Annotated in this window: 56 protein-coding genes and 1 other annotated feature (2 of these 57 cut by a window edge); of the genes, 12 read left to right on the top strand and 44 right to left on the bottom strand. The window is 52.4% G+C overall.

Annotated features, from left to right (window positions below; translation table 11 throughout):
* The 7 genes from ulaA to J2Z18_RS21635 all read right to left on the bottom strand — a co-directional run.
* Nucleotides 1–123: the 5' end (the start) of a PTS ascorbate transporter subunit IIC gene (ulaA, locus tag J2Z18_RS21665; protein WP_007130301.1), read on the bottom strand. 1176 nt of this gene lie to the left of the window's left edge; only the first 123 of its 1299 coding nucleotides appear in the window; it begins with the start codon at nucleotides 121–123; its stop codon lies off the left edge, out of view.
* A 22-nt stretch (nucleotides 124–145) separates the two neighbouring features.
* A complete protein-coding gene (locus J2Z18_RS21660) occupies nucleotides 146–409 on the bottom strand; it encodes a PTS sugar transporter subunit IIB (RefSeq protein ID WP_007130302.1) in 264 nt (87 codons plus the stop codon).
* A 48-nt stretch (nucleotides 410–457) separates the two neighbouring features.
* Nucleotides 458–889: a PTS sugar transporter subunit IIA gene (locus J2Z18_RS21655; RefSeq protein ID WP_007130303.1), complete on the bottom strand. Its 432-nt coding sequence runs from the start codon at nucleotides 887–889 to the stop codon at nucleotides 458–460.
* A gap of 22 nt (nucleotides 890–911) precedes the next feature.
* Entirely contained in the window at nucleotides 912–3020 is a 2109-nt protein-coding gene (locus tag J2Z18_RS21650) for a BglG family transcription antiterminator (protein ID WP_007130304.1), read from the bottom strand.
* 243 nt (nucleotides 3021–3263) lie between these two features.
* Nucleotides 3264–3704 carry a DUF4652 domain-containing protein gene (locus J2Z18_RS21645; protein ID WP_040738708.1) on the bottom strand — a complete coding sequence of 147 codons (441 nt, stop codon included), beginning with the start codon at nucleotides 3702–3704 and terminating at the stop codon, nucleotides 3264–3266.
* Between the two features lie 223 nt (nucleotides 3705–3927).
* Nucleotides 3928–4338, bottom strand: a complete 411-nt coding sequence (locus J2Z18_RS21640) for a VOC family protein (RefSeq protein ID WP_050954036.1) — start codon at nucleotides 4336–4338, stop codon at nucleotides 3928–3930.
* 108 nt (nucleotides 4339–4446) lie between these two features.
* Nucleotides 4447–5811 (bottom strand): helix-turn-helix domain-containing protein, encoded by a 1365-nt coding sequence (locus J2Z18_RS21635; RefSeq protein ID WP_007130307.1) that lies wholly within the window; start codon nucleotides 5809–5811, stop codon nucleotides 4447–4449.
* Nucleotides 5812–5989: 178 nt separating this feature from the next.
* Here J2Z18_RS21635 and J2Z18_RS21630 point away from each other — a divergent pair, with 178 nt between their 5' ends.
* Entirely contained in the window at nucleotides 5990–6244 is a 255-nt protein-coding gene (locus J2Z18_RS21630; protein ID WP_007130308.1) for a DinB family protein, read from the top strand.
* 42 nt (nucleotides 6245–6286) lie between these two features.
* Nucleotides 6287–7648: a TolB family protein gene (locus J2Z18_RS21625; protein WP_007130309.1), complete on the top strand. Its 1362-nt coding sequence runs from the start codon at nucleotides 6287–6289 to the stop codon at nucleotides 7646–7648.
* Between the two features lie 18 nt (nucleotides 7649–7666).
* On the opposite strand, the gene J2Z18_RS21620 is transcribed toward J2Z18_RS21625, so the two are convergent.
* Both J2Z18_RS21620 and J2Z18_RS21615 read right to left on the bottom strand, forming a co-directional pair.
* Nucleotides 7667–8227 (bottom strand): pyridoxamine 5'-phosphate oxidase family protein, encoded by a 561-nt coding sequence (locus tag J2Z18_RS21620; protein WP_007130310.1) that lies wholly within the window; start codon nucleotides 8225–8227, stop codon nucleotides 7667–7669.
* A gap of 353 nt (nucleotides 8228–8580) precedes the next feature.
* Complete coding sequence (locus J2Z18_RS21615; RefSeq protein WP_007130311.1) at nucleotides 8581–10317, bottom strand: ABC transporter ATP-binding protein; 1737 nt, start codon at nucleotides 10315–10317, stop codon at nucleotides 8581–8583.
* Nucleotides 10318–10834: 517 nt separating this feature from the next.
* On the opposite strand from J2Z18_RS21615, the gene J2Z18_RS21610 reads away from it, so the two are divergent.
* Nucleotides 10835–11653 carry a MeeY/MeeF family manganese export membrane protein gene (locus tag J2Z18_RS21610; RefSeq protein WP_007130312.1) on the top strand — a complete coding sequence of 273 codons (819 nt, stop codon included), beginning with the start codon at nucleotides 10835–10837 and terminating at the stop codon, nucleotides 11651–11653.
* A gap of 210 nt (nucleotides 11654–11863) precedes the next feature.
* Nucleotides 11864–12571 (top strand): YetF domain-containing protein, encoded by a 708-nt coding sequence (locus J2Z18_RS21605; RefSeq protein WP_007130313.1) that lies wholly within the window; start codon nucleotides 11864–11866, stop codon nucleotides 12569–12571.
* Between the two features lie 50 nt (nucleotides 12572–12621).
* Here the strand turns inward: J2Z18_RS21605 and J2Z18_RS21600 are convergent, their stop codons facing one another.
* Complete coding sequence (locus J2Z18_RS21600) at nucleotides 12622–13794, bottom strand: GNAT family N-acetyltransferase (protein ID WP_007130314.1); 1173 nt, start codon at nucleotides 13792–13794, stop codon at nucleotides 12622–12624.
* 267 nt (nucleotides 13795–14061) lie between these two features.
* On the opposite strand from J2Z18_RS21600, the gene J2Z18_RS21595 reads away from it, so the two are divergent.
* Nucleotides 14062–14604, top strand: a complete 543-nt coding sequence (locus tag J2Z18_RS21595) for an NADPH-dependent FMN reductase (protein ID WP_007130315.1) — start codon at nucleotides 14062–14064, stop codon at nucleotides 14602–14604.
* A gap of 113 nt (nucleotides 14605–14717) precedes the next feature.
* On the opposite strand, the gene J2Z18_RS21590 is transcribed toward J2Z18_RS21595, so the two are convergent.
* Nucleotides 14718–15419, bottom strand: a complete 702-nt coding sequence (locus tag J2Z18_RS21590; protein WP_007130316.1) for an ArsR/SmtB family transcription factor — start codon at nucleotides 15417–15419, stop codon at nucleotides 14718–14720.
* A 99-nt stretch (nucleotides 15420–15518) separates the two neighbouring features.
* On the opposite strand from J2Z18_RS21590, the gene J2Z18_RS21585 reads away from it, so the two are divergent.
* Nucleotides 15519–16139, top strand: coding sequence for a flavin reductase family protein (locus J2Z18_RS21585; RefSeq protein WP_007130317.1), 621 nt, complete (start codon nucleotides 15519–15521; stop codon nucleotides 16137–16139).
* 187 nt (nucleotides 16140–16326) lie between these two features.
* On the opposite strand, the gene J2Z18_RS21580 is transcribed toward J2Z18_RS21585, so the two are convergent.
* Nucleotides 16327–16836, bottom strand: a complete 510-nt coding sequence (locus J2Z18_RS21580; protein WP_007130318.1) for a GyrI-like domain-containing protein — start codon at nucleotides 16834–16836, stop codon at nucleotides 16327–16329.
* A gap of 246 nt (nucleotides 16837–17082) precedes the next feature.
* Between J2Z18_RS21580 and cypC the strand changes: the two genes are divergently transcribed.
* Nucleotides 17083–18345 carry a CYP152 family fatty-acid peroxygenase CypC gene (cypC, locus tag J2Z18_RS21575; RefSeq protein ID WP_007130319.1) on the top strand — a complete coding sequence of 421 codons (1263 nt, stop codon included), beginning with the start codon at nucleotides 17083–17085 and terminating at the stop codon, nucleotides 18343–18345.
* A 175-nt stretch (nucleotides 18346–18520) separates the two neighbouring features.
* Nucleotides 18521–19438 (top strand): aldo/keto reductase, encoded by a 918-nt coding sequence (locus tag J2Z18_RS21570; protein ID WP_007130320.1) that lies wholly within the window; start codon nucleotides 18521–18523, stop codon nucleotides 19436–19438.
* A gap of 227 nt (nucleotides 19439–19665) precedes the next feature.
* Here the strand turns inward: J2Z18_RS21570 and J2Z18_RS21565 are convergent, their stop codons facing one another.
* The 11 genes from J2Z18_RS21565 to ric all read right to left on the bottom strand — a co-directional run bounded on the left by J2Z18_RS21565 (nucleotide 19666) and on the right by ric (nucleotide 33439).
* Nucleotides 19666–20985 (bottom strand): MFS transporter, encoded by a 1320-nt coding sequence (locus tag J2Z18_RS21565; RefSeq protein WP_007130321.1) that lies wholly within the window; start codon nucleotides 20983–20985, stop codon nucleotides 19666–19668.
* A gap of 242 nt (nucleotides 20986–21227) precedes the next feature.
* Nucleotides 21228–21950 (bottom strand): YwiC-like family protein, encoded by a 723-nt coding sequence (locus tag J2Z18_RS21560; protein ID WP_040738711.1) that lies wholly within the window; start codon nucleotides 21948–21950, stop codon nucleotides 21228–21230.
* A gap of 132 nt (nucleotides 21951–22082) precedes the next feature.
* Nucleotides 22083–23606, bottom strand: a complete 1524-nt coding sequence (locus J2Z18_RS21555) for a nitrate/nitrite transporter (RefSeq protein ID WP_034273399.1) — start codon at nucleotides 23604–23606, stop codon at nucleotides 22083–22085.
* A gap of 172 nt (nucleotides 23607–23778) precedes the next feature.
* A complete protein-coding gene (locus tag J2Z18_RS21550) occupies nucleotides 23779–24426 on the bottom strand; it encodes a response regulator transcription factor (protein ID WP_007130324.1) in 648 nt (215 codons plus the stop codon).
* Nucleotides 24423–25502, bottom strand: coding sequence for a sensor histidine kinase (locus tag J2Z18_RS21545; protein ID WP_007130325.1), 1080 nt, complete (start codon nucleotides 25500–25502; stop codon nucleotides 24423–24425). Before J2Z18_RS21545 ends, J2Z18_RS21550 begins: the two co-directional genes overlap by 4 nt.
* Nucleotides 25499–25969, bottom strand: a complete 471-nt coding sequence (locus J2Z18_RS21540) for a GAF domain-containing protein (protein ID WP_007130326.1) — start codon at nucleotides 25967–25969, stop codon at nucleotides 25499–25501. The genes J2Z18_RS21545 and J2Z18_RS21540 overlap by 4 nt, the downstream gene beginning before the upstream one ends.
* Nucleotides 25970–26019: 50 nt before the next feature.
* Nucleotides 26020–26712, bottom strand: coding sequence for a respiratory nitrate reductase subunit gamma (narI, locus tag J2Z18_RS21535; RefSeq protein WP_007130327.1), 693 nt, complete (start codon nucleotides 26710–26712; stop codon nucleotides 26020–26022).
* Nucleotides 26709–27278 (bottom strand): nitrate reductase molybdenum cofactor assembly chaperone, encoded by a 570-nt coding sequence (gene narJ / locus J2Z18_RS21530; RefSeq protein ID WP_040738713.1) that lies wholly within the window; start codon nucleotides 27276–27278, stop codon nucleotides 26709–26711. The genes narI and narJ overlap by 4 nt, the downstream gene beginning before the upstream one ends.
* Complete coding sequence (gene narH / locus J2Z18_RS21525) at nucleotides 27271–28806, bottom strand: nitrate reductase subunit beta (RefSeq protein WP_007130329.1); 1536 nt, start codon at nucleotides 28804–28806, stop codon at nucleotides 27271–27273. Before narH ends, narJ begins: the two co-directional genes overlap by 8 nt.
* On the bottom strand, nucleotides 28796–32470 hold the full coding sequence (locus J2Z18_RS21520; protein ID WP_007130330.1) for a nitrate reductase subunit alpha: 3675 nt from the start codon (nucleotides 32468–32470) through the stop codon (nucleotides 28796–28798). The genes narH and J2Z18_RS21520 overlap by 11 nt, the downstream gene beginning before the upstream one ends.
* 270 nt (nucleotides 32471–32740) lie before the next feature.
* Nucleotides 32741–33439, bottom strand: coding sequence for an iron-sulfur cluster repair di-iron protein (ric, locus tag J2Z18_RS21515; RefSeq protein WP_007130331.1), 699 nt, complete (start codon nucleotides 33437–33439; stop codon nucleotides 32741–32743).
* Nucleotides 33440–33777: 338 nt separating this feature from the next.
* On the opposite strand from ric, the gene hmpA reads away from it, so the two are divergent.
* Entirely contained in the window at nucleotides 33778–34986 is a 1209-nt protein-coding gene (hmpA, locus tag J2Z18_RS21510) for an NO-inducible flavohemoprotein (protein ID WP_007130332.1), read from the top strand.
* On the opposite strand, the gene J2Z18_RS21505 is transcribed toward hmpA, so the two are convergent.
* Both J2Z18_RS21505 and J2Z18_RS21500 read right to left on the bottom strand, forming a co-directional pair.
* A complete protein-coding gene (locus J2Z18_RS21505; protein WP_007130333.1) occupies nucleotides 34950–35471 on the bottom strand; it encodes a Crp/Fnr family transcriptional regulator in 522 nt (173 codons plus the stop codon). The two genes, hmpA and J2Z18_RS21505, sit on opposite strands and share 37 nt — an antisense overlap.
* 248 nt (nucleotides 35472–35719) lie before the next feature.
* Nucleotides 35720–36574 (bottom strand): manganese catalase family protein, encoded by an 855-nt coding sequence (locus J2Z18_RS21500; RefSeq protein WP_007130335.1) that lies wholly within the window; start codon nucleotides 36572–36574, stop codon nucleotides 35720–35722.
* A 183-nt stretch (nucleotides 36575–36757) separates the two neighbouring features.
* Here J2Z18_RS21500 and J2Z18_RS21495 point away from each other — a divergent pair, with 183 nt between their 5' ends.
* Nucleotides 36758–37264, top strand: a complete 507-nt coding sequence (locus J2Z18_RS21495) for a DUF3231 family protein (protein ID WP_007130336.1) — start codon at nucleotides 36758–36760, stop codon at nucleotides 37262–37264.
* Nucleotides 37265–37367: 103 nt separating this feature from the next.
* Here J2Z18_RS21495 and J2Z18_RS21490 read toward each other — a convergent pair whose 3' ends face one another.
* Nucleotides 37368–37718, bottom strand: a complete 351-nt coding sequence (locus J2Z18_RS21490; RefSeq protein WP_007130337.1) for a DUF2512 family protein — start codon at nucleotides 37716–37718, stop codon at nucleotides 37368–37370.
* A 200-nt stretch (nucleotides 37719–37918) separates the two neighbouring features.
* Nucleotides 37919–38893, bottom strand: a complete 975-nt coding sequence (locus J2Z18_RS21485; protein ID WP_007130338.1) for a DMT family transporter — start codon at nucleotides 38891–38893, stop codon at nucleotides 37919–37921.
* Nucleotides 38894–39013: 120 nt separating this feature from the next.
* Between J2Z18_RS21485 and pdxR the strand changes: the two genes are divergently transcribed.
* On the top strand, nucleotides 39014–40432 hold the full coding sequence (gene pdxR, locus J2Z18_RS21480) for a MocR-like pyridoxine biosynthesis transcription factor PdxR (RefSeq protein WP_007130339.1): 1419 nt from the start codon (nucleotides 39014–39016) through the stop codon (nucleotides 40430–40432).
* A 16-nt stretch (nucleotides 40433–40448) separates the two neighbouring features.
* Here pdxR and J2Z18_RS21475 read toward each other — a convergent pair whose 3' ends face one another.
* The 10 genes from J2Z18_RS21475 to J2Z18_RS21430 all read right to left on the bottom strand — a co-directional run bounded on the left by J2Z18_RS21475 (nucleotide 40449) and on the right by J2Z18_RS21430 (nucleotide 49038).
* A complete protein-coding gene (locus J2Z18_RS21475; protein ID WP_007130340.1) occupies nucleotides 40449–42095 on the bottom strand; it encodes an alkaline phosphatase family protein in 1647 nt (548 codons plus the stop codon).
* A 60-nt stretch (nucleotides 42096–42155) separates the two neighbouring features.
* Nucleotides 42156–43370 carry a Bcr/CflA family efflux MFS transporter gene (locus tag J2Z18_RS21470; RefSeq protein ID WP_007130341.1) on the bottom strand — a complete coding sequence of 405 codons (1215 nt, stop codon included), beginning with the start codon at nucleotides 43368–43370 and terminating at the stop codon, nucleotides 42156–42158.
* 276 nt (nucleotides 43371–43646) lie between these two features.
* Nucleotides 43647–44108, bottom strand: coding sequence for a DUF2269 family protein (locus tag J2Z18_RS21465; protein WP_007130342.1), 462 nt, complete (start codon nucleotides 44106–44108; stop codon nucleotides 43647–43649).
* Nucleotides 44105–44731 (bottom strand): TetR/AcrR family transcriptional regulator, encoded by a 627-nt coding sequence (locus tag J2Z18_RS21460; RefSeq protein ID WP_007130343.1) that lies wholly within the window; start codon nucleotides 44729–44731, stop codon nucleotides 44105–44107. The genes J2Z18_RS21465 and J2Z18_RS21460 overlap by 4 nt, the downstream gene beginning before the upstream one ends.
* 27 nt (nucleotides 44732–44758) lie before the next feature.
* Complete coding sequence (locus J2Z18_RS21455; protein WP_007130344.1) at nucleotides 44759–45211, bottom strand: DoxX family protein; 453 nt, start codon at nucleotides 45209–45211, stop codon at nucleotides 44759–44761.
* 218 nt (nucleotides 45212–45429) lie between these two features.
* On the bottom strand, nucleotides 45430–46674 hold the full coding sequence (locus J2Z18_RS21450) for an MFS transporter (protein ID WP_007130345.1): 1245 nt from the start codon (nucleotides 46672–46674) through the stop codon (nucleotides 45430–45432).
* 258 nt (nucleotides 46675–46932) lie between these two features.
* Nucleotides 46933–47337, bottom strand: a complete 405-nt coding sequence (locus J2Z18_RS21445) for an NUDIX hydrolase (protein ID WP_007130346.1) — start codon at nucleotides 47335–47337, stop codon at nucleotides 46933–46935.
* Between the two features lie 2 nt (nucleotides 47338–47339).
* On the bottom strand, nucleotides 47340–47819 hold the full coding sequence (locus tag J2Z18_RS21440; protein WP_007130347.1) for a DMT family transporter: 480 nt from the start codon (nucleotides 47817–47819) through the stop codon (nucleotides 47340–47342).
* Nucleotides 47820–47866: 47 nt separating this feature from the next.
* Nucleotides 47867–48568, bottom strand: a complete 702-nt coding sequence (locus J2Z18_RS21435) for a Crp/Fnr family transcriptional regulator (RefSeq protein WP_007130348.1) — start codon at nucleotides 48566–48568, stop codon at nucleotides 47867–47869.
* Between the two features lie 44 nt (nucleotides 48569–48612).
* On the bottom strand, nucleotides 48613–49038 hold the full coding sequence (locus J2Z18_RS21430; protein ID WP_007130349.1) for a DMT family transporter: 426 nt from the start codon (nucleotides 49036–49038) through the stop codon (nucleotides 48613–48615).
* Nucleotides 49039–49237: 199 nt separating this feature from the next.
* On the opposite strand from J2Z18_RS21430, the gene J2Z18_RS21425 reads away from it, so the two are divergent.
* The gene (locus J2Z18_RS21425) at nucleotides 49238–50095 is read left to right on the top strand and encodes a pentapeptide repeat-containing protein (RefSeq protein ID WP_007130350.1); all 858 of its coding nucleotides are present in this window, start codon (nucleotides 49238–49240) and stop codon (nucleotides 50093–50095) included.
* Between the two features lie 74 nt (nucleotides 50096–50169).
* Here the strand turns inward: J2Z18_RS21425 and J2Z18_RS21420 are convergent, their stop codons facing one another.
* The 7 genes from J2Z18_RS21420 to J2Z18_RS21390 all read right to left on the bottom strand — a co-directional run.
* Nucleotides 50170–51867 (bottom strand): glutamine--tRNA ligase/YqeY domain fusion protein, encoded by a 1698-nt coding sequence (locus J2Z18_RS21420; RefSeq protein WP_210095292.1) that lies wholly within the window; start codon nucleotides 51865–51867, stop codon nucleotides 50170–50172.
* A 74-nt stretch (nucleotides 51868–51941) separates the two neighbouring features.
* Nucleotides 51942–52208 (bottom strand) — a binding site (T-box leader).
* A 65-nt stretch (nucleotides 52209–52273) separates the two neighbouring features.
* Nucleotides 52274–52762 (bottom strand): translation initiation factor IF-3, encoded by a 489-nt coding sequence (gene infC / locus J2Z18_RS21415; RefSeq protein ID WP_007130352.1) that lies wholly within the window; start codon nucleotides 52760–52762, stop codon nucleotides 52274–52276.
* Between the two features lie 161 nt (nucleotides 52763–52923).
* Nucleotides 52924–53958, bottom strand: coding sequence for a DUF6528 family protein (locus J2Z18_RS21410; protein WP_007130353.1), 1035 nt, complete (start codon nucleotides 53956–53958; stop codon nucleotides 52924–52926).
* 25 nt (nucleotides 53959–53983) lie between these two features.
* Nucleotides 53984–54856, bottom strand: a complete 873-nt coding sequence (locus tag J2Z18_RS21405; RefSeq protein WP_007130354.1) for a sugar phosphate isomerase/epimerase family protein — start codon at nucleotides 54854–54856, stop codon at nucleotides 53984–53986.
* A 32-nt stretch (nucleotides 54857–54888) separates the two neighbouring features.
* Nucleotides 54889–55776, bottom strand: a complete 888-nt coding sequence (locus J2Z18_RS21400; protein WP_007130355.1) for a DUF6528 family protein — start codon at nucleotides 55774–55776, stop codon at nucleotides 54889–54891.
* Complete coding sequence (locus J2Z18_RS21395; protein WP_007130356.1) at nucleotides 55773–57401, bottom strand: extracellular solute-binding protein; 1629 nt, start codon at nucleotides 57399–57401, stop codon at nucleotides 55773–55775. The genes J2Z18_RS21400 and J2Z18_RS21395 overlap by 4 nt, the downstream gene beginning before the upstream one ends.
* Nucleotides 57402–57437: 36 nt before the next feature.
* Nucleotides 57438–57671 carry the 3' end of a carbohydrate ABC transporter permease gene (locus J2Z18_RS21390; protein WP_007130357.1) on the bottom strand. It continues 642 nt past the right edge of the window, so the window shows 234 of its 876 coding nt (coding positions 643–876); the start codon falls outside the window, past its right edge; the stop codon is at nucleotides 57438–57440.

Raw genomic sequence — 57671 nt, 5'->3', positions numbered from 1 at the left:
GGTGCCGCTGACGATCTGGCTTGCCGATTTCTTCTGCAGTAATAATCCGAGCAGAACAATGAAACCAAGCAGAACGGCAGGAGTCCCGAAAATATTCGTTGCAATCCAGGATATAACACTCACGAGCGTTCCCCCTCGTTACTTTTTATAGAGCTTCCTGAAGCTTTTCCTTGATTTCGTTCAGGTCGAAGTAATTGTTGACGATGACAATCGTAGCGGAATGGCCCGGCAGACTTTGCGCCAATTCGTTGCTGGTCACGATAAAATCAGCAGACATCCCTGAAGCCGTTGAGACATCCGTATGCTCGACGTCCGCTTGAACACCGAGATCTTTCAGCACATTCTCCACGTTCATTCGCAGAATCAAACTCGTGCCTTGTCCTAGTCCGCACACACATATGATTTTCATTTCGATTACCTCCTGTAATTTAGGTTTGATACGGATATCCATGACGGATTACTTCAATAAATTCTCAAGCTCCTCCGCGCTTTTGGCGCTGCGGATCGCTTCGATATTCGCCGGATCGGTCAGGAGCGAGGATAAGGTGCGCAGCAGCTTGATATGGTCAGAGCTTGACGATGATCCTAGCGCGAAGACCAGATCCACCGGGTCATTGTCGGCATGGCCGAACTTGACCGGCTCCTTCAATCGGGCAAAAGCGACCGCAGCTTCATGGACGCCGCTCTCCGCTTTGGCATGGGGAAGCGCAATATGCGGGGCGATCACGATGTAAGGCCCCTTCTCTCGGTAGGCCGCCAACATGGCTTCCACATAGGATGCCTCCGCCGCGCCGCTGTCCACCAGCAGCTGTCCGGCACCGCGGATGGCCTCCTCCGCATCCTTAACTTCGATATCGAGATTTACCAGGCTTTTATCAAACAAACGCATCTTGCTCCTCCTTCATGTCTCTTCATTCTTCTGAGGTCGTCGAATACTTGCGGATGAGCTGCAGCACATCCTCTTTGCTGTCCGCTTGTCCCATCAAAATGCGGTTGCCGTCGTCTCTAAGCAGATGCGTTAGCTGCGACAATGCCTTCAGATGCGACTCGCCGTCCGCGCTCACCATGACGAACAGTCCGTGAACCAAATGCCTGGATTCATCGCTGAAGGGCACGCCGCTGCGGATGCTGATCAACGCCATCGCATGACGGAAGGCTCCATCCTCCGGCTTCGCATGGGCAATGGCGATTCCTGGTGCAGTGACGATGTACGGTCCGTACCGCTCGACGTTATCGATCATCGCCTGAACGTACTGCGTCTGGATACACCCTTCTTTCACCAGCGGATCGGCGGCTGTACGAATCGCGCTTCGCCAATCGGAAACGCTGTCGAGTATTTGTATTCGCGATGCAGGCAGCAGCTCCGCAAGCGTTGGTTTGTAGTCTGCGGGTGCGATGCTTTTCGCCGCCGTCAGATACCGCTGAATCTCTTCCAGCAGCAGCGCTTTGTCGGGAATCTCGACATGCTTTCCTACCAGATCGACGATGGCCTGCGCGGAAGGTCCGGGCAGCGGTCCGCCGTTCCCTTTAATGTAAGGGGTCAGCTGATTCAGCAAGTGAACCTTCTCGGTATCGTTCAGAACCGCCGGAACGGTAAATACGGGAACCTTGCTGCCATGAAGCGGGACTGTGGAAAAGACGAAATCAACGCTTCGTTCAAACGTCTCGTATTGCCGCAGCGACAGGATCGCAACCAAATCAACGGACGGGAGCAGCTGCTCGATCTGAACCTTGAGCAGCCGGGAAGCGGATATGCCGTTAACGCATACGATGACCGCTGTCTTCCGGGGCGACAATACGATGTCTTGACTGCGTATCCAGCCGCCGAAATGCATCGTCAGATATGAGATTTCATGCTCGCTCAGCGGACGGCCCAGCAGCCCTTCCAATGGCTGAGCCGATTGCTTCGTCAGCTCGAATATCTCCCGGTATTTCACCATGATCGTCTCCGCCAACGGATTATCTGCCGGGATCCCGTACTTTGCACGGTAATATAATGACTTCACATGAAGCACGAGCGGCTTCTCAAGCTCCGCCCGGTTGCGGAAATGAACGCAGCCCTGATGCTCAAAGGCCTCGATCATCCGTCGAACCGCTTCCCGGACCCGCCTCGCTTCCTGGCTGTCCGGTTCGACCTCGAGCTTGTTCACTTTGCCCGTCAGCAGCTGGATCGTAATATAACACACCTCATCTTCCGGCAAATCCGCTCCTGCCAATGACCCCAGGCGTCCCGCGATTTCCTGAGCCGCCCGGTATTGCGGGACCTGCAGCAGCGCCGATTTCTCCTCGTCATCCAGCTCGACTGGGTGCCCTTGGAGAAATCTGCTCGTGTACAGGATTAACCGGGACGCCAGATGGGCAATGGTCTCATCGGACAATTCCATACCGATCAAGCGTTCGCCGGATGCGATCATGTCATATACCGCGGACCACTGCTCTGTTTCCAGCATCATCGCAGATGCGCGGAACAGTTCCTCCGTCATCAGCTGCTCGATTCGAACTCGAATCCCTTCGGTGCTGACGGAGGGAAGCAAATCATTCAAAAAGGAGGATATCGCAGCTCTTACATCCTTCTCGTTCCCCTGCACGGTATAGCCCCGTTTGCGTTCATAAACGATCTGTAAGCAAAAACGTCTCAACTCGCTGCGAAGCTCCTTCAGCTCCGAATGGGCGGTGCCCCGGCTGACCTGCAGCAGCTCCTCCATATGATGCAGATACATCGGCTCGCTGCGGCTGATCAAGTGCAGGCCGAGCCATGCCTTGCGTTCCTCGCGGGAAAGATAGTAGTGGGTCGCCGGAACGTCTTTCATCCGTTTCGGCAGCTCCGACCGCGTTTTCTGAGGCAGCAGGTACCCGGTTTCCCGAACGTATGCGACCGGCGGCAGCTGCTGAAAGCGCAGCCATCCGTTGATTTTATCCATATCGTAATAAACCGTTCGTTTGGAGATGTTGAAGGTATCCATCATTTCCTGGATCGGAACGTAGTCGGCCGTTTTCTGCAGAAGCTCCAGGATCGACATGCTGCGTTCATCAAGAATGGTGACCCCTCCTTTCTTATTGCGGGTATCCCTGCTTGCAATGAATTATACGTTAGCAGCGAGGCATGACAACAGCGCAAACCTCGTACGGTTTCGTGTGCAAAATTATACGGATCCCCAAATTCGGCTTTTGGGAAGTCCAGCATAACATGCGTTAAGGCCGGCATCAAAAAAAGAACCTGCGGGATAAAATGCCTGCGAGGTCCTTTCGCTATTTATATTGGATTATTCCAGAAATTTACTAACTGGGAAATTGACGTTTTGAGTACCCGTAATCTCCATAAAATTATTGTCATAGGTTTCGATCTTTAATTGGATCAAGGCTTCTTGCAGGGTAATCGAGGCGATATGCTGCGTTTCTTGAACTGCATATTTCTCCTGCATATTTTCGCTATTCAACGAATAGACAAAAAGCTGCCTTGTGGAAGGAATGGTTCCATATTTATTGCCCGTGGAGATCAGCAGATGTGCGTCATCCAGCCAATACACTCTTTTCGGCGAAAGATCAGAAGGAAAGTCATCCGATGACAATATTTTGTTCGTATTGTTCCGGGTATGATCGTACAGCCAAATTTCGCCCGACAATTCGAATTCGAACGGAGCGATAAAAGCTAATTTGAGTCCATCCGGCGAAACCATCGGTTTGGATGGAAAAGCGCTGGCCAATATGATTTACCACATTATAAACGGGTACGGCTCGTCAGAGGTTACGAGAAGATGAGGTTTCGGTATCGAAAGTGCAAACAATGGCATGTAGCAATTCTCTCGCCGTCCTGAACAAGCCGCTGGTCGGCAATGTGATTGCTGTTCTGCATATGCCGAATAAGCCGGCGGTATCCGCCGGCTTTATTCATCTTTGATGGGATCTTCTTGTGTGGACGAAATCTTATTATTCTTTGCAGATCATCAGCTTGTTTCCATCCGGATCCTTGACTACGAACCAGTGGTCGTGCTCGATCTCCGTTACGATTTCTGCGCCCAGCTCCTTCATGTACGTATAAGCTCCTTGCAAGTCTTGCGTCAGGAGCATGAAGGCAGGCGTCTCGATATGCGGCGCTCCCTCTTCCCGACCGCCACTCCACATTGGCATCGTATCCAGGATAATCCCGGTCCCCTCCATCGGCAGCGGACATAAATGACCGTTCAGGATCGAACATTCCTCTTCATTTAATCCAAGCATGCGGCAGTACCAGGCACGGGATCGTTCGATATCGCGGACCGGCACGAAAATGCTCCCTACTTTATTCATGATCGGGCTGGCGGATGACAGTCCATCCGCTTCTTTCCGAGATCCGTTCATACTAGTTCCTCCGTTCAGCAATTTCATCACTCGAGGTGCCTTGAAGGGGCGGTATCCTTCGGGCATTTCCTGTTCTTTTCTCCTCAGCGGATTCATAGTCGTCTCTCCTTATCCATGTGATCGGGTTATCGGCACGCAGCAGAACGCATACGATCGGAAGCGAGAACTAGAGAGCTGCGTAGATCCGTTCGATTGAGGCAGATAACGAATGAGCCAAGATCGGCCAGCGTCTGGACTATAGTCTGCCGAGGCCTCCAACCAGCGATTCAAGACCGCCAGCACACCAGTCATCGTACCGCCCGCCTCTGAAGCCAAGCATGCGTATAAGCCCCCATCAAGCCGGGTAAGCCTACCGTTATCCGCTGGTGATCGCCTGTATCCTTGCGGGAGAGCTATGAAGACTTCGCAAGCGGATGGTTCATCATCTGTCGTAGCTTTCCGCCAGCTCATAAACACTGCGAAGCCGTCATCCCCGTCCCATCCGCTGCTCTTCAACCACTCGATCGCAGCCTGGTCGGCACGTATTATCGACCCGGACCCTTCGGCCCGAAACGCCAAGACGTCGACCGGCTTGAGCTCAACGATTTCTATGGGTTGTGTCTTCCGGCTGCGTACCACCGGGAGATAAAGATGCACCTGCATGATCTGATCTCCCTTGAACACAAATTGTTCAAAAAGCCGGTCCGAGGCTGGTTCGAACCGGCTCCCCGGAAGCCAGCCGGAATAGAGCCTGTTCCAGTCCTCGACAATCTGCTCAGCCGACAAAGCACGGGCTCTGCAGCTGGCAAACACCCCACCCTGAAGATCAACGGGCTTTAGCTCCGGATGAACGATGCCTCCCGGACCGAACGGGATATCAGGAGCAAGCAGCTGATACCCAAACAAAGGCCTCCCCTCGTCAAGATCGACGTTCCAGCCGAATACACTCATGTCACAAAGCTCCTGTCCCCTTGCGGCCAAGCATGCGCGAAAACGTTTCAGGGCATCTTCTTCCAGTCCATCCTCTCGCTCCGAAACATGCAAGTATCCGATTCCTTTCCGCGGCGGTAGCCGGACAATTCGGATATCCGAATGCGCATGCTGGCCGAACACCTGCTTCTCATGGGAGGTGCCGCTATCTTCGAGCGGGAGGCGTTCGAAGCTGAAGAAGGATTCCGCGTCCCGATATTCGGTCGGTGTCAGTCCCGTGTATCGCTTGAATGCCTTCAAGAAAGCTCGATAGGTCTCGAAACCGCATCGGATTGCGATATCCATTGCCCCCAAGTCGGTTGTACGCAGCAAGCCGGCAGCCTCGCTGGTTCTGCGTTTGCGTATGTATTCTTTGACCGGATGGCCGGTCAAGCTGTAGAACACCCGGTACAGGTGGGCTACCGAGACCCCAGCCGTCTTGGCGATATCGGACAGATCCAGGGGCTCGTCAAGAAACTCCTCCATATAATCCATGGCTCGCCTGACAATGTTGCTTGTATGCATGCTGCTTATCTCCCCGCTTGCAACGTTGATAATCATGATCTTTTGAAACTATGATAGCAAACTTAGCTGCGATGCGACTGAACAATTTTCTCATTTTTAGAATCTCTTCGGGAAAGGAAATGCGGAGCTGGTATTGAAAATGCATAAGATGATTGCGAATAGATAAGGGTCCCCACCGATGAAAAAACGGCACGAGATTTTATTCAAACAGTTAGAGAGCTGTCGCAGCACGGTTATGGACGCACTGAGGGATGTTACGGATGAGGAAGCCGATCTAGTCCCTTCGGGTTTCAATAACAATATACGGTGGAATGCAGGCCATATCTTTCTCGATCAATACCTGTGGATCCAGGTGCTCACTAAAGAAAAAATGGATCCGCATGAAATAAAATGCGCAACCGAGGCTTCCGATTCGCCTATTTCGGACGAATGAATACACTATAGGATCATCGTTCACGAAAGGTGGTCCCTAGGGATGAATAACATGGAAGATGCAATTCTATTTACGGCAGCTTCTGGGAGCACGGCTTACGACATCTGGATGTACCGGCTTGCAGACGGCCGCATATTCAGGCTGACCGAGAATCTGGGCGAAGCGCATTCCATTCCATACTGGTCGCCGGACACCCGCTTTGTATCCTTCATCGGCCGTAACGGTATTGTGTTTGTGTTGGATATGCAGGACGGCAACCTGGCCCGCATCGATCAGATCGAGCCCTATACGCTGCTGAGCTGGTCGCCGGACAGCAGGTATTTGACCTACGTAAAGGGCAGCCGGATCGTCATCTACGACATTCGCTTACATGTCAGCACTGCGATCGTTCACGAGGGGGCCGCCGATGTCCAGTGGTTTCCTTCCGGGGAAGCGCTCCTCTATGCCGCCCCGGATGAAATGGGAAACGTGCAGCTATTCCGAACCGACATAGCTGGCACAGACAGGGTTCAATTAACGCAGAATACCGAAGGTCCGCTTCACGACGTCAGGATTTCCCCTGACGGGCAGTTTGCGCTCTATACATCGCCGGGAGTCAGCATATCCTTGATATCGGTTGTCAACCTGGCAACGGGCGAGCGCCGTCAGCTCGAAGGCGGTCCGCAGGCCAAAAACTATTATCCCGCATGGTCGCCGGACTCCTCTCTAATCTCGTATAGTGCGACGGATTTGATTCAGAATCAGTATATTTCTTACATCCAGACCGATGCTCGGAATGGGGGGCAGCAGCGAACTCTGGCGATCTCAAGCTGCTTCGCAACGCCGGTAAGCTGGTCGCCGGACGGCAGTCGCATCGCTTATTTATCGGGCTGCGGCGAACAAGAGCCTGCATCTCAAATTTGGATCGTGGATACAGCAGCCTCCTTACCACCTGTTAAAATCGTTGATGCAGGACGAATTACGGCTTTAGCGTGGTCACCGCCAAGACCGGCTATCCATCCGTACCGCTTATATCGCAATTCAGCGTACAACGTATCATTCTACTACCCAATGAATTGGGTGCGGGTGACCGATGAGCGATACGAAGGCCCGGACGGTTTTTTCCAAATATCCGCCATCATGTCCGAAGCGGACATCCACGAAGTGTGCAGATCGGAGGCATTTCATCCCTTAAGACCCTATGGCAGCAATCCGAGGATCATCCCGGCCGTCATTCAGTCTCAAGCTGCCTGCTATATATTCCCTTCCGCAGATCAGCCCGCCGAAATGGGGAACCAGTCCGCACTGATCGTTAAATATCCGGAGCCGGTTGTTATTCAAGGCAGCTCTTATCCTTATTTTATTTTATGGGCGGATCGAGGCCACATCCTTCAGCTCAGCCGGACGCTCAAGTTCATTCGTTAAATAAAAAACTCCCTAGTTCTACTTACCGATTCTCCTTCCCAGAGGGGTTGGCAATCCGTCGATGGTATGCATGTTTTTCTCCTGCCAATAACTCGCGAGCCCCTCTTCCCCTTTATGCTCCGCCCATCGCTGGAGTGTGTCCCGTTCCTTCTCATAAGTCATGAAAGGCACGGCATAACCGCATGAAGTCTGTACCTTGTGCACGTCAACGACAATAATTTGCCTCGCGCCGGCAATTGGCTCGAAGCGGCTGTACAGCTCTTCCCATCGCTCGTCTCCAGGCAGCAGAACCGTTCCGGTCCCATAGAGGCGCAAAATGTTAGGAGGGCCTTCAAACGCGCAGAACATAACCGTAATCCGGCCATTCTCCACAATATGAGCGCTTGTCTCATTCCCGCTCCCGGTCAGATCCAGGTATGCAACTTGATTCTCGGACAGGATGCGAAAGGTATCATACCCCTTCGGCGACAGATTCACATGCCCATCAGGCGACGATGCCGCAGTCCCGACAAAAAACAGATGCTGTTTCCGGATAAACGCCATATGCTCCGGGAGCATGGACGGAAATTGTTTCCCCATTTCAATAGGCCTCCTCTTATAGATTGGCATCACGCCCAAAGCCGCCCTGCCACCCATACTAATAAAATACGGCAGTGTATACAGGCATGTTCAGCCCTTATCGCTGCGGCAATGTTTACGCTATAGAGCGTACTTCGAATAAATTATGTACATTGTACTCGATGAAGGAAGACAAATAAACCATATTTTGGCCCCCGAGGAATAGCGATCCAATGTCCTGTCAGATGGAACAGGAAGAAAGCCTGCTTTCGCAGGCTTTCCATGAAAATCGCGCCGGCAACCGGTTAACAGCATGCCAACGCACCGCGATGGTGTTTTTTTCAAGCCCCTGCCTTGCATGCCTTAACTGATCCTCAAACGCGCAGCTGCATTTCATATAAATGGGCGTATCGCCCTTTCTTCCCGATCAGCTCTTCGTGCGTTCCCTGCTCCTCAATTCCGTCATCGGATAGGACGATAATCCGCTGCGCGTTGCGGACGGTCGACAGACGATGGGCAATGACGATTGTTGTCCGGTTCTCGCTCAGCTGTTCCAGCGATTGCTGGACTGCCCGCTCGCTCTCGTTATCCAATGAGCTTGTCGCTTCGTCGAAAATGATAATCGGCGGATTCTTCAAAAACACACGCGCAATGCTGAGCCGCTGCTTCTGTCCGCCCGACAATTTGACGCCGCGTTGACCGATATCCGTGTCATACCCGCCGGGCAATGCCATGATGAAATCATGGGCATTCGCCCTTTTTGCCGCCTCCACGATCTCCTCCATGCTTGCCTCCATGTTCCCATACCGAATATTGTCTGCAACCGTTCCGGAGAACAAATATACATCCTGTTGAACGATGCCAATGCTTCTCCGAAGCGAGCGCAGCGTAACATCGCGGATGGGGATGCCGTCAATGAGAATGCTGCCTTCGCTCGTTTCATAGAATCTTGGGATCAAGGAGCAGAAGGTGGTTTTGCCGACCCCGGACGGCCCGACAAGGGCAATATACTCCCCGGGTTTGATGTGGAGCGACACATGTTTAAGGACCTCGCCGTAATCCTCCTTATACTTAAAGCTTACATTCCGGAATTCCACGCTGCCGCGCACATGGGCCAGTTCAATGGCATCAGGGGCGTCCACGATGTCCGGCTCGACCTCCAGAATCTCCATAAACCGGTCGAATCCGGTGATGCCCTCCTGGTATAACCTCGCAAAATTTACCAGCCGCTGTATCGGTTCAATCAGGATGCCGATGCACAGGAAAAAGGTCAGCAGGTCCGCAAGCTCAAGCGAAGCATCCACGATCGCCGCACCGCCGAAGACGATCACTGCAATGGTGATCAGCTGCGTAAACCCGACCAAGCCTTCATGAAAATAAGTCTCGCTCTTATACCCTTCTCTCCTGCTGTCGACAAAGCGGCGGTTCTCGTATTCGAACTTCTCCTTCTCCACCTGCTCGTTCGAAAACGACTTCACGACCCGGATGCCGGACAAGGAATCCTCTACTTGGGCATTGATGTCCCCGATCCGGTCCTTGCTGACCCGGAGCGCCTTGTTCATTCTCTTATTGAAATAGAACGCGAACACGGCCATCACCGGAAAGAACATAAAAACGATGAATGTAAGCTTTACGTCAATATACATCAAAATGATGAAGGCACCGGTAAATTTCAGCACGGATATCGCCAGGTCCTCCGGACCGTGATGATACAATTCGGTCAGTGAAAGGATGTCATTGGTGGCACGGGTCATCAGCTGCCCGGTTTTATGCTCGTCGTAAAAGCTGAACGAAAGCTTCTGGAAATGGTCAAACAATTCACTTCTCATGTCCCGTTCCATGTAAGCGCCCATCATATGCCCTTTATAGGAGATGAACATATCGCACAGGGTGTGGATGATCACCATACCCAGCATGACCACCCCCATCAAGTAGATCTGACTGAGCGCATCCGGCCTTTGTTCCTCCAGGACATTGATCGTAATATACCTTACGCATAACGGCAGCAGGAGCGTAATGGCCGATACGATGAATGCGCAGGCCAAATCAGCCGCGAGCAGCCCGATATACGGCTTGTAATACGACAAGAATTTTCTCGTTCGGGAATTCAAATAGGATCTCCTCCGCGTTGGAGGGTTAGATTGTCATACCCCTCCTGCTTTTTTTGATGGTGGCGTATCCTGTTCTTCTCATTTTCAACACCCTTCCTGTTTATGGTTATTAACATCATACGCCGAATTTGGCCGACGCATATATGTAACAAATATTTATATTTGAATAATCCCGTGATTCAAGGGAACGTCCCTATCTTTCAACCGATCGATTCTTTTAGCTTCGGACATATTCTATAAAAAATTTCTTGACTTCCCGCTTCGAATTTTATATCTTTATATCACGGCTTAGCTGATCCAAATGTTTGCTAAGCATGAACGTGATTAAAGGGGAGTAGCTGCTACAACAAAGTCGTCAGTTCGAGATTATTCTCCGGCTTTGTTGGCAACGATTCGTTGTTAGCGAGACCTTTACCACACAGACACTGTGGTGAAGGTCTCTTTTTGTGTGTTTGAGACCTTCACCTGCGGTGAAGGTTTTTTTTATGCTCGTCAATAAGTCTTAGGAGGATGTGGAATGGAGCTATTATTAGAGTACGGATGGGTGCTGCTTGTGCTCGTTGCGCTCGAAGGACTGCTGGCGGCGGATAACGCGCTGGTCCTGGCGATCATGGTCAAGCATCTGCCTGAAGCTCAGCGCAAAAAGGCGCTCTTTTACGGCTTGCTCGGTGCGTTTGTGTTCCGTCTCGGATCGCTGTTTGTCATCTCGTTCTTGGTGGACGTATGGCAGGTACAGGCAATCGGTGCCCTCTACCTTCTGTACATTTCGATCAATCACACCCTGAAGCACTTCATTAAAGGCAAGAAGCCAACCGAGGACGCGGAACCGAAGCCGGAGAAACCGAAGAAACAATCCGGCTTCTGGATGACCGTATTCAAGGTCGAGGTAGCCGACATTGCCTTTGCCGTGGACTCGATTCTCGCAGCGGTTGCCCTTGCGGTCGCGCTTCCGCCGAGCGGCATCCCGAATATCGGAGGCCTGGATGGAGGACAATTCATCGTTATCTTCCTTGGCGGATTCATCGGTCTGATCATTATGCGTTTTGCAGCGTCCTATTTCGTTAAGCTGCTGCAGCAGCGCCCTGGACTTGAAGTTGCGGCGTTTATTATTGTCGGTTGGGTCGGTATCAAGCTCGCCGTGATTACCTTGGCGCATCCGGATGTTGCAATCATTAATCATCATTTCCCTGAGAATCCGATCTGGAAAGCGATCTTCTATGTCGTTCTTGTCCTGATTGCGCTCATTGGGTGGTTCACCTCCTCGAAGCGGGAAGTCAGCAGTGACCAGAATGCCGTTAAAGAAGTGGAAGAGCAGCAGCCGGGAAATTCCTTCTGATCATTCAAGCTCCATACAGCAAATTAATAATGAAACGGCCTGTCATCCGGAATAGAACCGGTTGTTGACAGGCCGTTTTTATATGACAGTATACAGGCAGTCCCCTTTACGCGGCAAAGCCATGCCAGCCTACTTGTTTACGGGGCTCGCTTCCCGTTTAATACATTAGCAAATTCGATTCCTTCATCCCAAGCTTAGGAGGCTTTAGCCATGGACATGTTTATAGATTTGAGTATGAAACTGGTGATCAGCTTCTTCGGGTTATGGGTCATCACGTTCATTACAGGACGGAAAACGCTCAGTCAGCTAACGCCGCTTGATTTCCTGTCTTCCTTAATATTAAGCGAAATCGTAGGCAACACCTTGTACGACGACGGCGTTCACATTACGCACTTGTTATTCGCGCTGACGCTATGGACCTCGCTTTCCTACCTCTTCGAGAAGGCAACGACGCATTTCGTAAAGTTCGGTTATTTAACGGAAGGCCGGGCCGTTCTGCTCATCGACAATGGGAGACTGAACCAGAAGTGGCTCGACAAATACGATATTGAATACAAGCAGCTATTATCCATGCTTCGGCGGCAAAACATTTTCTCGCTCCAGGAGGTTAAATTTGCGATTCTGGAAACGGACGGCTCGTTGTCTGTCATGAAGAAGCCTGAATTCGAGCCTCCTTCCGCCAAGGACCTAGGCGTTTCGTCCGGGCCTGACGCCTTCACCGTAACGGTGATCGATAAAGGTAAGATCCTGGAGGAATCCATGCTGGGCCGGAGGATCGATCCCGAGCTCGTGAAGAGAAAAGCACGGGAACAAGGCTTCGAGCGCATGGATGACATCGCCTACGCCGAGTACGGCGATGACGGAGAACTCCGCATCTACTCCAAGCATGAAGTCCGGAATGGACGCCGTGACGGGTGATAAACGTAAAAAAGCCGATCCCTTGGGATCAGGCTTTTTGTTACGGAATCTTAGAAAAAGTCCATCAGCAATGTCTGCCGAACAGGAACAACCGAATCCAGCTCTGCCGCCTTTTGCGTTTCCCCTTGAATGCGGCCGGCTTTGTGCAGGGTTTGCACCCTCTTATATCCCGTTAGAATAGCGCTTAACGCCTGAATGTCCAGGGTCAGGTCAGCTTCCGCACCTTCCTTCGTCTCCAGCAATTCTGCCTCTCCCCTGCCATCGATATTGACGGATAAGCGCCACACCCCGTCGTTCCAAGGAGCGGCGGCATCCTGCACCTTGAGCGTAATTCCAACCTCCACATCCCTCATAAACGGATACTCCTCCAGAAGTGATTTCAGATCGACGATCCGTGCCATGAAATATGGGACCGTCTCTTGCGATACCCGCGGGTCCGGAAGCAGGAATGGCAGCTCGTCGTCTACAGGAACCATCTTGAGGCTTACTTGCTCAATGCGCGAATCATGATTGGCGAAGAAGGTCCACAGGGCGCTGCGGGCTTCTTCATTCAGAAAGACAAACTCATCGCATGTCAGCTCCTTGTCCTTAAGCTGGTACAATGCATAGCCCTGAGGCTCCCCGTCAGCCGAATAATAGATCACATTGTGCCCGTCATCATCCAGAACGGATTGCTTCCACCACTCTTCAGTCCGAAGCAGCGTCCCGTTATACCCGCTTGCAAATGAGCGATAGACGGAATCAAGTGCCGGCAGATCCGCCGCATCGCGAACGATCCGTCCCGGCGACTCGGTCTTAGGCGGAAATTTATGTACAGGGATGACGTATTTCTTATACTCCGCATACAGCTCCCACCCAAATTTGCGATAAAAGGGGATGGAGAACGGATGCAGGAAGGAGACCGTCTGACCCGCGTTCTTCATTTCGTTCAAAGCATGCTTCAGAAGCCTTGAAACATGGCCCTGCCTGCGGTTCTCCGGCCATGTCGCAACTCCTGCGATGCCGCCCATGTCAAAAGCCTTGCCATGAAGATATGTTCGCAGCGGCAGAATGGTCAGCTTCGCCTGCAGGTCCGCCCCATCGAAAATTCCCCAGGTCTGCTCGGGTTTGAAGCGGCTTTTCCGCTCTTCTTTCTCCTCGGGTGTCAATGTGTATTGAAATGCATATTCACCTAATGATGTGCTGGCTTCGAACTCGTCCGTTTTCAACTGTCTGATCATCATGTTATCCACCTCGCAATTTCTGGTATGCGCCTCCCAAGGGTATCGACAAGATAAAGATCTTATCATAAGGGACAGCGGGTCCGATTACTCTACTATAGCATTTACATGGCAACGAGCTACAGACACAAACTCTCTTGATTTAAGGATAATTAACAAACTTTTTGTTAGCTACTTGACATTAATAACCGACTGAGTTTATGATTATCTCATGCAACCAGGACACCAACAAAGATAAAATACAATTTCAATAATCAGGAGGGAATTACAGTGTCGAAATTGAACATCGGTATTATTTTGGGCAGCACACGTCAAGGCCGCTTGAGCCCACAGGTAGGCGAATGGGTGAAGAGCATCGCCGATCAACGCGGGGACGCGAATTATGAGATCGTAGACATCGCTGACTACAAGCTTCCGCTGTTGGGTGAGGCCGATGCGTCCGAGCAGGCAGCCGCATGGAATGCAAAGCTTGCCAGCCTCGACGGATTCGTATTCATCGTGCAAGAGTATAACCACAGTATTACAGGCGCGCTGAAAAACGCCCTCGATTACGCACGCGAAGCTTGGAATAACAAAGCTGCGGGGATCGTAAGCTACGGCTCCGTCGGCGGTGCGCGCGCTGCCGAGCATCTGCGCGGCATTTTGGGCGAATTGTCCGTTGCGGACGTTCGCATTCACGCTGCGCTGTCCTTGTTCACGGATTTCGAGAACGGAACGGTGTTTAAGCCGGCCGACCTTCATCTTACGAACGTGAACGGCATGCTGGACCAAGTGCTCGCATGGAGCGGTGCTTTGAAAACCCTGCGTCAATAATCGTTATAAGGGACTGCTGCGACATCATGGTGATGATGGCGTGCAGTCCTTTTTTATTTTTCCGGCTTACATAAGGAAATAAATAGCTGCAGCGAAGCTCATCTCAAACGGAATTAACGGCCCTCAACATCGATCCCGAAGGTTGCCTTGAAGCCCTTCTTCCCCTTCTCCGTGACGCGCACGGCCCGTGTTTTTGGCAAACGTTCGATCCATTTCAATTCGAGCAGCTTCTCAAGCAAAACGCTTCCCAGCGATCCCGCCAGATGATGGCGTCTTTCGCTCCAATCCAGGCATTTATGCGAGAAGGAACGGCGCTTCGCTCTCGCCCGGTCCAGATCCAAGCGGAAATCCCTAAAGAAGGCTTCCCCTGCAGCGGTTACCTCAAATTGCTTATGGTTTTCGTCAAGAACTCCCATCTCCAATAAGGAAGTCGTCAGCTGGATTCCCAGCTTCCCCGCTAAATGATCGTAACAGGTCCTTGCGGAACGAATCGCCCGGTCTTCGTCAGCTTGCCTGAGCGATTTGATTTCCACCGGGGGCGCGATTGACAATAAGGACTCCAGCATCCGTGCGACCTCCGGGTCCCGGATGCCATAATATCGATGCCTCCCCTGCTGTTCAACGCTGACGATGCCCGCATCCGTCATTTTAGACAGATGGAAGCTCGCCGTTTGCGGTTTGATTCCCGCCATATAAGCCAGCTCGCTTGCAGGGTGAAAGCGGCCGTCGAGCATCGCGGTGAGCATGGCCGCACGCGACCCCTCGCTAACAAGCGATGCAACGATCGCCAGATTGGCGTTTGCCTGTGCCTTCATTTCATTTCTCCTCCCATGTCATCCATATTTCGATGATAATCGAAACATCTCTGGACTACAATGATTCTGGAAGAACGAAATGAATCAGGAGGAGAAACCATGCACACATCTGCAGAAAAACCGCTTATCAAGACCATTCATCCAAGCATCCTCTACTATGGTACACCCGTTATTCTTCTAACAACATTGAATGAGGACGATAGCATGAACATTTCACCTTTGTCTTCATCATGGGCGCTAGGACACTCCATCGTGCTAGGCATCGGGCTTGGGGGAAAAGCGATCGAGAACCTTAAGAATTGCCCGGAATGCGTGATTAACGTACCGGATCCTTCACTATGGGAGCAGGTTGAGAAGCTCGCCCCATACACCGGTAAAGATCCCGTACCGGACTTCAAGCTTCGAAACGGATTCCGGCACGAAAAAGATAAGTATGGCATCGCCGGGTTGACCCCAGTCCCCTCCCTGTCGGTCACGCCTGCACGTATTCAGGAATGTCCGATACAAATTGAGGCCCGCGTCAGCAACATCCACAGCCCTGCAAATGCTTCCTTTTTTGCCATTGTGGAAACGGAAGCAATCCATGTGCACGCCCACGAAGATATCGTACGTGACGAGAACCACATTGATCCAAACCAATGGAGTCCGCTCATTTATAATTTTCGGCACTATTTTGGGCTTGGCGATCGGCTTGGAAAGACGTTTCGTGCGGAGACCTAAAGCGGAAGATCTACCGATGGCCGTCCTTCCGAAGCGAGGTCCCCATCCTATATGCAGCGTTCTACTTGTAGAGATCCTCTAATCAAATATGAGCGAGCCCGCTCCTGACTAGGATGCGGGCTGGTTTATATTCTTCGATGACAGGCCTTATAGTCCAAAAGGCCCGTTATGTATCAATCATACGATATTAACGAATATACGCCCCATAATCCAAAATAACCTTTCCCTTGTCATCCGGCGAAGCAAAGCGCTGCGGGTGATACTTCTCGAAGAACCACGGATTTTCTTTAAGCTTCCAGCCTAGCTCGGCCAATTGGTCCATGCATTGATTGTGGGGGCCAATGCCGTACAGCTCCCCGCTATCATCAGATCCGTGCAGCCAGCAGATGCCTACGTCACTCTCCGCAATATCGGCATGCGCATAACCTTCCGGAACTTCGGTCTCAGAGGGAAACAGCATGCCAATCCAATATTCAAACTGTCCTCCCTCCATTCGCATCATTCCGTAAGAAGCCCCTTCCGACTCCGGCAGGGGACCAAGGTTAACAAGCTCATCGAACCAACTGCTCGCGATCCATCCCCCCCACTTCTCCCCAAAGCTGCCTACAGCATCGCGGTCCTGATCTGTATATCGTTTGCCGATCAGCCGCAGCGCCGGCAAATGCTCCTGATAAACCTTAATGACTTCAGCCGCCATCTCTCCTAACAACCTCCTAATTTAGAATGGTCTCCCAATCCTTTATTTTTCGATGAAGCCATCTCCAATTCCTGCAATAGACATCCAACTTATACATTTTTGAACAGAGAAATCTCGCGGAATCAGGCAATCGGTTACTGGCGATCAAGTCCATGATTTATTCAAACAGCAGCTCGGCGGGTATTAAGGTAGTATTCGTTCACCAGCAATGATCGCTTCCCAATTTAAATCAGCAGGAGGTTTCATATGGAAACATCAAGACCGATTCCAAAAGAAGAAGGCATAGACAACAGCTTGAGCGTGCTCCGCGAAGGCTATCTCTACGTGACCAACCGGGCCATCGGCTTTCAATCCGACATTTTTGAAACACGGCTCTTAGGCGAACGCGCCATCTGTATGCGAGGCGAAGAGGCGGCCAAGCTTTTTTACGACGGGGAGAAATTTCAGCGGCATGGCGCGGCACCGAAGCGTGTGCTGAAGACCTTGTTCGGTGAAAACGGCGTGCAAACCCTTGACGGTGAGGAGCATCGGCACCGGAAAGCGATGTTTATGTCTATCATGAACCGTGATGGCCTTCTGGCTATGCGCGAGATCACTCGAAAGCAGTGGATGCTCGCTGTCGAACGCTTTGAGGAGCTGGAGCAGATTGTTATCTACGATGAAGCCAAGGAGCTTCTTTGCCGTGCTGCCTGTGAATGGGCCGGCATCCCCATTTCCGGGGAGGAGGTGAAGGAGAAGACGGAATGGCTCGGTGCCATGATTGAGTCCGCGGCTGCAATCGGCATCAAGCATCGGCGTGGAAGAATGGCCCGCTCGAAGGCAGAGCAGTGGCTGGAGGGCTTGGTGCTGGACGTGCGCGAAGGCCGAATGCATCCGGCGAACGGAACGGCCCTCTCCGTTTTTTCCAAGCATCGGGATCTGGCCGGTAATAGACTCGACCCGAAGGTCGCAGCGGTCGAAATCCTGAATATCCTGCGTCCGATCGTAGCCGTTGCAGTCTACGTCTGCTTTACAGCACTTGCTGTCATTCAGCAGCCGGAGGAGCGCGAGAAGCTGATGACCTCTGAGGAAGGCAAGCTTCAGCGTTTTGTTCAAGAGGTTCGAAGATTCTATCCGTTCTTCCCCTTTGTCCCCGCCCGCGCAATCCGGGATTTTACGTGGAAGGGTTATGAATTTAACAAAGGTGTGCTGACGATCCTTGACCTGTACGGAACGAATCATCATCCAAAGCTATGGGACCAGCCCGAGCTGTTCAATCCCGATCGGTTCAAGGATTGGAACGGAAGCCCGTTCAGCTTTATTCCCCAAGGTGGTGGAGATCATGATGCCGGTCACCGCTGCGCCGGTGAATGGATTACGCTCGAGATCATGAAGGAAAGCGCGGATGTTCTGGCTAACTGGATTCGGTATGAAGTGCCTTTGCAGGACCTCAGCTTCCGTTTTCATGACATGCCGTCCCTGCCGCACAGCCGCATCATCATCCGCAACGTGAAGCGTTTAAATTCGTAATCAAGAGTCTGGACGAATAATCCTCCCAATCCGTATCCATGGTACGAAGCGCTGCACGATGTCGGAGTTGTTTAGGACAAATAACTCTTGTACAACCTCCTTTGAACATGTCACAATAACAAGAGAGACTTTTGCCACAGCAACTAAACCTACAATAGAATCGGAGGGTCTTGATTTGAAAACGATTAAACTTGGAAGCAGTTCGCTTGAAGTACCTGTCGTAGCCGTCGGCGGTATGCGAATAAATTCGCTGGATAAAGCGGAGGCCGAGCGTTTCGTTCAAACGGCGCTTGAGGAAGGGGCCAACTTTTTCGACCATGCCGACATTTACGGCGGCGGAGCCTGCGAGGAAATCTTCTCCGAAGCTATACATATGAGTGCGAGCGTCCGCGAGCAGATCATTCTGCAGTCGAAATGCGGGATTCGTCAAGGGATGTTCGACTTTTCGAAAGAGCATATTCTGAATTCGGTTGACGGCATTTTGAAAAGACTGAACACCGAATACCTCGATGTGCTGCTCCTGCACCGTCCGGATGCCCTTGTTGAGCCGGAAGAGGTTGCCGAAGCATTTGATCAGCTTGAGCGCTCGGGCAAAGTAAGACACTTCGGTGTATCCAATCAAAACCCGATGCAGATTCAGCTGCTGAAAAAAGCCGTGAAGCAGCCGATCGTGGCTAACCAGCTTCAGCTCAGCATCACGAATGCCACCATGATTTCAAGCGGAATCAATGTGAATATGGAGAATGAATCCGCCGTCAACCGCGACGGCAGCGTGCTGGACTTCTGCAGGCTGCATGATATTACGATTCAGCCATGGTCCCCATTCCAATACGGATTTTTCGAAGGGGTATTCTTGGGAAGCGACAAGTTCCCTGAGCTGAACCGGCAGATCGATGAGATCGCAGAAAAATATGGCGTAAGCAATACAACCATCGCCATTGCCTGGCTGCTTCGCCACCCTGCCCGCATGCAGCCCGTGATCGGCACAATGAATATCGATCGCTTAAAGGACTGCATCAAGGCGAGCGATATCGTGCTGACGCGTGAGGAATGGTATGCGATCTACCGCGCGGCAGGCAATATTCTTCCATAAGCGCTAGCAGAACATAATTACGGTCAGAGCATAAACACTGTAGAACATTAGCACTGATAGCTCATAATTACAGTCAGAGCATAAGCACTGCAGTACATTAGCACTGTCAGTTCATAATTACGGTCAGAGCGCAAGCACTGCCGAATCATAAACTCTGTCAGCGTAAAAACAGCCTCCGGACCAAGCAGACCGGAGGCTGTTTTATTCCTATGAAACCCGTTGCCGGATTAAGCGCTTTTGCTTGATTGCGCTGCCGTTTTACCCAGCTTGATCGATCCCAGGCAGACTGGGATCAATACCAGCGATAGCAAGCCTCCGGCCAGGGACAGCGTGCTGTAGCTCGTGCTGGCTGCGACCACGCCGGACAACGCGCCGCCCGAAGCGCCGGCAAGGGCAATCAACACATCAATCGTTCCCTGCGTCTTAGCCCGGGTAGTTGGATGCGTAGCGTCAACGATCATCGCCGTTCCGCTGATCAAGCCCAGGTTCCAGCCTACGCCAAGCAAGGCGAGGGCAAGGATGAGCAGCACAAGCGAATCGGCCGGCGCGAACGCTGCCAAGATCCCGGAGATCAACAGGACCATGCCGGATGCGATGGACATGGCAAGCCGTCCCACTTTATCCACGAGATAACCGGTAATGAGCGACGGGAGATACATGGCCCCGATATGGATGCCGATCACTAAGCCGACAGCACCTAGTCCGTGACCGTGATGCTTCATGTGGACCGGCGTCATGGTCATGATGGAGATCATCACCACTTGAGTCAATATCATCACGGCTGTCCCGACCACGAGCCCCCGTTTGTTCCCGTCCCCAGTTGTTGAATCCGAAGATGGCCCAGCGCTGGTACGGTTCGCTTGAGCGATCGCTTGCGCTATAGCGTAAGGATCGGGACGAAGCAACACCAGCAGCACCAGGCCAGCCAGTATGAATGCCGCAGCTGCTAGGATAAACGGTCCCGCTAAAGCGGGCACGCCGATCGACTCTGCGGCCCGGCCCATCACATTGACCAGATTGGGGCCGGCAACAGCGCCGAATGTCGTCGATACCATTGCCACACTGACCGCCGATGCACGCTGTGAAGGCTTAGCCAGATCCGTCCCTGCATATCTCGCTTGCAAATTAGTGGCTGTGCCTACACCGTAGATCAGCAATGAAGCAAACAGCAGAATGATGTTCTGTAAGGACGCTGCAATAATGACCCCGATTGCTCCAATCCCGCCGGCAAGGAACCCTGTTGCGAGACCCGGCCCCCGCCCGAAACGCTGGCTAAGCCGTCCGACATACCAAGCACCTAGCGCGGAGCCTACCGTTATCAGTGCGGCTGGAATACCCGCAAAGCTAGCGGTTTTAAGCATTTCCTGGGCAAGCAGCGCTCCGACGGTTAAGCCTGCCGCTAGCCCCGCTCCGCCGAATATTTGCGACAGGATCACGATAATAAGCGTTCGCTTGTACAGCCGTTCTTGAAGAACGGGAGATTCTATGTACTTCTGAATCTTTGGAAGTGCTTGTTCTCTTCCAGAACGTTCCGGTAGTTTCGGCATGATCCGCTCCCCTTTCGTATGCTATTCCTCAGAATACCATAGATTTCTCTCCTCGCTACCCTGTTTTTTTCAAAAGATGTCCCCTGATGGAATCCGGCACGAAAAACAGCCTTCGGTGGTCGATGCACCCAAGGCTGTTTGGCTTTGTATGGGATCAAATTGTGTTCTTCGACCTTCCCCCGCCACCCCTGACAAATGCCGGCTGCCTGGGAGGCGTTCACAGCGAGCTGCCCCCTTTACGGTTAAAGAACCATCATGCTGATCCCTAAAAATTGCACGGAACCTATAATTTCGATAATGCCAACATTCATCGGCTTGATGACTTTTCCGGAAAACAGCCAGCTTCGGCAAAGCGGAAACAGAAACGCAGCAGCGAGCCAGGGTAAGCCGAGGATCAGAGGAACGGCCGGCGCAGCGACATGATACGCCCGCGAATAGACCGTATACCGCTTGTTCTTCCGTTCTCTGAAGACGGATTTCACGAAGAAAACGGTGCCGGCAAAATAGACCACATTCACCAGGGCTACAACCGCCAGCTCTTTACCGACAGTTCCGCCGCCAAGCATATAGGCAGCCGCACCGCCTGTGCAGAACAGCAGAATCGCGCATAGATCATTCAGAAGCGCACGCTCCTTGCGCCGTACGACATGCCATATGTTAACGGTGATCAATGCAAGCAGCACCGGGGCGAACCACAGCATCCACGGGGCATGCCAGATGACGGGAATGAGAAACACCGCTCCGGCTGCAGCGTACCCGATTCCCCAATACACCTCTGAGGTCTGTTTTTTCCTCTTGAGCGATTGTAACAATGGATACGAAGCGAAATACAGCAGCAGCCATGCCAAAAACAGCGGAACATGCAGAACGGTTGGCTTGGCCGCCGTCATTCCGATCATATAGGGGACGATGAGCATCGCCCATCCTCCGTGTTCCCGAGGTATCACGATCTTCGTTCGGTTCATCCTTCTCCCCTGCGCTTTCCAACTGATATTCGATCCTGACTCCAGGCAACAAATGTTTGAAGATACTTGCAGGTTTTCCCAAGGCTTTCGCTTCATCAAGGAATCACTGCCGCAGCGATGACGCTCCTGCCCCTACGTTGTCCGTGCCGTTGCTCGGCCCGCTGCCGCTTGTTCCGTAATGTCGCTGAATGTGCCTACATAATGAATAATATCTCCCGTTTCGTCCTTTACGGCATTGATCGTAAGCAGTTCAAGATACTCTTCCCCGTTCTTTCTGCGGTTCCAAATTTCACCCTGCCAGCTGCCCCGTTCTGCAATTTCCGTCCACATCTCGGTATAGAAGTCCTTAGATTGACGTCCGGATTTCAGGATGCTCGGATTTCTCCCGACCACCTCTTCCTCGGTATATCCCGTCAGCGCAGTGAATGCTGGATTGACCGCATGGATTTTTCCATTCGGATCCGTGACAAGAATGCCTTGGCCTGTCGAGTTAAACACCTTCGAGGAGACCGAAAGTTTGTCCTGAAAGTACATCCAGACGACGATGATAAAGCTGGCGAGGGCTACTTGAGATAAGGCCATGAATCCGATCGCATACTGACCCGTAACCGAATGGATGAACGACAGCATCAGCGGCGGAAAGAAACCGCCGAGACCGCCCATCATGGACACGATGCCGTTCACGATCCCGGCCTGCTTGTTGAAATACAGCGGAACCAGCTTGAAGATGATTCCGTTTCCCAGTCCCGCACCGACCGCAATCGTTAAACAACCGACGGTATATAAACCGATCGACGGAGAGAATGCCAAAAGGATCGCAGCGACCGTAAGTCCGATAAACACGCCCATCAGCAGGAACAGCGGTTTGAATTTGTCGGCAAGAAAGCCGCCGATCGGCCGCATCAATGTTGCAAGCAAAATGAATCCTGCAGTGCGGAGTCCCGCATCGACCTTGGCAAGCTCGAAATGCGTGACCAAGAAGTTCGGCAGGTAGACGGTAAATGCGACAAATGAACCGAAGGTAATAAAATAAAAGAGCGAGAAATACCACAGCTTGTCGTTCTTGTACACGCCCCGAATCTGTTCCATGATCGGTGTCCGAACCATGACTTCCTTGCGGTCTCCCAAGAACACGTTCAACCCCGCAAAGATTAGCAGCAGAACCAGATACAGTTGCACCGTTTTCGACCAGCCGATCTGCGTGGCAATCACCGGTGCGGCAAAAGTCGTTACGGCGGTGCCCAGGTTGCCCATGCCGTAAATGCCGTTCACCAGCCCAAGCTTTTCTTTGGCATAATATTTGGGAAGCGAGGTGACGCCGACGGAGAATACGGCGCCGCCGATGCCGAGGAACAGCCCTCCGATCACAAGATGGGTAAACGTGGAAGCCGAGCTGATAAGATATACCGGAAATAAAAGCGCGATAAAGCTGACGATGAATACAACTCTTGCCCCGACGATATTGGCATAATAGCCGAGCGGAATGCGCAGCACGGAGCCCAGCACCACCGGAATGGCCGTCAGGATGGCAACGCGGTCAGCAGGAACCGGAATATCCTCGCGGATAAACGGCAGCAGCGCGGATATGATCACCCATACCATAAAACCGAGCACCAGATTCATCGTTTGCAGCGGCAGCTGCATTTTTTTGATCATCCCCATCACCTTTTCTCTCGAAAAATGAATGGCTTTCGTATCATGGATCCCCAATTCCATTGTAAGTGCATGTATTCACAAAGATAATAGGGAAGTTCCCTGATCCTTGACAAGGAACTTCCCTATTCATAGGCAGATGGTTTCCCTTCGACGGCTAATGTCCGTAGCAGTATCAGAAATCCAGCAGCTTCTTCTTGAGCGCATATTCAACCAGCTGGGGCCGGCTCTTTAAATTGAGCTTCTCCATAATTTTCGCTTTGTGCGCCTCTACCGTCTTCACGGATACATACAGCATCTCCGCGATCTCTTTATTCCCGTAACCCTTGGCAATCAAAGGCAAAATCTCAAGCTCCCGCTGCGAAAGACTGCTAAGCGGATCCTGCTCGGGACTTTCGCTGTCCTTCTTGATAAATTCCCGCACCAGTGAAGTGGCCATCTGCGGATGAATGTACGTGCCTCCGGCGTAGACCATCCGTATGGCGGAGATCAGCTCATCATCCGGCGCGTTCTTGAGAACATATCCGGACGCGCCGTTCTTCAACACATGAAACAGATAATCCTCATCGTCGTACATGGTCAGAACGATAATCTTGGTGCCTGGATAATCGGCACTGATTTTGCCGGTTGCGATAAGTCCGCTCTCGCCAGGCGGCATGCTCAGGTCCATCAGCAGCACATCGGGCCTGTGTTTGGCTACCATCGCGTATGCTTCCAGCCCGTCCGCTGCCGTAGCTACAACCTCCATGTCCTCCTGATAGTTGATAATCATCGAGAACCCGCTGCGAACGACGGCATGGTCGTCGGCAATGACAATCTTCATGAACGGTCCCCCTCCTGCATTACATCTTGAGACAGTGGTACACTGAGCTGCACCGTTGTGCCTGCGCCTGCCGACGAAGTCAGCGTAAACTGCCCGCCAACCAGCTCCGCGCGCTCCCTCATGCCGTACAATCCGAGCCCGGTCCCTTGCGCCTCGTTAATAAACATATTAAAGCCGACGCCCTCATCCCGGACGGTCAGCTGAAGCCCCCCATTCTCCTCCCACAGCCGCACGTAAACCTCATCCAGCCCGGAATACTTTAGCGCATTAAGCACGGCCTCCTGGCATACCCGGTAAACGACGGTCTCGATTTCGTTGCTGTACCGGGCTGCCGCAAGCTCGGCGGAAAAATGCACAAGCAGGCCATAATTCTTCTCCATCCATTTAAAGTGCGATCTGAACGCAGCTTCGAGGCCCAGATCGTCCAGCGATGCGGGACGAAGCTCTACCGATAAATGCCGAATATCGTCCAGCAGCCGCGTCAAGGACTGCTCCGTCTGCTGGATTTTATTGAGCACATCATCGCTTACGTTCATGTATTTCAGCACGCGCAAATCCACCAGGGAGCTGAGGAGCTCCTGCGCGACGCTGTCATGCAGCTCACGGGAAATCCGCTTGCGTTCATCCTCCTGGGCTTTGATCACGTATTTCAGCATATGGTTACGCTGCAGCATTTCCTGCGTCTTCAGCTGTTTGGTAAGATCAAGCAGCATCAATACGCGGATGCCCTGTTCTTCGTCAATCGTATGATAGCTTGCCGCGAACGGCACGATGCCTTCGTCCCTTGTCCTTAGATATACTTGAAAGGAAGAAAACTCTCCCTTAGGATAATTCAAATAGCATCGGGAGCAGGACATCAGCTCCTGTTCATCCGTGTATCCCTCGCAGGTTTGACAGAACGAGTCGTCAATCCCCGACTGAATCCGCTCAATGACATCGACCTCCAGAATCCGCTCGGCAGCCGGATTCATGCCGACAACGCCGCCTTTTTGATCCATAAAGAAGATGGCTTCCGTACCGTTCCGGTACAGCTTATCCAGCATTTCGCTCAATCGATCCCCGGTCATGGTAATCAAGTCTGCGACACCTCCCTGATCCGAAAAGCTCCTAACGTCACCCCGAGCTGCTCCCGGAAATCGTTAAAAACCGCCGGATTCATCCGGTTCTCCTCCCGGAACCCGGCCAGCAAAACGCCCATTACCCGGGCCTCCACCCACAGCGGAAGGGCCCCTAGACTCTTGAGCTTCTCGGCGGCAATGATCGGAAAATTAAATAAGTCGCGTGCACCAATATCGGCGTTAACGTTTTGAATGAGCATCGATTTTCCGGTCTTGAACACAATTCCGGCGACGCCTTTGCCCGAATGGAGCACGATCCGTTTAAACCGCTCATTGTGATTACCTGAAGCATACTGCCACGTCAGCACAAACCGGTCTTCGGCAGGCTGGACGAGCGCTAGCGACACGAAATCGAATTGAAACCGATCCCGCAGCCTATCGATTTCCAGCTGATAATCATAGCCAGACTGTTCTATTACCGTCATAGCCCTAACTCCTCTGATGTAGAAAAGAAGGCCGCAAAGCCTTCTCTCGTCTACGATTCATATTTACGGTGCTTCCTATAAAGGATATATCTTCTTCCGACATAATTCAACGGAACGCTCCAGACATGGACAAGACGGGTGAACGGCCATAAAGCGAAAATACCGAGCCCGGCCAGAATGTGGATTTTGAAAGACAAAGGCACCTCTGTCATTAGTGACGCATCCGGACGAAGGACGAACAATTGGCGGAACCATACCGATATCGTCTCCCGGTAATTGAAATCCGGCTCCACTGCATTCGTAACGAGCGTACTATACATCCCCATAATAATGATGAACAGCAGCAGCACATTGACGATCAGATCCGATGCCGTGCTGAGCTTCCGAACGCTTCGCAGCGTAAACCTGCGCGATGTCAGCAGAACCATGCCTGCCAATGTCAGCATGCCGAAAGCGCCGCCGACATACACCGCTCCGATATGGTACAAATGCTCATTAACGCCGACCGCCTCCATCCATGACTGGGGGATGCCGAGTCCCGCGACATGTCCCCCGATGACCGGGATGATGCCCAGATGGAACATCAGGCTGCCTGCTTTCAGCCGCTTCTTCTCGATAAACTCGCTGGATTTGGCCGTCCAGTTAAACTGATCGGTCCGGTATCTGTAGATATGTCCGACAATAAAGACCACGATGCAGACATAAGGGACAATGACCCACAAGAGCTGATCCATCATGTTCATCCGAGCTCCGCCTCCTGAATCGTGCACATTTTGAGCGTGTCGCGAAGCGCACGTATTAATCCGGAGTACGGGCTGTCCAGCCGTTCCAGCTCCTTCAACAGATGATACGTTCCGTCCTCCAAGACCGCCAGCATAAGGGACAGGCTCTCCGTCGCTTCCTTCATGTGCCCTTCCCACCGGGCGGCATATAGAAATTCACACATTAGGGGCAGATAATCCGAGAGCTCGGAGCTGGCTATTTCCAGACCGAACAGCTCGTAGGTCTCCTTTAGCCTGACAAGCATTTGCCCCCGCTCCCTGCTGTCCTCCATCTTGAAATAGGTCATGTACAGGGTCGTCTTTTTTTGAAAGTCAAACGTCTGAACATACAATTCTTCAATCTGCTCCAAGCTGAACTCATGCATGCTGTCCCAATATCGCTTGATTGAAGCATAAGCCGGGTGGCCCGCATCCCAGGCCTCCTCCAAGAGCGAAGGGTGAAAGTCCAGTTTATCCGGATAGGTGAGATGCCGTGCAAAAAAACCGAATGACGGTTGCTGCATCTGGAGCTTATCAAGATCAATCACGCCATATCCCCCCGTAGAAGTTTTCTTCATACAACTCCTTGCCGCTCTTATCGAAAGGATTATCCGGCCCGCAGCCGCCGCAGCCCGACTCAAAGCCTTCAAATCCCTGTGAGCGGTACACGTCCAGATGCTGCTCCTTATGCGAGGTTGGGATGACAAACCGGTCTTCGTATTTTGCGATAGCCAGCAAGCGGTACATTTCCTTCACCTGCTGCGTGGTAAGCCCTACCCGCTCCAATCGGCTGTCATCGTATTCGGCTCCCGAGGATTCGGCCCGCATGTAGGAACGCATCATCGCCATTCGCTGCAGCGCTCCTTTGACTACGGCGGTATCTCCTGCCGTCAGCAGGTTCGCTAAATATTGGATCGGCGTGCGCATTTCCTCGATCGCCGGAAAGATCAGATCCGGATTCGCTACGGAATCCTTGCCCTCAAACACATTCATAATCGGACTAAGCGGCGGAACATACCATACCATCGGCAATGTCCGATATTCCGGGTGAAGCGGGAATGCCAGCTTGTATTCGATTGCGAGCTTATACACCGGGGATTGCTGCGCCGCCTCGATCCACTCTTCGGCGATCCCGTCCGCCCGCGCCTGCCGGATGACCTCAGGATCGTGCGGATCCAAGAACAAACTGCACTGAGCTTCATATAAATCCTGCTCGTCGGGAGTAGACGCGACTTCCTGAACTCGGTCTGCGTCATAGAGCAGCACGCCCAGATAACGAATCCGCCCGGTGCACGTTTCGGAGCATACCGTCGGCAGTCCAGCCTCGATTCTAGGAAAGCAGAAGGTGCATTTCTCCGCCTTGTTCGTTTTCCAGTTGAAGTAGACTTTTTTGTACGGACAGCCTGTCATGCAATATCTCCAGCCCCGGCATGCTTCCTGGTCCACCAGCACGATGCCGTCCTCATCGCGCTTGTACATCGCTCCGGACGGGCAGGAAGCGACGCAGCTTGGGTTCAGGCAGTGCTCGCACAGGCGGGGCAAATACACCATGAACGATTGCTCGAAGTTGAACTTGATTTCTTCTTCGATCTTCTCAATATTCGGATCCCGCGGCCCCGTTACATGGGCACCAGCCAAATCGTCCTCCCAGTTCGGTCCCCATTCCAAATCCATCGTCTCACCTGTCACGGCCGATTTCGGCCGGGCGACCGGCTGATGCTTCTTCTCCCCCGATGCGGTCAGATGCTCATAGTTATAAGTCCAAGGCTCATAATAGTCCTTCATTTCCGGCATATCGGGATTGTAGAAGATTTTGCCGAGCGCGATTTTGGACCATCTGCTGCCGGATTTGAGCTCCAGCTTGCCTTTGTTCAGCGTCCAGCCGCCTCTGTACTTCTCCTGATCCTCCCAGCGGACAGGATAGCCGACTCCCGGTTTCGTCTCTACATTGTTGAACCACATATATTCTGCGCCCGGTCTATTGGTCCAGGTGCTCTTGCAAGTCACGCTGCAGGTGTGGCAGCCGATGCATTTATCCAAATTCATGACCATGGCGACCTGTGCTTTAATTTTCAAGCCAATCCACCTCTTTCATTTTGCGGACAGCCACGTACACATCCCGCTGATTTCCGATCGGTCCGTAATAGTTGAAGCCATAGCTGAGCTGCGCGTAGCCTCCCACCATCTGGGTCGGCTTCACGTGAATCCGCGTGGGCGCATTATGACTGCCGCCGCGGTCCTTCGTAATCTCCGAGCCCGGCACATTGATGTGCTTATCCTGGGCGTGGTACATGTACATCGTGCCCTTCGGCATCCGGTGGCTGACAACCGCCCGTGCGGTAACGACCCCGTTACGGTTGTATACCTCGAGCCAATCGTTGTCCTGAATATCATGAGCATCCGCGTCATCATTGTTGATCCATACCGTCGGCCCGCCGCGGAAAAGCGTCAGCATATGCAGATTATCCTGATAGGTGCTGTGAATGTTCCACTTCCCGTGCGGTGTTAGATACCGGAGAACAAGTGCATCCTTCCCGCCGGCGACCTGCTTGTCGCGGGGACCCATCACCATCGGCGGAAGCGTCGGCTTGTAGACCGGCAGCGCTTCGCCGAACTGCAGAAACAGCTCATGGTCGATGTAATAGTGCTGTCTTCCTGTTAGCGTACGGAATGGAACCAAACGTTCGATATTCGTCGTAAACGGCGAGTATCTCCTGCCCATCTTGTTGGAACCGCTGAACACCGGGGTCGGTATGACTTCGCGCGGCTGAGCGGTTATGCTCTGGAAGGTGATTCGCTCTGCTGCCCGGTCTGCGGAAATATCCTTCAGCTTGATGCCGGTGTCTTCCTCCATCGCCTCCCAAGCTCGCTGGGAAACCCTCCCGTTCGTGGCTGATGATATATTCAGGATGACATCCGCTGCGTGCCGGGCCGTGTACAGTTTGGGCAGCCCATCCTTGATCGTTCCATCCTGGTACGTCCCGTTGATTCGTTTCAGCTCGTCGAATTCCTCAGCCACCGGGAAGCTCACGCCGTGGGCGCCGACCTTGCCGGCGGCCAAGTTCGGACCAAGCGTGATAAATTTATCGTAAATTTGCGTATAATCACGTTCGACCACCGTCAAATTCGGCATCGTTATTCCCGGTATCGCCTGGGCCTCACCGGCCTTCCAATCCTTAACCATACCGAATGGCTGCGAGATTTCCCCTTTGCTGTCATGGGCAAGCGGAGTAGCAACCAGATCCTTGTACACGCCCGGCAGATGGGTCTTGGCCATATCCGAGAAATCTTTGGCGATCGTTCGATAAATGTCCCAGTCCGAACGCGATTCCCAGAGCGGGTCTACCGCAGGATTAAACGGATGGACGAATGGATGCATATCCGTTGAGGATAAATCCGTCTTCTCATACCAGGTTGCTGCAGGGAGCACCACGTCCGCGTACATCGGCGTGGCTGTCATTCGGAAATCAAGCGCAACAAGCAGATCCAGCTTGCCCTCCACATCGCCATGCCACGCCACTTCCTCCGGCTTTTCTTCTTCATTCGGCTCCGACAGAAGATTGTCGGAGGCGCCCAGCAGGTGCTTCATGAAGTATTCCTGACCTTTTGCCGAGCTGGATATCAGATTTGAACGCCATACGAACAGCGAGCGGGGGAAGTTCTCCGGAGCATCGGGATCCTCAATCGCAAATCGCGTCTCACCTTTAACCAGCTGATCAAGCGCATGCCGAACGATCTCATCAGCTGTGCTCTTCCCTTCTCTCTCCGCCTCTTCCGCAAAAGCAAGGCTGCTCTTGTTAAACTGCGGATAGGAAGGCAGCCACCCGAGCCGTGCAGCCAATACGTTATAATCAGCAGGATGGCGGTACCGGATATCCCCGCCGGTCGGGGATTTCAGCGCATCCGCCCCCGACTCCTCATATTTCCACTGGTCGGTGGCGAAATAGAAGAAGGAGGTCGCATTCTGCTGGCGCGGAGGTCCTTGCCAGTCTTTGGCGAAGGCGACAGTCGACCAGCCCTCGATCGGCCGGCATTTCTCCTGGCCTACATAATGCGCCCAGCCCCCGCCATTCACTCCCTGGGATGCCGTAAGGATCACCAGATTCAAGATGGAGCGATATATCGTGTCGCTGTTGAACCAATGGTTGATCCCGGCCCCCATGATAATCATGGACCGGCCGCCGGTATCCAGCGCGTTCTGGGCGAATTCGCGGGCGATCTGAATGACGACCGAGGCTTTTACACCGGTGATCGCCTCCTGCCATGCCGGCGTATAATACGAGCTTGCATCCTCGTAATTTGCCGCCTCGAGCTCGCTCCCGACCCGCCGGATTCCATACTGGCTGAGCATCAAGTCATAGACAGTCGTCGCGAGACATGTTGTTCCATCGGCCAAACGCACCGTCCTTGCAGGAATCATCCGTTCGAATATCCCGCTGCCGCTGGAATCGAAATAGGGAAAACAAATGATATGCCAATCCGCATTATGACCTTCCATCGAAAGAGCCGGTTCGATTCGTGTCCCGTCTTCCCGCTCCAGCATTAAATTCCATTTCTCTCCCTGCTCCCAGCGCTGGCCAATCGTGCCGTTCGGGACGATGATTTCACCCGTTTCCGCGTCCAGAATAACCGGCTTCCACTCGGCATTCGGCGAGGCGTCTCCCAGATCGCTTGCCCGCAAGAAACGTCCGGCTTTCAAGCTGTCTCCATGCGCATCGAGCATGATCAAGAACGGCATGTCGGTATACTGCTTCGCATAATTCAGGAACATCGGCTCCGCGCGCTCCCGATAATATTCGTTTAAGATAACATGCGTCATTGCCTGGGCAAGAGCTGCGTCCGTTCCAGGATTCGGTGCGAGCCAGTTATCGGCGAATTTCACATTCTCCGCGTAATCCGGAGCCACGGACACGACCTTGGTTCCCTTGTAACGCACCTCGGTCATAAAGTGTGCATCCGGCGTCCGGGTCAACGGCACATTGGAGCCCCACATGATGAGGTAGCCGGCATTGTACCAATCGCTGGACTCCGGAACGTCGGTCTGCTCCCCCCAGATTTGCGGCGAGGCGGGCGGAAGATCTGCATACCAATCATAAAAGCTGAGCATTTCTCCGCCCAGCAAGGAAATAAACCGGGCTCCTGACGCATAACTGATCATTGACATCGCCGGAATCGGGGTAAATCCGGCAATCCGGTCGGGGCCGTATTTACGAATTGTATAGATCAGCTGTGCGGAGATGAGCTTTGTTGCATCCGGCCAAGTTACGCGCACATGCCCTCCTTTTCCTCGAGCCTGCTTGTAAGCCTTGGCTTGATCCGGGTCCTCCACAATGCTGGCCCAAGCCGCAACCGGATCCTCGTGCAACTCCAAAGCCTTGCTCCACATCCGCCAAAGCTTACCTCGGATATAAGGGTATTTAATTCGAAGCGGACTGTACTCATACCATGAGAATGAGGCTCCACGCGGACAGCCTCGCGGCTCAAATTCCGGCATATCCGGACCGCATGACGGATAATCGATCTGCTGGTTCTCCCAGGTAATGATTCCGTTCTTCACGAACACCTTCCAGCTGCAGGAGCCGGTACAGTTTACGCCGTGGGTCGTCCGAACGACCTTATCGTGCGACCAGCGCTTGCGGTACATATCCTCCCATTCCCGGCTTTTCTCTTCCAGGACGGACCAATTGTCCGAGTAGCTCTCCACTCTTTTGAAGAATTTCAGTCCCGATTTGCGTATCATAGGACGCGTCAACTCCTTCTGCTTGAATGACCATGGTTGGGGAATCCATGTATCGTCCATTCGTATGCATTCATTATGCAGGTATCGCTGGAGGCATCCTACTAGGGAAACTCCTATATTCGCAGGGGAAATCCCTCGTCATGCTGGCGGCAGCCTTTTTTCAGGCACGCACTGGGGTCCCCATCTTGGGAAGATGCAGATGCAAAAAGAACCCCTGCCCGGCGGGCAAAGGCTCTTGAATGGGTATCTATAATAACAGGATGGGCATTGCTATAGGAGCGTGCGAATCTCTTGGAACAGAACGTTGTTCTCCAAATGGATATGCTCATAGGTGTCTTTCTCAAGACCCGCAAGGCGTTGGTAGACAAGTCTGTATGTGCCGCATGCATCATCCGGCAGCTCCCAATCATTGGTGACCTCTCGAAGCTCCTGCAATATGCCGCCTGCACTGGAGTGCTCCTCCTCAAGCCCGGTTATCAGGTGCAGCAATTGCGGTCCAGCATCCGTCTCGGATTCGGTGATGACCCGGACCATAAGCGGGAAGACATTCTGATCTTCATCCTGCGTGTGCTCCAGCAGTTCCTTCTTGAGCTGCGTGAACAGCTCTTGAACCCGCAAAAGCTCAGGATGCCGTTCTCCGTGGACACGGGCAAGCTTAGTAACATATGGGGTCAGAGCCGGCAATTCATCACGCAAGAATGCATGATGCTTATGCTGAATGTGCTCGATGAGCTCAAGAGCGCCCAGGGAGGCCGGACGACTCTCCTGGTATTTCTCAAATTTGTCCTGCAGCAGCTTGACCTGATTCAGGACAGCTTCGGGATCCAGCTGCCGCTGTGCGGCCGCATTCTCCAAGGGAATCTGGCCGCCGCAGCAAAAATCGATGCGAAGCGAACGGAATAAATCAGCCGTCTGAGGCACGGAGGAAACGATATCCGAGACATGGGTATGAAGCGTAATGGTGCTCATAGAAAACAACCTCCTGTCATTTGTGGCCATAGCTTAGCAACTGGCCGTTTCTCACGCCTCAAGTATAGACAGCCCTTTATTTCCGCCTCAGTGATTGCAATCATACGGATTGGGGACAAATTGTGAACGGCAGGCCCCGAAGCAGAAGCACCCATTCAAACCCTGTATGGAGCCCTAAAGGAAACGGCAAACCTTCTTTAAAATGTACCTGTAAATGTTCCTGTTCAAATTTTAAAGTCACAAATTGTTGCGATTTTATGTGATTCAAATCACAATACCATGCGAAACGGGTTATCTATAATGATATCATCCACTTTATGAAAGCGAGGCGCAGCTTTATGCTAAGCGAAAAAACGATCGCAACCATCAAATCAACGGTTCCTGTCCTGGAACAACATGGCGTTACCATCACTTCCACCTTCTATCGGAATATGTTCAAAGCGCATCCGGAGCTGTTGAATATTTTCAACCATGCCAACCAGCAGCGAGGCCGCCAGCAAACCGCCCTTGCAAACACGGTGTATGCAGCGGCACTGCACATCGACCGTTTGGAGGCTATCCTGCCTGCCGTTAAGCAAATCGCGCATAAACACCGGAGTCTTGGCGTCAAACCGGAGCATTATCCTATTGTCGGGGAGCATCTGCTAGGAGCAATTAAAGAGGTGCTTGGAGATGCAGCAACCGAAGAAATTTTGCAGGCGTGGGAGGAAGCATACGGCGTCATTGCGGATGCATTCATTTCAGTTGAAGATGAGATGTATAAGCAATCGGAGACGCAGGTCGGGGGGTGGAGCGGCTTCAAACCGTTCCGGGTCGAGCGAAAAGTACGGGAGAGCGAAGTTATTACGTCCTTCTATCTCGTTCCGGCGGACGGAGGCCCGCTGGCCGCTTTTGAGCCTGGACAATATGTCAGCATCAGGCTGCAAATACCCGGCGAAACTTATACCTTGAACCGCCAGTACAGTTTGTCTGATGCGCCTGGCAAGCCATACTACCGGATTTCAGTAAAACGGGAGGCCGAAGGCATTGATACTCCGGAAGGGAAAGTATCGAATTATCTCCATCAGTCCGTTGAAGAGAACGGGATCGTGGAGCTTTCGGCTCCTGCCGGCGATTTCACATTGAACCTGGAGAATTCGTCTCCGCTCGTCCTCATCAGCGGCGGTGTTGGGCTCACTCCGATGATCAGCATGCTGAACACCGCTGTTGAAGCACAACCGGGGCGTAAGGTGATGTTTATCCACGCAGCACGAAATGCCAATGTCCATGCAATGAAGCAGCATGTCGAGGAGCTCGCGGAAATGAATCCGAATATTTCTTACCGGTGGTGCTACAGCAACCCGGGCGCAGAGGATGGCGGATACCATAAGAGCGGATTGATCGACCTGGCATGGTTAAAAGATACCGTACCCGGGTCATCGGCAGTCTATTATTTCTGCGGTCCGATCCCGTTCATGAAGACGATCAACGACGCGCTTCTGGCAATGGATATTCCTTCCGACCGGATCCATTACGAGTTCTTTGGTCCTGCTGCAAGTCTTTCCTGACGGAGCAGCCGGTTGACCGTTTCCCGTCGCAGCCCGATCAGCTGGCCGATCTCCACTTGGGTCAGGACATCCGTAAGGCGCGCTGGTGAGATATACTGCTCGAACCACCGCTGAAGCTTGTGTAATCGCTCAATGGGCTCGATTTCGCTTAATTGATCAATCCGCTCCTGCATCATTCGCAGCTTATCCTGCAGCTGAAGCGCTATGGAACGATATCGAACCGGGTCCTGCTCCAAGGAACCATACCATTCATCCGGACGGTAAACTTGAATCTCGCTTGTCACTAATGCAACCGCCGTTCCGAAATAGGGCTTGGGCGTAATTAATGAATGATGCGGAATCGTTTCCCCGGGGACAATCAAATTGACTAGCAAAGCATTTCCGTCCTGGTGTACACGCTCGATTTTGAGCATGCCGCTCTTCACATGAAACAGCGGGCCTGATTCGCCTTGCCGAAATAAGGTTTCTCCTTTATGTAGGATCATAAACAGGTACCTCCTCAATCATGAAACTGTCTCTAATCATAGCGTAAGCGTCATGATACGATCAAGAAAACCCTGTTTATAGGCGATGATGATGTAATGGCAACCGCCCGGTTTCTCAGTTCGTTCTGAGGAACCGGGCTTTGCCGTTAATAGAAATTCCATGATCCCCCTGCTGCTTGGTACTGTGGTACATTCCCGCAACAAAACCGCCTTGAACCAAAAGGCGGTTTTGTTTGCGAAACGCGAAGTTAGGCATTCAGATCGCGTGTTCCGGGGCTATGCTCGTTAGGGAGCTCAGGCAAGTTCGGCACCGGGAAGCCTTCCGGCGGCGGAATGACTTGGAGACTGCCGCCGTTTCGGCTTGGCGTCTGGCCGCTGAAAATTTCACCGATTCGCGTGTTATCCAGCCGAAAATTGAATTGGGCATTATGGAAGCCCATATCCACATATTTTTTACACTCCGGATACTTATTGATATCGTAATTCGGTACAGGGAACAGCTTGCCCCACTCGACGCCAAGCGTTTCCAGCGCCTTGGCAAACGCGTTCTGATGGGCGTTGTCGCGAACGATCAGGAAGGCCAGCGTTTCCCGGAACGTTTTGTTCGTGCTCATCTCATAGATTCTCGATTTCTGCAATACTCCCGTTGATTCCAGCACGAGATTATCGAGCAGATTCGCCACCAGATTGCCATGGTCGTACACATAATTGCCCATCCATGGATTGCCTGCCGCATCGACCGGCAGCGAGCTTTGAGCTCCCATAATAAAGTGATGAGGGTTCGCGTGCTTGACCGCCTCATCCAGCGGAGCTTCATCGATTCCGGCATTGCCCGCGCCATCAGCGCCGGCTCCCGTCAACAGCTGGTTGATCGTATGCTGGACGAGCTCGACGTGGCTGATTTCCTCCAAAAACACGCCTCGTATCAAATCCCGAAACTGGGTGTCCAGTCCCCGGAAGTTATTGCTCTGGAAAAAGAACTGCATCATCGTGCGCATCTCGCCGAACCGTCCGCCAAGCGTTTCCTGCAGCACCTTTGCGGCAGCGGGATCGGGTTGATCCGGCACGATCAAATTGATCAGGTCTTCTTTGTAGAAATACATGGCGATGCCTCCGCTTTCCTGGATTGTATTGATGCCTTCAGTTTCATTCCCAGGGACAAGTTTCATGCACGCTGGGGATTATGTAATAATTACCTGCTGTGCACGCCCAAGAAGTTGCAGCATGAAATACATGGTTCCTGTACATAATGACGATGTTCAATAAATATAAAGGAGCGAATCATATTGGGTATTTTAAGCGGCAATCCGAAAGATGAGCCTATGCATTACGGCGAAATCTTCAGCGTATGGGAAACGTCCATGATGGCCAAGGGCACCATCTCTTGCTATGAGGCGTATATGTATCATGCAGGAGACAAGGAGCTGAAGAAGATCCTTGAGGACCTGCTCGACCAAGCGAGACTTGAAATGAAGGAATGCGACGAATTGCTGACCGACAACGGCATTACGCCGGCCCCGGCGCTGGCTGAACGGCCTCCTGCCAAGCTCGAGGAAATCCCGATGGGCGCCCGGTTCACCGATCCGGAAATCGCCGCCAAAATCGCTGCCGAGAATGCGCTAGGACTCGCTTCTTGCAGCAAAGTGATGGGAATGAGCATCCGGGAAGATATCGGCGCTTTGTTTGCGAAATACCATACAACCAAAGCGGCCCTCGGCCTTCGGATTCTTCGCATGAACAAGGAGAAGGGCTGGCTTATTCCTCCGCCGCTCCAAGCGAAGAGGCCTGAATAGCAGCAGCCGCACGAATAGCAAAGAGACTCAGCAGGATCAAAGCCAGGCTGAGTCTCTTCCTTTTGATCGATGGACGGTCGTTTAATGCGGCTTCCAACACGGCTTAAGCGCGCTGTCTTCGAACCGGGGTATGATCCCGCAGGAGCCACATATGGAACAAATACTCAAAGCCTCCTGCCAAAACCGTAAGCAGCAGTATCTCCGGGAAGCTTAGCGTCCAATTGGCGGCATCGGCAATGATCCACAGCATGACGAATACCAAGCCTGCATCCGCGATGGTCGCTACCATGTTATTCGTCCTTGGCAGAATTAGAAGATCCCCGAGCAGATAAGCAACAATGCCTATGCCCAGCGCGGTGATCAGGGCCGCAATCAGCGTGGCGTTTGAAAGAGCGAGCAGCAAGCCCGTGATCATGACGCCGTGAACCAGCAGCTTAACCAACAGCTTTTCCATAATTATCACTCCTTCTGAAGTTAAGTTATCCAATTGTTACATTTATAACCCGTTTCAGCGCAATCAAACAGCAAGAATGATCTCTAATGGAACCGTGTGCGTGCCCTGTCGTTTTATTTTCATCGTTGAAATCGGGGATACAGGGAAAATGCAAGCTATCGATTAAATCCCCCCTCTCCCCGCTCCGTTGTTTGCTACTGTTAAGTTCTTTTAGCCGTATTTAGATTCAGTCCGGATTTGCCAATGTTACGTTCACCTCCTATTCGTTTCTGGTTCACGCCGATCAGCACCATGCCACCCGCCACCAGCAGCCCTCCGGCCCATTGCTCCACTCCTGCCCGCTGGCCCAGCAAGACCACGGACAGCACCAGGGCGGTAAACGGCATCATTCCAGAAAATGCCGCCGCCGTGGAAGCATCGCATCGGCGGATTCCCGCATACCAAAACACAAAGGCAAGTGCCGTCACAAAGGGACCGTACCAGATCAGCGCTAGCCACTCCTCCCATGCGATCCCTGCAAGGGACCGAAGCGGGTGTTCAAACCCCGCCGGTATAAGACAAAGAAGGAACGCTATCGCAGATACCAGCGTCGTTTGCACAACCGGATCCACCGGTTGTTGAGATCGTCCGTCATTTTTTGTCGAGCTCATACGCGACAGGATATTGAATACCGATTCACTAGAAGCCGCGCAGAGCACCAGCACATTTCCGATCAAGTGCTGTACGGTAAAGGAATAATCTTGCGAGAACAGCCCCTGAATCAGAATAATTCCGCTGACCGTGCTAGCGATTCCGAGCAGACTGAAGCGGTTTACCCGCTCCTTCAGAACAAGACTTGCCAGCACTACGGTAATAGCCGGCGTTGCCCCAGTAATGATCCCCGCTTCCGCAGCGCTGGTATGGGAGAGGCCAAAGAGCATAAACATGCGGAACAAAAACATGCCAAAGACAGCTTGAAGCAGCAGTTGACGCCAGTTTGTGCCGGCTCGGCGCCTGAGCGTACGAACCAGCGCCTGCAATCGCATCGGTACTAGAATCATAAGCGCGAGCAGAAGACTGATCGCCGTAATCGTGAACGCGCCCAGCTTGCCGTTCAACAGCCAGGCCGTAATAACCGAAGTACCTGCCAGCGTAAACGCCCCGAACAGATACAACATCCCTTTCCATCTTTCCACCCGAGTTCACATCCTCACAAAAAACAATAGTCGCTTGATATCCTCAACATGGTACAATCTTATCGGAGTTGGTTGAAGAACCAGTTCAGCTTGAATTCATACAAACCAGTTGGAGGAATTATGTGGGGATTCGAATTGCGGCGAGAAATCGAGGTTCCGCTTAAGCGTCAAATTTATCTGGCAATCAAGGAACAAATTGTTGCCGGAAAGCTTCGTGCAGGGGAAGCCCTTCCTTCCACCCGTCAGTTGGCGGAGGAACTGAAGATCTCCCGAAATACGGTGAATGAGGCTTTTGATATGCTGTTGGCTGAGGGATTCGTTGTAAGCCGCCAGGGAGCTCCAACAAGGATCGCGGAAGGCGTAGCTGTCCATACGGAGAAAAAAGAGGTTGCTCGGCAGCGCGAGGAACAGCCTCTTCCCCTCCTCGCCGATTTCCGTACTGGCCAACCGGAGCTCCGGCGGTTCCCTAATTATTTGTGGCAGCAAATCTCGATCAAGGCTTTCCGCGAGATGTCTAACGATATGCTCGGGTATACGGGCCCCCAGGGACTGCCAAGCTTGCGTTTTGAAATATCCTCCTGGCTGTACCGGAGTAAAGGACTTGTGGTCGATCCGCTGGATATTTTCATAACGGCAGGCGCGACCCACGCCTTGAGTGTCATTGCCCACCTGTTGTACCGGCAGGATCAGGCGATTATCGTTGAAGATCCGACGAACATCGAAATGCTCCAGTCGTTCATCAATAAAGGCTACCAAGTGAAACGCGTTCCGGTGGATGAGTTTGGCTTATTAACAGACAAGCTCCCAAGAATTAGCGGCCCTGTCTATGTAACCCCCTCGCATCAATTTCCGCTGGGCGGAATATTGCCTGCCGATCGTCGTGCGGCTTTGATTCGGTTTGCGAGGGAAAATGACAGCTATATCGTTGAGGATGATTACGACAGTGAATTTAGGTATGACGGAGACCCGGTTTCCCCCCTCTATGCCATGGATCCGGATCGCGTGATCTATATCGGAACGTTCAGCAAAGTACTGTTCCCGGCCCTTCGGATCGGCTATGTCATTCTTCCGCATTGCCATCAGGAGCGATGGCGTTATTTGCGCACGCATACGGATGTGCAGAACCCTCCCTTCGAGCAAGCGGCATTAGCAGAATTTTTACGGACACGGAAATTTGACAGGCATATCCGAAGCATGCGCAAGCTGTATCGTGAACGTAGACAAGCGCTCCTGACAGCATTAAAGGCATCATTCGGTGATCGTTGGCGGCTATGGGGCGATGCAGCCGGACTGCATCTTGCGGTCGAATTCGAGGATATGCAGTTCGATCCGTCCTTTAAAGACATGTGCAGGAGCAACCGGATCCGGATAACACCTGTTGAATATCACGCGATTGCCAAAGGACTTCACGCCAATAAGCTGTTATTCGGCTATGGTCACCTGGAACCTCAACAGATCGAAGATGGGCTTGCGGTGCTGAAAGCATTTCTGATTGCCCGGGGATATATGTCATCCGCTCGGCTTGCCCCCCTTAAATAACCATGAAAAAACCGCGCTATCGCGCGGTTTCTCCGTCGATCTTCCTTTGCTTCTCGCCTTGTGATGGCTCCACCAGCAAATCCAGCAGGAACGCATTTAGATCAATCATACGCAAGTACCGGGGTTCACGGTCTGTTCCGCAAATAATGAGCGGCACAAGCGATTCCTTCTTCCTTATAGATCCGTGCCCGCCCCCTCCCTCATGCGTCGGAGAGCTTTGGTCTTTGAGCTCGTATCCGGGTTTCGAGGTAATGACCATATAGCTCCCGGCGTGGGAATGAAGAGCGCTCGCCAGTCTTTGCAGAACATCAGGGTATTCTCCATAGCTTATGGATTGTCCTCCATCCCGATCATTCTTGCCTGCTTTCAGATCCAAAGCGTCCATGTCCCCTTCGATCGCCCACTTCTGCCCATAGGTGTCCGAGAACGGACCATCCGCACGATATTTCAGTTTCTTGCCTGAAGAACTGCGGGTAACATGAATCCATCCGTCATCTTTCCATGCGGCCATGTCGATACGATTGTCCTTAAGAAGCTTGCCTGCAATTTCTTGCAGCGAGTACTTCCCATTCGCGTTATATACGTAAGCCATCGTTTCATTCACGGCGAGGATCACATCGGTTTCATCCGTCGGCCGCTCGCCCGGACGCAGGATCCGGTACCCGTTCAGTATGGCCGGAAGGTCGATTTCCGAATGGTGATCAGCCGGCAGCAGCTGCGTCATGCCGCTGTCGCCCGCAATGATGATCACGGCTTCATCCAGCGCTTGTTCGGGCGATCCGAAGGCATGCAGCATGGAATGAAGCTGAGCGTCAAGCTTCTTGATGCCTTCCAGATCCGAAGGCCCTTTCTTGTGAAGCTTCTGATCCAGATCCGGCAAATACACGTATAAAAAGTCCGGCAGCTTCTTCTCCTTGATTAAGTATTCCAAGGCTTCCAGCGCAAATTTGTTATCCATTCCCAATCGATTGGCAATGCTGTCAGACATATTCTTTTTGCCGTTCAGCGGATTGGAGAGGGCACCCAAGGTCAACAGATCGGGGCCTTTGACCTTGATGTTGCGATGAAGTGAGGTCGGTACCTCGATCCACGTTGGAATGGAGAGGGTATGCTCCGATTTTCCCCGATACACCAAACCGTTGATCGAGCCGGAAGTCAACCCGAGTCTGGCCGCTTCTTCATAGATCGTAGGAATCTTCGGATTGAGGTGCCGGCCGTTCAGGTTGATTAGGGCATCCTCAAGCACATGATTCACGCCCTGCCTCAGAATCTCCATCGGACCGGTTCCGTAGTTGATTAACCGTTTCTCCTCGGCCGAATACCAAAGAAGCCCGGGTACTCGATGTTCATGAGGATAGGTTCCGGTCAGCATCGAGCTGTCAATCGTCACCGACATCGTCGGAAACGAACTGACCATATCCCTATGATACTGCCCTTTCTCGATAAGATACTGAAAGGTTGGAAGCTGCTTTTGACGCATCCCTTCATCGATGGATTGGGCCATCAAAGTGTCTATCATAAGAAAGATCACTTTCTTCTTATCGGCCCCCTGCTTGGACTTCACATGCAGCAAATCATGCTCTTTCGTCTCTTTATTCCCACAGCCTACCGCAGCCGCCAGGATGAGAAGCACAGCAAACCATTTCATTCCCATTGTTCGCATATCGTCACCCGCCTTACCTACATTTTGCAACGGATAACGAAATGTCATTCGAGGGATTTTTTAGCTTGCCGATGCTCCATCCCCGTTCGCTCTTGTCAGCTTGGTAAACGCCCATGCGCCAAGGCACGAGGTGACGAACAACACCGCTCCCATCGGAACGGCTGTCGTCTCGTCAATGCCGACCAGGGGCGATACCGCCGAGCCCAGCAATAACGGTACCAATCCAAGCACAGCGCTTGCGCTACCAGCCCGATGTCCCTGCTTCTCCATGGCCAAGGTAAATGTGCTGGTTGCGACGATTCCGATCGTGATCATGTATATAAAGATTAAGATGACGATGAGGGCCAGCGGACCTCGGATCGCCGTCATGATAAGCAGCAATGAAGTTGCGCTTACCGCCGTCCATACGCCGAAGCGCAGCAATGTCCGTTCCGGAATGATGCCGCCGAAGCGTCCGATCAGAAAGCTGCCGAAGATGATCGCGAGGCCATTGATGCCGAACAGAATGCTGAACACCTGCGGGGATACACCATATATCCCTTGATATACAAACGGAGTGCCTGACACGTAAGCAAAGCTCCCGCCGTGGATGAAGCCGACCGTCAAGGCGTATCCGATGAAGGAACGATCCTTGAACAGATCCCCCATGGTCTTTATCGAGTGGCCAATCGAGCTTGACATCCGTCTCTCGGGCGGCAAGGTTTCCTTCAACCGCAGCGTAATGGTGAGCACGATAAACAGACCGAATAAGCTTAGAAAATAAAAGATCGAATGCCAGCTGGCGGATGGAAGCAGCAAAATCGCTCCGCCCGACATTGGGGCGACCATCGGCGCAACGGCATTGATGACCGACAGCAGCGCAAAGAACTTGGTCAGCTCCCTGCCGCTGAACACATCCCGCACGACAGCACGGGAGATGACAAGGCCGGCAGCAGCAGTAAATCCCTGCAAGAATCTAGCGATAATCAGTGTCGTAATATTCGGGGCAAGCGCGCAAAACAGAGAAGACAATGCGAACAGCCCCAAAGAGATGATTAAGGGCATTCTTCTTCCGCGTGCGTCACTGATTGGACCCACGATCATTTGTCCCAAAGCCAGACCAATCAAGCACGAAGTCAAACTCAGCTGCACCAGTGAGGCTCGCGCTCCCAAGTCAGCCGATATATCGGGGAAGCTGGGCAGATACATATCGATGTTGAATGGTCCCAATATCCCCAGCAAACTTAGTAGAAATGCTAGGCCGAGGCGTTCTCTTCCTGTTGGATTATGAAGCATGCGTATCAAACACCTTTACGAAGAATTTAGCTTAAACTATGAATGTAACAGCCAAGCCATAGCTTGCCGAGCAAGTAAATGCATGCTCAAGCATGTTGGTTCCCGGACGACAAGACTTTGACCATTATAAGGGGTTCCGTTCTTTTTGTTAAGTGTTCGTTATAAAAAAAACACACGGTAATGTTTTACCGTGCGCTCGCCTTCTTCTTATGATTCAGTTTCCTTCCTTTTCCTTACATGGAATCCTAGCGGAGTACGAGTTGACCATCTCTTCTATCAAAATGGCTTTGACACCATAAAATAAAGGATGGCTAGGGGAAGCAGGGTTGCGATCGTTCCGAATATCGCCCAATACCTTGAGGCCTTCTTATACCCTGCCGTGACCGCTCCGCATTCTACGGAATGCCCGCTATGCCTGATCATGCTTTTCTGTAAAGGGATCAATACGCCTCCCCAAATCAGCCCCGTCACGCCAAACAAGAAAAGCGATGCGGTGAGCCAATTCATTCCGCCAATCCCGAATCCGGAGCGACCAGCCATTACGATGCCGGAAACGATAAGCAGCAATAATCCCGGAAGGGTAAACACGTAGTCGGCCAGCATCACATTCTTCGCCGTCCGGTGGATGTGGGACGGATTGCCCTCGATATCGGCCCTTACCTTCCAGAACGCTGCCGTTATGATATTCCCGACAAACAGCACGCTTCCGGTTATATGAAGAAACAGCCATACCGTCATCTGCTCCTGCCCCCCTTCCCGGCTTCTCCGGGCTGGAGAATACCGATGATAAAATCCTCGTACTCGTTCGTACCGAAGACGTCGCTCTTGGCCCCGATCAATCCCCGTACCCGCAGCCCGAAAGACAGCAATTCGAACAGCTCAGCCGTCCGCTCGGCATCGATGGATTTTGGAATTACGCCCGCTTCCTGCCCGGTCTCGATCCACTTCCTCGAGGTGGCCGTCGATTCCCTGTAAAACCCGGCTACAATTTCGGCAATCCCCGGCTGATCGCTCTTTCCGATCAAATACATCAAAATCTGGTTGCTGACGTCATCGCGGCTTTCCAGCTTCGTCATTCCATGCGCGATGGCGTTCATGGGTCCTTCAAATTGCTTCTTCTTCCCCTGCTTGTTTACTTCATTCATAAACCGTTCGTTTGATTCCGCGAGCTTCGCTTTCAATACATTGATATACAGCTCATCTTTGCCGGAGACGTAATGAAAGATCGCGCCTTTGGAGAGTCCGGTGCGCTTCATAATGTCCGTCAACGTCGTTTGACTGCAGCCCTTCTCCCGAATCAATTCCTCTGTTGCTTCCAGCAGGATGTGCTGCGTTTGCTCTCGGCGTTCTTCTTGCTTCATATGCGATTCCTCCTTATAGGTACTGCATTATCCTTGCGAAGGCAGCCAGCCTGCAATTAATATAGCGGCTATAAACACGATTTGAATAACCGTTCTGATCCCTATCGGTGGAACCGGCCTGCCCGCTAGCTTGAGCTTATGACGGGCTGCATGCATGTTAGCTGGAAACATGGCAATCAGCAGCAGTGCCAGCAAGGTTGCTGCTATCGTTGTCGTCGACGGGAAGAGCAGCAGAAAGGCACCCGTTATTTCAAAAATGCCTGTCAAACTTACGATCATCCCCGCCTTCGGGATCCATGGCGGTACCATCGCAATCAAATCGGGACGCATTCTGCCCCAGTGAGCCGACGCGGCGATCAGCAGCATCACCGCTGCTGCAAAGCGAAGCGATATGACGGTGTCGTTCATGTACTCCCAGCCGGCTAAACCGAGTGACCGAAAAACGAGAAACGAAATGACCATGCCTATAAATGGTGCCATCTCCACCAACTCCTCATCCTCTTTGCTCCTTATTATATATACCGACCATCGGTTTGTAAATACGAACGACAATAAATGAGAGCCGTCCAAATTTACAACCCGCTCACAATGTCATGCGATCGCCGCGACGACATATAAGCAAGCTGTAAATCTGACGGCTTTGATTTGATCTGTTTGATTGCCCGGAGGATTCCCCAATCTATCCGGCATGGGACCATCTATTGTTTTGACGAGGCGGGGTATATTCTGAACAAATGTACGTATAGAACGACACTAATAAGTGCTGACAGCAGGATCAGGCTGAATATTCCCATTGGCGGAATCCACGCCGATAAAAACACAGTGACCGGCGCCAAAAATCGCCCGATCGTATACTGCAGATTGTCAGCGCCCATGTATTGTCCTCTTGCATGCTCCGGAGCATAATGGCTGATAAAGCTTTGCATGACCGGTGAGCGGACAATCTCGCCGAATGTAAACACGATCGTAACGATAAACAAGAACCATAGATTGGTGCTGAAGCCGAGGGCAAACGTCCCTAATCCGGATAACAGCGATGACATAATGAATACGTCGCGCTCCTTCCAATGGCGCAGCCACTTGGTTACCGGCAGGATAAACAGCACAAACAAGAGACCGTTCAGGCCGAGCAGCCAGCCCAATATCTCGGTGCTCGAAAGCATCAGCTTGCCCTCCTCCCAGGAGAACAAAGCCTGAGCAGGCACGTAGTTCGTGACGTAGACGGCTAAATACAAATCCAGCTGCATAATCGCTACCAGCGCGAATATCCCTGCTAGTATGTACACCAGAAACACCTTGTCGCGAAAAATAACGCCGTATCCCTTCCACTGCTCCCTCCATATTTCGCCAACCGTTGCTGAACGGCCAGCGCTTCCCTCCCCAGGCGGCATGGATTCTTTAACGATCAAATAGATAGCGATGAAATACAGCAGCAGGATGAACGAGCAGGTCCACAGCAGCTCCTGCCGGTAATGGAAGAAGAATACCGCTCCAAGCGCCGGGCCTAACACTGCCCCGATATTATTGGCGGTCGTGAACGTAGCGAACACTTGACGCCGGTCCTGTGCCGGAACCAGGTCCGCCACCATGGCCGTGCTGGCCGGCCGATAAATGGCACCGCCGAAGCCAATGGCAATAAACGCCGCATAATCGAGCCAATGGGAAGATGACAAGGCGAATACGGCGAACATCAAGGTTTGGAGCGCAGCGCCCGTCAGCATGACGGGACGGCGTCCGATCCGGTCCGCCAAAGCGCCTCCGATCAAGCTCCCTGCCATGCTGAATAACGGGGGAACCGTCATCAGCATCCCCGCGATATCATTTCCTAACGCATTCCCGAAATAAACCGCGATAAACGGAAAGTACATCCACACGAGCATATTGAACAGCGCTTCGCCAAATAAGCGAACTTTTAAATTGGTATTCCATAATCGAATTTGCATAAGAAATAGGCTCCCTTTAGCTATACAACGCGATGGCTAAGCTCTGACTTCCCGGCCGGGTATCACCTACTATAAAATAATTTCCTGGCAAAATATAGACTTATATTAGGCGTTCGTTTATACTAATAATATGAAAATCGAATAAGACCCCGTTTGATTCAAATGTTCCTTAAATCGAACGTACGTTCTAAATCTAATGATTAAAGACGCCTCCGCGGAGGCGTCTTTTTTAGACTTAAATGCATCATCGTTCTCTGGTTAATCGTTCAGCTGCTTGGTCTCGTATAACCGCTCGAAGATCAGCCGGCTCACCTCGGACACACGTCCTTTATCTTGATATGTCAACCATGCCAGCTCCTCGATCTCCGAGGCTGGCGACAGCTCTCCGTCCGCCTCTGCCGTATAACAGGACATCTTCACGATGGCTCCATCGGTTTTACCATGAGCCTCCGCCTCGAAGGTTCCGTAGTGCACGGCGCTTTCCGGTTGTATCCGAACGGACAGCTCCTCTTCAATCTCCCTGGCAAGCGTTTCGAGCTCCGTCTCGCCGGCCTCACGCTTTCCGCCGGGAACATAGTACGTATCCTTGCCTCTGGAACGGGCGCATAAGATGCGTCCGTCAACCACATGCAGCCATGCGACTTTATCAATGATCGATCCCATGTTTACTCTCCTCCTTCGCGAACTTTTCGAGCTTCTTGCTTCTCTTGTGATCCTCCTAATTTAAACACCAGAATGCCGCCGATGATAACCAGAACTCCAATCAGCTGGTTTATTGTAAAAGGAACCTTAGCAAGACCGAGCCATCCCATGGAATCCCACAAGAGGGCGAACCCGAGCTGTGACGTCATGACAATCGATATGGCGAACGTCGGTCCGAGCATTTTCGTAGCTTGAACCAGACAGATCACCACGCCTACGCCGATGACCCCGCTGATCCAATACCAGGGCTTCATCTGGTCCAGCTGGAAGGTGGCGGTACCCTCAACTGCCAAGCTTATGATGAAGGATGCAGCAAAGCCCAATCCAAGCACCAATGTTGTCGTTGACCATAGTCCCGTGGCAGCATTAACCCGGTTGTTGAATATATTTTGCAGACTTACCAGAGCGCCGGCTATAAGCGCCAATACCAATCCTCCGGCCACATTCCGCTCCTCCTTCACTTTCCTCATATGGCGTTCTTAGCGGTCATTTATTCTTCGTAAATATTGCCCCCGGCCACCTCGAACAGCTTCTCCCGATTCTTGATCAGGATGATGCCGCGGCGGCGCTCGATCAAGCCGTCCTTGCAAAATTTATGAATCACCCGGTTCAGATGCCTGTAGCTTGTCCCGAGCAGATTCGCAATATCTGACAGCTGGAAGACATCTGGAGGATCGGTTGCGAACGCTCCGGAATCGCCTTGCGAGACCGAAAGCAGATAACTGGCCAGACGAACTTCCACCGGATGCATCAGATTAAAGCTCATAAAATTGGACTTAATATAAAATTTGCGGGTGACGATCTGCAACAGAAACTGCAGCAGCGGCGGATGGGACTGACCGTATTTATTCAGCCAACGATGATGAACGGCAACCATGGTCGAAGGCATCACCGCCTGCACCGTGTTGATGAATGGATTTCCTTGAATATACTCAATATCACCAATCACCTCCAGCGGCGTTTTAAAGGACAGGATGAGCGCCCTGCCTTCCGGTGACGTTGTAAACACCTTGATTTTCCCTCCAACAAGCACATAAAGGTATTCAGCGGTCTCCCCCTGCTTGCAAATGCTCTCTCCCTGTTCGTACTCACACAGCAGCAGATGGGGCTCCAGTTCTTCCGGGAACACATGCTCCATCTGGTGCTCGCGAATTAAGGAACGCAGGCGTTCCGGATCGCGACTTTCTTTCATCGATCAGTTCACTTCCCATCTGTTCATGATTCTGTCCTTTGCTGCTACATTTTAAGGAACAGCACACCGGCGATCATCATGGCAATGCCAATGCATTGAGCTGCCGTAATCCTCTTCTTGGCCACGCCGAACCATCCGCCGGCGTCAATCACGAACGTCAGGCTCAGCTGTGCGATCAACAGCGCCGATATCGTCAAGGTTACCCCGATATGCCGGATCGCGGTAACTTCACTGAATATGATCGGTGCCGCCAAAGCGCCTCCTAATACATACAGCGGGTTGACCTGCCTAACCCAATACTGCTTGCTGTCACGGACAAACGACAAAATTACCAATGCCATCAAAAACCCCGTCAGCTGCGTTACGGATGCCGCCGGCCATGTTCCCATATCCTGACTGATCCTTGCGTTCGCCACACCCTGCAGCGTTATGCATGCACCGCCCAGTATAGCAAATACAATTCCTCTCATGCGTATAAACTCCTCGCGTCGTAATTGATCTGTATATTATTAAAGAGTATATCCGGCATTGGGGAAAAGGACATATGTCCTAAATGGGGCGAAAATGATAAAACTCCGATTGCATCTATGACTTTACCCTCTCTATGGTCTAAAATAGAATCTATGTATTCATGTTCATCGCCCATGTGGAAGGAGATTCATATCATTCATGACGAACAAACAAACCTCATCCGAATCGCTGCGGCATAGTCTGCAATCGGACTGTTCCAGCTGCTTCGGCTTATGCTGCGTGGCGCTGCCCTTCGCGGCATCATCGGATTTTGCGGTGAATAAGGACGCCGGAACACCCTGCAGCAATCTGAGAGCCGCTTTCCGCTGCGCCATCCACGATCATCTTAGACAAAAGGGCTTCCGCGGCTGCACCGTGTTCGATTGCTTTGGCGCAGGACAGAAGGTATCCCAGCTTACTTACCAGAGACGCGACTGGCGGCAGTCAACTGAGACCGCCAAGGAAATGTTCGAGGTATTCCCGATAATGCGGCAGCTCCACGAGCTGTTATGGTATTTAAGCGAAGCATTGGAACAACAGCCGGCGCAAGAAATTCATGCCGATATCGAACGAGCGCTGGAGGAGACCGAGCGCATGACGCTTCTCCCTCCGCCAGCTCTGCTGAAGCTCGATGTGGCAGCTCATCGGGCCGAAGTCAATTTGCTCCTGCTTCGGACAAGCGAGCTTGTCCGGGAGAATGCCCGCCGTAAGCACACCGGTCCTCCCGTCAGGAAGAACATCGGCGGCCGGGGTGCGGATCTGATCGGCGCCAAGCTTAAGGGCGCCGATCTTCGATATGCCAATCTGAGAGGGGCTTATCTCATCGCAGCTGATCTGCGCGGCGCGGATCTGAGGGTAGCCGATCTGATCGGCGCGGATTTCCGGGATGCGGACATTCGGGGAGCCAATCTGACCGGATGCCTCTTCCTAACCCAAGCCCAAGTCCAAGCCGCCATCGGGGATGCGAGCACGAAGCTCCCGCCTTCGTTAACGCATCCTGAGCATTGGCCAGCCTAATACGTTCCCGATGGAATGCAGCGAATGCAACTCTATTCCTAGCGTTCGCAAAGCTTAATGCATCGCATACATGGTCATTTGAACATGTCGCTGTTCTGCCTCTTCCACGAATCCTTCAACGGCACAACGCGGTTAAACACAAGATGCCCGGAATGGGCGTGCTTGTTATCGAGACAGAAGTAGCCGTGTCGGATGAACTGGTAGGTTTGATGGAAAGAGGCATTGCTTAGGCTCGGCTCAAGAAAAGCCTTCTCCACCCGAATCAACGATGCCGGGTTCAGGAGCTCCTTCCAATCGTTGCCGGATTCTGCAAAAACAGCGGTCTCCTTCAGAAGGCGATCATACAGATGCAATTCTGCATGGATCCCGCAACTCATGGATACCCAGTGAATCGTCGACTTGACTTTCCTTGCGTTGAACCCGCTTCCGCTTCGTGTCAACGGGTCATAGGTGCAGTGCAGCTCGGTTATTTTACCGGTTAACGGGTCCTTTACGACTTCCTCGCAGCGGATAAAGTAAGCTCCCTTCAGCCGCACCTCCTGCCCCGGCGACAGCCGGTGAAACCCTGCGATCGGATCCTCCATGAAATCCTCCCGTTCGATCACCAGTTCCCTGGTGAACGGGACTTTCCTGGTTCCCAGGGATTCATCGCCTTCATGGTTCCGCAGAACAAGCATTTCCGTCCGGTCCGCCGAAAAATTCGTGATGACCACTTTCAGCGGGTGCATCACAGCCATGGCATTCAGGGACCGCATCTTCAAATCCTGGCGGACAAAGTGCTCCAGCATCGCCGAGTCCACGGTACTAGGATTTTTTAGCGCGCCAAGCTCTTCGAGAAATCGTCGAAGCCCTTCCGGAGTCACGCCCCTACGGCGCAACCCTTGCAGTGTCGGCAGTCTTGGGTCATCCCAACCGTCGACATAACCCCCATCAACCAGCTCCCTCAAATATCGCTTGCTCGTAGCCGTTCCCGAAATATTCAGCCGGCCGAATTCCCTCTGCTTGGGAGGCTCCGTAATATCAAGCTCCCTCAGTACCCATTCATACAGCGGGCGGTGATCCTTGAACTCTGCCGAGCATAAGGAGTGCGTAATCCCTTCAATGGCATCCTGGATCGGATGGGCAAAGTCATACATCGGGTAGATACACCATTCATTTCCGGTTCGGTAATGCTCCGCATGGATAATCCGGTACAGTACGGGATCCCGCAAATTGAGATTAGGCGATGCCATATCGATCTTCGCCCGAAGCACCTTCGAGGCGGCTGCAAACTCTCCATTCTTCATCTGCTTGAATAAGGACTCATTTTCTTCCACCGTCCGGCCTCGGTATGGACTATCCTTCCCCGGCTCGGTCAGCGTTCCCCGGTAAGCAGTCATCTGCTCCGGACTAAGGTCGCAGACATAGGCCCTGCCCTTGCGAATCAGCTTGATTGCGGCCTCGCAGATTTGCTGCGAGTAATCCGATCCGAAATATACATCCGGCTTCAATCCAAGCCATTCAATATCCTGTTTGATCGCCTCCACATATTTAACGTCTTCCTTAAGCGGGTTCGTATCATCGAAGCGCAGATTAAACCTGCCGTCAAACCTGTCAGCGATCGAATGGTTAACCTGGATGGCATATGCGCTTCCGATGTGAAGGTAACCGTTCGGCTCGGGCGGGAAACGCGTCGCGATCGGCCTGCTGTACACTCCGCTCGCGATGTCCTCCCGCACAATGTCCGTCAGAAAGTCGGACTTCATAGCTGCGTTTCTTTTGTCAGTGCTCATGGGTACAACCTCCTCTAAATTAACATGTTCATTTCCTCTGGAACGACAAAAAATCCCGCCCCCAAGACAAATGTCTTGGGGACGAGATTTGATTTCGCGGTGCCACCCCTATTTGCCGATATCTCACGATACCGGCCTCATCAGGTACGGCCATCGGCTGACGGCTTATACCCTAGCTCTATAACAGGAGCTCCTGTCGCACCATCTGCTTATGTAAACCACAAGTTCCGATGCGCCGCTCAGAGGCTTGGTTCAACGAAGGGTTTCCCGCCCCTTTTCAGCTTGCTGGGGCTCTCTGTAGGGAATCCTGACTCGTCTACTCTTCTCTTCATCGCGTTTATAATTTGAATTATAGTATCATCAAAGAACGCAAAAGTAAATCATGGAATTGCACGCCTGGTGGCATTTACACCGGGAGCAGCTTCACCGTCGCCTGCTTGCCGCTCACTTGGATGCCGGTTTCCTTCGTTCCCTTCCCGGCCAGATCGTGGATCAACCGTTCCAGCAGCTTCCGGGCGGCATCGCCCTCCTTGCCCTGAATGCGGATGATCGGCTGGACCGCCTTGCCCGATTCAAGCAGGCGCTGCATTTGGGACAGCTTGGTATCATAGTCGTGCTCCTCGATATGTACGGTGAGGCGAAATTCTTTCACTTTGATCGGACCGCTGGCCGGCTTCTGTCCTTTCTTCTCCTTCGCGGCCTCCTGCTTGGCCATTCCTCGGCTGACCAGCTTGCATGGCGGAGGGCTGCTGAACAGCGAAGTGCACACTAAATCCGCCTTATTCGCTTTCGCCAGCGCTAATGCCTCGTCCCGTGGCATGATGCCGAGGTCCTCGCCGTCGAGTCCCGTCAGTTCAACCTCGCGTGCCTTTATTTTCTCGTTCATCATCAACATCCGATTGCCTCCTTCAGATCCATCCTGATACGTAAGGATAGCATACCATACCCGGCAAAAAAAGATCGCCCAAGCACATCGCTTGAACGATCCTCAGCAGCATCTCCTCACTAGTCGAGCTTTTGAAAGGGATATGGGCTCTCGATCCCGGCTATCTTCAACTACTGATAGTTAGGATTCAGTATCCGTGCTTTGTAGAATGCAGCACCGGTCTTGGTACGCGTTGCACTCGGAAGGAAAAAGTCTGCCGAATCCGTACACCACGTGTAAAGCGTACAGCCGCCGACCGGATTCTTCGCGACATCCGCGACCGTTTGCACCACCTGGCCTGATGACTGATTACCGACAGCCTTTACGCCCACCCGGCTGATCTCGTCAGCTCCCGCATACGTAAGATCGAGCGAATTGGTCGATTTGACGTATTGATATACCTTCCCACCCGATGCCACCCACAATCGGTCAAGGTCTCCATACACCGGTTGTATGTCATGCCCGTTCAAGCGGGTAACATCCAGTCGAACATGCTCGGTCAACGTCGGGCTCGCGGTTGTTCCCCCTACCTTCAACCCAACGATCGCCCCATTTCCCAGGCTCCATAATATTTCATTATGCGGATCCCAAGATACGCCGTGAGCGCTCTCCAAACGATACTCTGCGTATGTCGTTGAATGACAGCTCTGAGACGATGTATAAATCCGTACCCAGCCTCCAGTGCTTGCTGCAACGGCAATGTTGCCGTTGGGCAGAAGTTCGGCGGAGTGGGGATTGCCGCCTACATTCGCTGCCCAGAGCTTATAATTTCCTGCAGGATATGGAATAATCGCGGCCAATCCCCTTGAGTCGGTAACGAGCATAACCTGGGTTCCGAAGAAATCGCTGTTTCTAATCCGTGCTTCCGTCGGCAATCCCCAATAGGCGGTAAACTCAGCGAAGCCGTTGGATGCAATGGGTGCCCAAGACCATTTAACGGCCATGGAATCATTCCAATCAGAGACGCCAGGGTCCATCACCAATATTTTTTTGGACGCTTGATCGCTCATAGCGATATCATAATCCTCCTGGAGAGGCGAAGATGCGTCCACCCAGCTCATTCTTAGGTTATCCCCGGTAATAAAGAGAGTCAGGGCAGCCAGAGAGATACCAGCAGCGAGCAGCAAATGGCGCAGCCGGGATGTCATCTTCTTCCGATTATTCATTCGATCCCTTCCTTTCATCATGTGTTCACGGAAGTTCGATTGCTTTCGGATAAGCAAGATCATAGCCTTCGATCAATCGTTCCCAGCAAGCTGCCACTTCCGAAGGAACAGGTCTGCGGACCTCGAACATAAACGGACCTTGGTAATCGTGCAGAACCAATGCTCGCAAAACCTCGTTCCACCGAATAGAGCCCATGCCCGGCATCCAGTGTCTTTCATCTCGACCGTCGCAATCCGACATATGGACCGTGAAGATGCGTTCGCCCTGTTCTCTGATGAAGCATTCCGGGGCTTCCAGCAGAAGATGGTTGACATCACAACATATGCCGAGCCGAGGATCCGCTGCAAGCAGACTTGCGATCTCCCGGCCCGAATTCCCGAGGCACGTGCGCGGCAAGCATTCAACTGCGATCCGTATGCCGAGCGCTTCCGCTTCATCTGCCAGCACCGATAATGCCCTCCTGCACGCTTCCAGCCGTTGCGGACGTTCCTCATCCGTAATTGGCTCCCAGCTTGGATGGAGTACAACCATGGGAATGCCCCATTCATGGGCAAGCTGCATCAACCGACATAATAAGCGGGAAGCCTCGACAGAAGCCGCTTCGCTGACGGCCGATATATCGAAGGCGGGGCCATAAGGCAGATGCAGCGTCCAAATGCTGATTCCAAGCTCTCGACTATTCTCGATCCAAAATCTGCAGGTCCGCTCATTCACCGGATTGAACAGATCGAAGGCATCGTTTCGCCAAGCCAGCTCGATAACCTTAATGCCGGCTTGTTGAACAGCTTCAATATCGACATGACCATCGGCCCAATCATTTAACGAGAGCGATGTTCCAAGCGGCCACCTGGAAGGATGATCCGATAGGACAGAACGCTGCTTCTTTAGTGAAGTCATGCTCCAGCCTCCTTATTGTGATCATAGACGGGCTAATATCCCGGGGCCCAAATCCTAGCCTTGTATATCGCTGTCCCTTTGCGGATCCGATTCGATGTCCCGTGTAAGCGGATCTCGTCCGTCGTCCATTCATAAAGTCCTCCCGGTTTGGGCGCAGCAGAAACGATTACGCCAGAAGGTTGATTGCCGATGCTCTTCACATCATGCCAATCCACAAACGGGCAATCCGCATATTCACTCACAAACCGACCGGATGATATGACGTACTGGTAGACATGCGAAACCGTAGTGATCCACAAGCGATCGTCGTTTCCCCACACGGGCTGGAGATCATGACCGTACCTGCTTGGCAGGGGAACCCGATCGTCCACCGCGATCTCCGGTTGATCATCTGTTCCTTCGAGACGGAGGGCTACCAAATCATGATCGCCTAGAGCCCATAATACATTTCGGCGAGAATCCCAATGCAGACCATGCGAACCAGGAAGCGGAAGCTCGGCATAAACTTGATCTGTTAGCCCTTGGGAAGAAGCATAGATCCTGACCCAACCGCCTGTACTGGCCGCCACAGCCAGATTCCCGTTAGGAAGCAGCTCGGCCGAGTGAGGATTGCCGCCTACGCAGGCCCCCCATATGAGGGATTCTCCTCCGGGATAAGGAAGGATCGCTGCAAGCCCGCAAGAATCCGTAACGATCATGCACTGCCCACCGCGAATCGGATCATGCCGAAGCTTGGCTTCAGTCGGCAGCCCCCATGCCGGAAGGAGCTCGCTGAATCCGTCCACGTCTAAGAGAGACCAGGACCATATCAATGATTCGTCCATGTTCCAATCGGGCGCTGTCGGGGCGAAAACCAGGATTCGATGGCTTTTCTGGTCTGTGCAGGCAATCGGATAATCCATGCTCTGACTGCCGCTCATTTGTCGAGCCCCTGCTCTCGCACAGCTTCGTTTACTTCCTGTATAGCCTGTGACAAGCCTTTGTTCTCGTAACCTGCCACAATGCTCTCCCACATCGCTACCGGGTCCTCCTTGGATAGCATGACCCTAGTCAAATCCTCCGTCGGATTTATGGCGCTCAGCTTCGATTTGGCCGGGGTATACAGCAGTTCCAGCTGATAATTGGTCGGCACGGGGACATGCTCGGCAATTCGCTGCTTCAGTCCTTCCCTCGACATCCTCGACAGCTTCTCTCCATATGCAATATTGTTGACTTCACTCTCTACGAATTCGAGCTCTTGTCCCCAAGCCGCGAGCGAACCAAACAGGTTGAAGGACGGATACAAGCTGCCAATCGTTTTAAATTCGCCCTCTTCATTCTTCTCACGCGTAATCGTGATCTTCTCGCCTTCTATGGTATAGTCCTTCCCTTCAATTCCGTACTGTTTATCTCTGATAAATTCGTCAGAGAGCAGATAATCGTATATTTGCAGGATTCTGTCCATCTTCTCATCGTTCACTCGAGCACTGAAATAGCTTTCCGACCAGAACGTAACGGCCGTATAGCGGTATCGGTTTCCGTCATCCGATTGCCATGTCACCGGAATGATGTGGGCAATATCCTCAAACTTTGTGTCCTTGTTATATTTGCTCCATGCCGCATTGAGCTTGGCTAAACCGTTCGGAGTAGCCTGCATGGAGATCGCGCCCACTTTACCCTGGCCGAATTTTTCAATCCCGTCGTTTGTTTTCATAATGGCAAAATCCGGATCGATCGCGCCTTCCGTAAAGAGCTGGCGCATCTGCTTGACGACCGTCTTCATCTTATCGGAGGCATAGTAAGGGATATACGTTCCATTCTCCTTCACCCACGAGCTGTTCAGCAGGTGTGGAAAGGTGCCTCCGGCAATGGGAGCCAGCATCGCAGCCGACCGGAAGGTAAGACCAACCGTATCGTTCTTGCCATTTCCGTCCGGGTCATCCTTGGCGAAAGCCTTCAGCATATTCAAATAATCATCGTAGGTAACGGGATCCGCAATCCCTAACTTCTCCATCCAATCCTTGCGGACGATCAAGGAACGTTCCATCGCCCATGTATCATAATCCCGGTACGTCAGGCGCGGAATCATATAGGCCTTCCCGTCCACACGAAGCGACTTGGTTTCGTCGAGCGAAAGCACCTTGGCTACATTCGGATAGGGACTGAGATCGTCTGGAAGTGCGCGAATGATCCCTTGTTTAATCCAGGAATAATACGTCTCCGAGTTAATGATATCGTGACTGAACACATCGGGGAGCTCGCCGGAGGCGCTCCAGAGCTGGTATTTTTCCTTGTAATCCGAATAGCTGATCACTTTGTCAACGAAACGGACATTAAATTTGCTTTCGAGCTGCTTCAAATATTCGTCTGTTTCACGGTTCGGAAAGGCGAGCCCGATGTTAAAAAAAGAGACCGATATATCCAGCTTCTTCCCGTTCTTCCCTCCCCCGGATCCACCTTCTCCAGCATCGCTATTGCCTGCCTTCCTGGTGCAGCCTGTAATGACAAGTGCCAGGATCATGATCGCGATCAAAACGGATTTTCCTTGCCAGCGGACGCTTTGCATAGTAAAACCTCCCCCATCGATATTCGTGAATATGTGTCACTCTTTGATAGCACCCAATGTTACGCCTGCCGAAAAGTGTTTCTGCAGATATGGATACACCAGCATAATCGGCACCATGGTTATAATGACGCTTGCCATTTTGATCCCGTCGGGGTAGCCCTGATTGAGCTGCGACATCATGGCCGCGCCCATATCGTCCCTGGCCATCTTGGTTACGTCTGCCAGCATGTTCCTTAAGAACAGCTGCATGGGATGCTTATCGGTGTCAGT

The sequence above is a fragment of the Paenibacillus lactis genome (genome assembly GCF_017873605.1).
In the GTDB taxonomy this organism is placed as follows: domain Bacteria; phylum Bacillota; class Bacilli; order Paenibacillales; family Paenibacillaceae; genus Paenibacillus_AQ; species Paenibacillus_AQ lactis.
This window is presented reverse-complemented; position numbering and strand designations above follow the sequence as displayed.

Bases quoted from the DNA above. Each gene is read 5' to 3' on its own strand.
- J2Z18_RS21660 (WP_007130302.1), bottom strand. From the start codon at position 409: ATGAAAATCATATGTGTGTGCGGACTAGGACAAGGCACGAGTTTGATT.
- J2Z18_RS21655 (WP_007130303.1), bottom strand. From the start codon at position 889: ATGCGTTTGTTTGATAAAAGCCTGGTAAATCTCGATATCGAAGTTAAG.
- J2Z18_RS21650 (WP_007130304.1), bottom strand. From the start codon at position 3,020: ATGTCGATCCTGGAGCTTCTGCAGAAAACGGCCGACTACGTTCCGATC.
- J2Z18_RS21640 (WP_050954036.1), bottom strand. From the start codon at position 4,338: ATGAACGGATCTCGGAAAGAAGCGGATGGACTGTCATCCGCCAGCCCG.
- J2Z18_RS21635 (WP_007130307.1), bottom strand. From the start codon at position 5,811: ATGCATACAAGCAACATTGTCAGGCGAGCCATGGATTATATGGAGGAG.
- J2Z18_RS21630 (WP_007130308.1), top strand. From the start codon at position 5,990: ATGAAAAAACGGCACGAGATTTTATTCAAACAGTTAGAGAGCTGTCGC.
- J2Z18_RS21625 (WP_007130309.1), top strand. From the start codon at position 6,287: ATGAATAACATGGAAGATGCAATTCTATTTACGGCAGCTTCTGGGAGC.
- J2Z18_RS21620 (WP_007130310.1), bottom strand. From the start codon at position 8,227: ATGGGGAAACAATTTCCGTCCATGCTCCCGGAGCATATGGCGTTTATC.
- J2Z18_RS21610 (WP_007130312.1), top strand. From the start codon at position 10,835: ATGGAGCTATTATTAGAGTACGGATGGGTGCTGCTTGTGCTCGTTGCG.
- J2Z18_RS21605 (WP_007130313.1), top strand. From the start codon at position 11,864: ATGGACATGTTTATAGATTTGAGTATGAAACTGGTGATCAGCTTCTTC.
- J2Z18_RS21600 (WP_007130314.1), bottom strand. From the start codon at position 13,794: ATGATGATCAGACAGTTGAAAACGGACGAGTTCGAAGCCAGCACATCA.
- J2Z18_RS21590 (WP_007130316.1), bottom strand. From the start codon at position 15,419: ATGAAGGCACAGGCAAACGCCAATCTGGCGATCGTTGCATCGCTTGTT.
- J2Z18_RS21585 (WP_007130317.1), top strand. From the start codon at position 15,519: ATGCACACATCTGCAGAAAAACCGCTTATCAAGACCATTCATCCAAGC.
- J2Z18_RS21580 (WP_007130318.1), bottom strand. From the start codon at position 16,836: ATGGCGGCTGAAGTCATTAAGGTTTATCAGGAGCATTTGCCGGCGCTG.
- cypC (WP_007130319.1), top strand. From the start codon at position 17,083: ATGGAAACATCAAGACCGATTCCAAAAGAAGAAGGCATAGACAACAGC.
- J2Z18_RS21565 (WP_007130321.1), bottom strand. From the start codon at position 20,985: ATGCCGAAACTACCGGAACGTTCTGGAAGAGAACAAGCACTTCCAAAG.
- J2Z18_RS21560 (WP_040738711.1), bottom strand. From the start codon at position 21,950: ATGAACCGAACGAAGATCGTGATACCTCGGGAACACGGAGGATGGGCG.
- J2Z18_RS21555 (WP_034273399.1), bottom strand. From the start codon at position 23,606: ATGATCAAAAAAATGCAGCTGCCGCTGCAAACGATGAATCTGGTGCTC.
- J2Z18_RS21550 (WP_007130324.1), bottom strand. From the start codon at position 24,426: ATGAAGATTGTCATTGCCGACGACCATGCCGTCGTTCGCAGCGGGTTC.
- J2Z18_RS21540 (WP_007130326.1), bottom strand. From the start codon at position 25,969: ATGACGGTAATAGAACAGTCTGGCTATGATTATCAGCTGGAAATCGAT.
- narI (WP_007130327.1), bottom strand. From the start codon at position 26,712: ATGAACATGATGGATCAGCTCTTGTGGGTCATTGTCCCTTATGTCTGC.
- J2Z18_RS21520 (WP_007130330.1), bottom strand. From the start codon at position 32,470: ATGATACGCAAATCGGGACTGAAATTCTTCAAAAGAGTGGAGAGCTAC.
- ric (WP_007130331.1), bottom strand. From the start codon at position 33,439: ATGAGCACCATTACGCTTCATACCCATGTCTCGGATATCGTTTCCTCC.
- hmpA (WP_007130332.1), top strand. From the start codon at position 33,778: ATGCTAAGCGAAAAAACGATCGCAACCATCAAATCAACGGTTCCTGTC.
- J2Z18_RS21505 (WP_007130333.1), bottom strand. From the start codon at position 35,471: ATGATCCTACATAAAGGAGAAACCTTATTTCGGCAAGGCGAATCAGGC.
- J2Z18_RS21500 (WP_007130335.1), bottom strand. From the start codon at position 36,574: ATGTATTTCTACAAAGAAGACCTGATCAATTTGATCGTGCCGGATCAA.
- J2Z18_RS21490 (WP_007130337.1), bottom strand. From the start codon at position 37,718: ATGGAAAAGCTGTTGGTTAAGCTGCTGGTTCACGGCGTCATGATCACG.
- pdxR (WP_007130339.1), top strand. From the start codon at position 39,014: ATGTGGGGATTCGAATTGCGGCGAGAAATCGAGGTTCCGCTTAAGCGT.
- J2Z18_RS21475 (WP_007130340.1), bottom strand. From the start codon at position 42,095: ATGCGAACAATGGGAATGAAATGGTTTGCTGTGCTTCTCATCCTGGCG.
- J2Z18_RS21470 (WP_007130341.1), bottom strand. From the start codon at position 43,370: ATGCTTCATAATCCAACAGGAAGAGAACGCCTCGGCCTAGCATTTCTA.
- J2Z18_RS21465 (WP_007130342.1), bottom strand. From the start codon at position 44,108: ATGACGGTATGGCTGTTTCTTCATATAACCGGAAGCGTGCTGTTTGTC.
- J2Z18_RS21460 (WP_007130343.1), bottom strand. From the start codon at position 44,731: ATGAAGCAAGAAGAACGCCGAGAGCAAACGCAGCACATCCTGCTGGAA.
- J2Z18_RS21455 (WP_007130344.1), bottom strand. From the start codon at position 45,211: ATGGCACCATTTATAGGCATGGTCATTTCGTTTCTCGTTTTTCGGTCA.
- J2Z18_RS21450 (WP_007130345.1), bottom strand. From the start codon at position 46,674: ATGCAAATTCGATTATGGAATACCAATTTAAAAGTTCGCTTATTTGGC.
- J2Z18_RS21445 (WP_007130346.1), bottom strand. From the start codon at position 47,337: ATGGGATCGATCATTGATAAAGTCGCATGGCTGCATGTGGTTGACGGA.
- J2Z18_RS21435 (WP_007130348.1), bottom strand. From the start codon at position 48,568: ATGAAAGAAAGTCGCGATCCGGAACGCCTGCGTTCCTTAATTCGCGAG.
- J2Z18_RS21430 (WP_007130349.1), bottom strand. From the start codon at position 49,038: ATGAGAGGAATTGTATTTGCTATACTGGGCGGTGCATGCATAACGCTG.
- J2Z18_RS21425 (WP_007130350.1), top strand. From the start codon at position 49,238: ATGACGAACAAACAAACCTCATCCGAATCGCTGCGGCATAGTCTGCAA.
- J2Z18_RS21420 (WP_210095292.1), bottom strand. From the start codon at position 51,867: ATGAGCACTGACAAAAGAAACGCAGCTATGAAGTCCGACTTTCTGACG.
- infC (WP_007130352.1), bottom strand. From the start codon at position 52,762: ATGTTGATGATGAACGAGAAAATAAAGGCACGCGAGGTTGAACTGACG.
- J2Z18_RS21410 (WP_007130353.1), bottom strand. From the start codon at position 53,958: ATGAATAATCGGAAGAAGATGACATCCCGGCTGCGCCATTTGCTGCTC.
- J2Z18_RS21405 (WP_007130354.1), bottom strand. From the start codon at position 54,856: ATGACTTCACTAAAGAAGCAGCGTTCTGTCCTATCGGATCATCCTTCC.
- J2Z18_RS21400 (WP_007130355.1), bottom strand. From the start codon at position 55,776: ATGAGCGGCAGTCAGAGCATGGATTATCCGATTGCCTGCACAGACCAG.
- J2Z18_RS21395 (WP_007130356.1), bottom strand. From the start codon at position 57,401: ATGCAAAGCGTCCGCTGGCAAGGAAAATCCGTTTTGATCGCGATCATG.